The sequence below is a fragment of the Varibaculum cambriense genome, from assembly GCF_032557235.1.
Lineage (GTDB): Bacteria > Actinomycetota > Actinomycetes > Actinomycetales > Actinomycetaceae > Varibaculum > Varibaculum cambriense_C.
In genome coordinates, this window is record NZ_JAWGMB010000002.1 from 229,819 (window position 1) to 287,489 (window position 57,671).

General features: G+C 53.4%; 49 protein-coding genes and 1 tRNA gene (2 of these 50 only partly in view). 14 read left to right on the forward strand and 36 right to left on the reverse strand.

Annotation, left to right across the window (positions count from 1 at the left end):
- Positions 1–1,618: the 3' portion of a phosphoenolpyruvate--protein phosphotransferase gene (gene ptsP, locus E6072_RS02825; RefSeq protein ID WP_316693577.1), read on the forward strand. 53 nt of this gene lie to the left of the window's left edge; only the last 1,618 of its 1,671 coding nucleotides appear in the window; its start codon lies beyond the left edge, outside the window; it ends in the stop codon at positions 1,616–1,618.
- 167 nt (positions 1,619–1,785) lie between these two features.
- Here ptsP and E6072_RS02830 read toward each other — a convergent pair whose 3' ends face one another.
- The 7 genes from E6072_RS02830 to E6072_RS02860 form a co-directional block, all read right to left on the reverse strand.
- Positions 1,786–2,511, reverse strand: coding sequence for an FHA domain-containing protein (locus tag E6072_RS02830; protein WP_316693578.1), 726 nt, complete (start codon positions 2,509–2,511; stop codon positions 1,786–1,788).
- A 39-nt stretch (positions 2,512–2,550) separates the two neighbouring features.
- A complete protein-coding gene (locus tag E6072_RS02835; RefSeq protein ID WP_316693580.1) occupies positions 2,551–4,002 on the reverse strand; it encodes a serine/threonine-protein kinase in 1,452 nt (483 codons plus the stop codon).
- Entirely contained in the window at positions 3,983–6,733 is a 2,751-nt protein-coding gene (locus tag E6072_RS02840; RefSeq protein ID WP_316693582.1) for a transglutaminaseTgpA domain-containing protein, read from the reverse strand. Before E6072_RS02840 ends, E6072_RS02835 begins: the two co-directional genes overlap by 20 nt.
- A gap of 20 nt (positions 6,734–6,753) precedes the next feature.
- On the reverse strand, positions 6,754–8,004 hold the full coding sequence (locus E6072_RS02845) for a DUF58 domain-containing protein (RefSeq protein WP_316693583.1): 1,251 nt from the start codon (positions 8,002–8,004) through the stop codon (positions 6,754–6,756).
- 4 nt (positions 8,005–8,008) lie between these two features.
- Entirely contained in the window at positions 8,009–8,977 is a 969-nt protein-coding gene (locus E6072_RS02850; RefSeq protein WP_316693585.1) for a MoxR family ATPase, read from the reverse strand.
- The gene (locus E6072_RS02855) at positions 8,974–14,844 is read right to left on the reverse strand and encodes an Ig-like domain-containing protein (RefSeq protein WP_316693586.1); all 5,871 of its coding nucleotides are present in this window, start codon (positions 14,842–14,844) and stop codon (positions 8,974–8,976) included. Before E6072_RS02855 ends, E6072_RS02850 begins: the two co-directional genes overlap by 4 nt.
- Positions 14,845–15,038: 194 nt before the next feature.
- Complete coding sequence (locus E6072_RS02860; RefSeq protein WP_316693587.1) at positions 15,039–15,449, reverse strand: hypothetical protein; 411 nt, start codon at positions 15,447–15,449, stop codon at positions 15,039–15,041.
- 395 nt (positions 15,450–15,844) lie between these two features.
- Here E6072_RS02860 and E6072_RS02865 point away from each other — a divergent pair, with 395 nt between their 5' ends.
- Entirely contained in the window at positions 15,845–18,304 is a 2,460-nt protein-coding gene (locus E6072_RS02865) for a Cna B-type domain-containing protein (RefSeq protein ID WP_316693589.1), read from the forward strand.
- 137 nt (positions 18,305–18,441) lie between these two features.
- Positions 18,442–19,671 carry an MFS transporter gene (locus E6072_RS02870; protein ID WP_316693591.1) on the forward strand — a complete coding sequence of 410 codons (1,230 nt, stop codon included), beginning with the start codon at positions 18,442–18,444 and terminating at the stop codon, positions 19,669–19,671.
- Between the two features lie 365 nt (positions 19,672–20,036).
- Here E6072_RS02870 and E6072_RS02875 read toward each other — a convergent pair whose 3' ends face one another.
- Together E6072_RS02875 and E6072_RS02880 are read right to left on the reverse strand one after the other, a co-directional pair.
- Positions 20,037–23,591, reverse strand: coding sequence for a SpaA isopeptide-forming pilin-related protein (locus tag E6072_RS02875; protein ID WP_316693593.1), 3,555 nt, complete (start codon positions 23,589–23,591; stop codon positions 20,037–20,039).
- 422 nt (positions 23,592–24,013) lie between these two features.
- Positions 24,014–25,261 (reverse strand): ATP-binding protein, encoded by a 1,248-nt coding sequence (locus E6072_RS02880; protein WP_316693595.1) that lies wholly within the window; start codon positions 25,259–25,261, stop codon positions 24,014–24,016.
- Between the two features lie 306 nt (positions 25,262–25,567).
- Here E6072_RS02880 and relB point away from each other — a divergent pair, with 306 nt between their 5' ends.
- The 3 genes from relB to E6072_RS02895 all read left to right on the forward strand — a co-directional run bounded on the left by relB (position 25,568) and on the right by E6072_RS02895 (position 26,451).
- A complete protein-coding gene (gene relB / locus E6072_RS02885) occupies positions 25,568–25,792 on the forward strand; it encodes a type II toxin-antitoxin system RelB family antitoxin (RefSeq protein ID WP_316693596.1) in 225 nt (74 codons plus the stop codon).
- A 1-nt stretch (position 25,793) separates the two neighbouring features.
- Positions 25,794–26,057, forward strand: a complete 264-nt coding sequence (locus tag E6072_RS02890) for a type II toxin-antitoxin system RelE/ParE family toxin (RefSeq protein WP_316693597.1) — start codon at positions 25,794–25,796, stop codon at positions 26,055–26,057.
- A gap of 181 nt (positions 26,058–26,238) precedes the next feature.
- On the forward strand, positions 26,239–26,451 hold the full coding sequence (locus tag E6072_RS02895) for a hypothetical protein (protein WP_316693598.1): 213 nt from the start codon (positions 26,239–26,241) through the stop codon (positions 26,449–26,451).
- Between the two features lie 275 nt (positions 26,452–26,726).
- Here the strand turns inward: E6072_RS02895 and E6072_RS02900 are convergent.
- The 3 genes from E6072_RS02900 to E6072_RS02910 all read right to left on the reverse strand — a co-directional run bounded on the left by E6072_RS02900 (position 26,727) and on the right by E6072_RS02910 (position 29,707).
- Positions 26,727–26,802 (reverse strand) — tRNA-Thr (locus E6072_RS02900).
- A gap of 93 nt (positions 26,803–26,895) precedes the next feature.
- Positions 26,896–27,801, reverse strand: coding sequence for a thioredoxin domain-containing protein (locus E6072_RS02905; RefSeq protein ID WP_316693599.1), 906 nt, complete (start codon positions 27,799–27,801; stop codon positions 26,896–26,898).
- A 118-nt stretch (positions 27,802–27,919) separates the two neighbouring features.
- A complete protein-coding gene (locus E6072_RS02910) occupies positions 27,920–29,707 on the reverse strand; it encodes a serine/threonine-protein kinase (protein WP_316693600.1) in 1,788 nt (595 codons plus the stop codon).
- A gap of 90 nt (positions 29,708–29,797) precedes the next feature.
- On the opposite strand from E6072_RS02910, the gene E6072_RS02915 reads away from it, so the two are divergent.
- Positions 29,798–31,078, forward strand: coding sequence for a DUF4032 domain-containing protein (locus tag E6072_RS02915; protein WP_316693601.1), 1,281 nt, complete (start codon positions 29,798–29,800; stop codon positions 31,076–31,078).
- 107 nt (positions 31,079–31,185) lie between these two features.
- Here E6072_RS02915 and E6072_RS02920 read toward each other — a convergent pair whose 3' ends face one another.
- Genes E6072_RS02920 through E6072_RS02930 form a run of 3 tightly spaced genes read right to left on the reverse strand, consistent with a single transcriptional unit; the run spans position 31,186 to position 34,356 of the window.
- Positions 31,186–32,508 (reverse strand): HAMP domain-containing sensor histidine kinase, encoded by a 1,323-nt coding sequence (locus E6072_RS02920; protein ID WP_316693603.1) that lies wholly within the window; start codon positions 32,506–32,508, stop codon positions 31,186–31,188.
- A 6-nt stretch (positions 32,509–32,514) separates the two neighbouring features.
- Positions 32,515–33,195, reverse strand: a complete 681-nt coding sequence (locus E6072_RS02925; protein ID WP_307737410.1) for a response regulator — start codon at positions 33,193–33,195, stop codon at positions 32,515–32,517.
- Between the two features lie 60 nt (positions 33,196–33,255).
- Positions 33,256–34,356 carry an adenylate/guanylate cyclase domain-containing protein gene (locus E6072_RS02930; protein ID WP_316693608.1) on the reverse strand — a complete coding sequence of 367 codons (1,101 nt, stop codon included), beginning with the start codon at positions 34,354–34,356 and terminating at the stop codon, positions 33,256–33,258.
- Between the two features lie 212 nt (positions 34,357–34,568).
- Between E6072_RS02930 and E6072_RS02935 the strand changes: the two genes are divergently transcribed.
- Positions 34,569–35,291 carry a Maf family nucleotide pyrophosphatase gene (locus tag E6072_RS02935; RefSeq protein WP_316693609.1) on the forward strand — a complete coding sequence of 241 codons (723 nt, stop codon included), beginning with the start codon at positions 34,569–34,571 and terminating at the stop codon, positions 35,289–35,291.
- 17 nt (positions 35,292–35,308) lie between these two features.
- The gene (locus tag E6072_RS02940) at positions 35,309–36,292 is read left to right on the forward strand and encodes a DapH/DapD/GlmU-related protein (protein ID WP_316693611.1); all 984 of its coding nucleotides are present in this window, start codon (positions 35,309–35,311) and stop codon (positions 36,290–36,292) included.
- A 338-nt stretch (positions 36,293–36,630) separates the two neighbouring features.
- Here the strand turns inward: E6072_RS02940 and E6072_RS02945 are convergent, their stop codons facing one another.
- The 9 genes from E6072_RS02945 to E6072_RS02985 form a co-directional block, all read right to left on the reverse strand.
- On the reverse strand, positions 36,631–37,251 hold the full coding sequence (locus E6072_RS02945) for a response regulator transcription factor (protein ID WP_038109924.1): 621 nt from the start codon (positions 37,249–37,251) through the stop codon (positions 36,631–36,633).
- Between the two features lie 198 nt (positions 37,252–37,449).
- Positions 37,450–38,358, reverse strand: a complete 909-nt coding sequence (gene mutM, locus E6072_RS02950; RefSeq protein WP_316693613.1) for a bifunctional DNA-formamidopyrimidine glycosylase/DNA-(apurinic or apyrimidinic site) lyase — start codon at positions 38,356–38,358, stop codon at positions 37,450–37,452.
- Positions 38,359–38,413: 55 nt separating this feature from the next.
- Positions 38,414–39,133 carry a ribonuclease III gene (gene rnc / locus E6072_RS02955; RefSeq protein ID WP_316693614.1) on the reverse strand — a complete coding sequence of 240 codons (720 nt, stop codon included), beginning with the start codon at positions 39,131–39,133 and terminating at the stop codon, positions 38,414–38,416.
- A complete protein-coding gene (locus E6072_RS02960; RefSeq protein WP_316693615.1) occupies positions 39,130–39,720 on the reverse strand; it encodes a DUF177 domain-containing protein in 591 nt (196 codons plus the stop codon). The genes rnc and E6072_RS02960 overlap by 4 nt, the downstream gene beginning before the upstream one ends.
- Positions 39,721–39,775: 55 nt before the next feature.
- Entirely contained in the window at positions 39,776–40,465 is a 690-nt protein-coding gene (locus tag E6072_RS02965; protein ID WP_316693616.1) for a hypothetical protein, read from the reverse strand.
- 16 nt (positions 40,466–40,481) lie between these two features.
- The gene (gene coaD, locus E6072_RS02970; RefSeq protein WP_316693618.1) at positions 40,482–41,006 is read right to left on the reverse strand and encodes a pantetheine-phosphate adenylyltransferase; all 525 of its coding nucleotides are present in this window, start codon (positions 41,004–41,006) and stop codon (positions 40,482–40,484) included.
- Between the two features lie 63 nt (positions 41,007–41,069).
- On the reverse strand, positions 41,070–41,672 hold the full coding sequence (locus E6072_RS02975; RefSeq protein ID WP_316693620.1) for an RsmD family RNA methyltransferase: 603 nt from the start codon (positions 41,670–41,672) through the stop codon (positions 41,070–41,072).
- Between the two features lie 66 nt (positions 41,673–41,738).
- A complete protein-coding gene (locus E6072_RS02980; RefSeq protein ID WP_316693622.1) occupies positions 41,739–43,976 on the reverse strand; it encodes an ATP-dependent DNA helicase RecG in 2,238 nt (745 codons plus the stop codon).
- On the reverse strand, positions 43,973–45,907 hold the full coding sequence (locus E6072_RS02985; protein ID WP_316693624.1) for a hypothetical protein: 1,935 nt from the start codon (positions 45,905–45,907) through the stop codon (positions 43,973–43,975). The genes E6072_RS02980 and E6072_RS02985 overlap by 4 nt, the downstream gene beginning before the upstream one ends.
- 196 nt (positions 45,908–46,103) lie before the next feature.
- Here E6072_RS02985 and rpmB point away from each other — a divergent pair, with 196 nt between their 5' ends.
- From rpmB to E6072_RS03010, 5 genes are all read left to right on the forward strand, one after another.
- Positions 46,104–46,289, forward strand: a complete 186-nt coding sequence (rpmB, locus tag E6072_RS02990; RefSeq protein WP_038109147.1) for a 50S ribosomal protein L28 — start codon at positions 46,104–46,106, stop codon at positions 46,287–46,289.
- A 246-nt stretch (positions 46,290–46,535) separates the two neighbouring features.
- On the forward strand, positions 46,536–47,291 hold the full coding sequence (gene infC / locus E6072_RS02995) for a translation initiation factor IF-3 (protein ID WP_316693626.1): 756 nt from the start codon (positions 46,536–46,538) through the stop codon (positions 47,289–47,291).
- Positions 47,292–47,352: 61 nt separating this feature from the next.
- Complete coding sequence (rpmI, locus tag E6072_RS03000) at positions 47,353–47,553, forward strand: 50S ribosomal protein L35 (RefSeq protein WP_316693628.1); 201 nt, start codon at positions 47,353–47,355, stop codon at positions 47,551–47,553.
- 21 nt (positions 47,554–47,574) lie between these two features.
- Positions 47,575–47,955: a 50S ribosomal protein L20 gene (gene rplT / locus E6072_RS03005; RefSeq protein WP_316693630.1), complete on the forward strand. Its 381-nt coding sequence runs from the start codon at positions 47,575–47,577 to the stop codon at positions 47,953–47,955.
- A gap of 23 nt (positions 47,956–47,978) precedes the next feature.
- Positions 47,979–48,809, forward strand: coding sequence for an RNA methyltransferase (locus tag E6072_RS03010; RefSeq protein WP_316693631.1), 831 nt, complete (start codon positions 47,979–47,981; stop codon positions 48,807–48,809).
- Positions 48,810–48,840: 31 nt separating this feature from the next.
- Here E6072_RS03010 and E6072_RS03015 read toward each other — a convergent pair whose 3' ends face one another.
- The 12 genes from E6072_RS03015 to pgeF all read right to left on the reverse strand — a co-directional run.
- Positions 48,841–49,119 (reverse strand): type II toxin-antitoxin system YafQ family toxin, encoded by a 279-nt coding sequence (locus E6072_RS03015; protein ID WP_316693632.1) that lies wholly within the window; start codon positions 49,117–49,119, stop codon positions 48,841–48,843.
- On the reverse strand, positions 49,116–49,391 hold the full coding sequence (locus tag E6072_RS03020; RefSeq protein WP_316693633.1) for a type II toxin-antitoxin system RelB/DinJ family antitoxin: 276 nt from the start codon (positions 49,389–49,391) through the stop codon (positions 49,116–49,118). Before E6072_RS03020 ends, E6072_RS03015 begins: the two co-directional genes overlap by 4 nt.
- Positions 49,392–49,588: 197 nt before the next feature.
- Positions 49,589–49,984, reverse strand: a complete 396-nt coding sequence (locus tag E6072_RS03025) for a Fur family transcriptional regulator (protein ID WP_316693634.1) — start codon at positions 49,982–49,984, stop codon at positions 49,589–49,591.
- 36 nt (positions 49,985–50,020) lie between these two features.
- The gene (holA, locus tag E6072_RS03030) at positions 50,021–50,989 is read right to left on the reverse strand and encodes a DNA polymerase III subunit delta (protein ID WP_316693635.1); all 969 of its coding nucleotides are present in this window, start codon (positions 50,987–50,989) and stop codon (positions 50,021–50,023) included.
- A complete protein-coding gene (locus E6072_RS03035) occupies positions 50,971–52,584 on the reverse strand; it encodes a ComEC/Rec2 family competence protein (RefSeq protein WP_316693636.1) in 1,614 nt (537 codons plus the stop codon). The genes holA and E6072_RS03035 overlap by 19 nt, the downstream gene beginning before the upstream one ends.
- A gap of 7 nt (positions 52,585–52,591) precedes the next feature.
- Positions 52,592–53,368 carry a ComEA family DNA-binding protein gene (locus tag E6072_RS03040; protein ID WP_316693637.1) on the reverse strand — a complete coding sequence of 259 codons (777 nt, stop codon included), beginning with the start codon at positions 53,366–53,368 and terminating at the stop codon, positions 52,592–52,594.
- Positions 53,369–53,462: 94 nt separating this feature from the next.
- A complete protein-coding gene (locus E6072_RS03045; RefSeq protein WP_316693638.1) occupies positions 53,463–54,383 on the reverse strand; it encodes an RluA family pseudouridine synthase in 921 nt (306 codons plus the stop codon).
- Positions 54,376–54,918, reverse strand: a complete 543-nt coding sequence (gene lspA, locus E6072_RS03050) for a signal peptidase II (protein ID WP_316693640.1) — start codon at positions 54,916–54,918, stop codon at positions 54,376–54,378. The genes E6072_RS03045 and lspA overlap by 8 nt, the downstream gene beginning before the upstream one ends.
- 124 nt (positions 54,919–55,042) lie before the next feature.
- Complete coding sequence (locus tag E6072_RS03055) at positions 55,043–55,843, reverse strand: DivIVA domain-containing protein (protein ID WP_316076758.1); 801 nt, start codon at positions 55,841–55,843, stop codon at positions 55,043–55,045.
- A gap of 182 nt (positions 55,844–56,025) precedes the next feature.
- Positions 56,026–56,355, reverse strand: a complete 330-nt coding sequence (locus tag E6072_RS03060) for a YggT family protein (RefSeq protein ID WP_316076759.1) — start codon at positions 56,353–56,355, stop codon at positions 56,026–56,028.
- A gap of 3 nt (positions 56,356–56,358) precedes the next feature.
- On the reverse strand, positions 56,359–56,823 hold the full coding sequence (locus tag E6072_RS03065; RefSeq protein WP_316076760.1) for a cell division protein SepF: 465 nt from the start codon (positions 56,821–56,823) through the stop codon (positions 56,359–56,361).
- A gap of 109 nt (positions 56,824–56,932) precedes the next feature.
- On the reverse strand, positions 56,933–57,671 hold the 3' portion of the coding sequence (pgeF, locus tag E6072_RS03070) for a peptidoglycan editing factor PgeF (protein WP_316076761.1). The gene runs 8 nt beyond the window's last position; 739 of the gene's 747 nt are visible here — the last part of the coding sequence; its start codon lies beyond the right edge, outside the window; its stop codon occupies positions 56,933–56,935.

Below are 57,671 nucleotides of genomic sequence, written 5' to 3' on the forward strand. Positions count from 1 at the left end.
CGGGCCAGTCGCCTGGGTAAGCCATTTTGAGATCCCCAAATTACCTGCCACTAAACTCCCGCTAGCTGCCCGTAAAGCTGAGGTCGATCGCTACCTTAAAGCTGCTCAAACAGTCTCCGAACGCCTACTGACACGTGCAAAATCCACGGTAGGCACCGCCTCGGATATTTTAGCCGCTCAAGCCGAACTCTCCCGCGATCCCGGGTTCAAGAAGATGGTGGTTCAATCAATCAATAAAGGTACCCCCGCCGTAAGCGCCGTGATCACCACCACCGACATGTTTTGCGCCATGTTTGAAAAAGCCGGCAGATTGATGGCAGAACGTACCACTGACTTGAACGATCTGTGTATGCGGGTAGCAGCAGAACTACTGGGCGAACCCGAGCCGGGTATACCCCATCTTGGTGAGCCCTCGGTACTTTTCGCCGATGATCTTGCACCTGCTGACACCGCGGGGCTTAATCCGGAAAAAATCTTGGCTTTAGTTACCGAACAGGGAGGCCCCACCTCTCATACTTCGATTATCGCCCGCCAACTGGGGATCCCCTGTATCGTGGCGGTGCGCAGGCTCCACCAGATTCCCTCGGGGGAGAAAGTATTTGTAGACGCCTCCCTGGGATCGATTACTACCGGCGCCAACCCGGAAGAAGCCCACCCAAAAGTTGCAGCTGACCTACACTCACGCGCCGCTATCCGCAACTGGCAAGGCCCGGCATGCCTGGCCAGCGGCGAGGAAGTGGAACTGCTCGCCAATGTACAAGACGGTACCGGAGCACAGAAAGCTGCTGACGCCTACGCACAGGGAGTAGGACTTTTCCGCACCGAACTATGTTTCCTGGATTCAACGAAAGAACCTACTTGCGCGCAGCAGGCAGAGAAGTATTCGCGGGTGTTTGCGGCTTTCCCGGATCAGAAAGTAGTTACCCGCACCTTGGATGCCGGATCGGATAAGCCTATTTCTTGGGCAACTTTAGAGGAGGAACCTAACCCTGCTCTGGGAGTGCGGGGACTGCGCACTACCGGGATCGACGAAGACCTCTTTACTCGACAATTAGATGCAATCGCACAGGCATCACGTGGTCATCAAGGAAAAAACTGGGTAATGGTGCCAATGGTCTCTACCCTGTCGGAGGCAAAGTGGGTGGCCAAGCTGATTCGACAGCGGGGACTTACTGCCGGAATTATGGTGGAAGTTCCAGCAGTCGCGATCATGATTGACCAGTTCCTAGCGGAAGTTGATTTCGTTTCTATCGGTACCAATGACCTTAGCCAGTATGTGATGGCCGCCGATAGGATGAACGCTAACCTGGCAACCTACACTGATCCGTGGCAACCGGCAGTTTTGACGTTGATTTCCCGAGTAGCCGCCGCCGGAGTACGCCTGCAAAAACCGGTAGGGGTATGCGGGGAGGCGGCAGCTGACCCGGTTTTGGCGTGCGTACTCATAGGGATGGGGGTCACTTCCCTATCGATGGCGCCTTCGGCGATTCCCTCAGTGGGTTCCCAATTGGGTAAAGTTACGAAAGAGCAATGCAAACGCGCCGCCCAAGACATTTTAACGGCACAAGATAGCGGAGATGCCCGCAACAAAGCCCGCCGCGCCCTCGGGATCAACTAATAGCTAAATAGGTTGCTACCGGAACGCTACTGCCCGCGTTAACTCCTAATATCCCCGATAAGACTCCCAGAACCTGAAGGTAAAACAACTCGCGCCCAGGCTTTTTACCCGGGCACGAGTAGCAAATTTTTAGTTATTATAATTTTCGAACCGGCATCTAAACCGGTTTAATAGCCGGCAGGAGCGGTGCCGATAGAAAGGTATTGCCCCTCCCCCAGATCGACAATATCGCCTGCTTGCAGCTGCACTGGCTGCGCCGGTTCAATCGGGTAGATTTGTCCGCCGCGACGCAAACGGGTGCCATTTACTGACTCTAAGTCTTTCAAAGAGGGGATCCCATTTACATCAATATAAAGCAGGCAGTGGGTACGAGAAATCTGTTTAGCAGGACTGGGCACGGTCATAGTTTGAGCTTGCGGATAGGTGGAAGTAGCCGCATCAGGACGGCGCCCCACCACAATCGCGTCCTCTAAAATCATGGACTGCCCCTGCCCGGAAGTAACCGTATAGCGGGGAGCTGGCTGGTAAGCATCTTGCCCACCATATTGAGCTGGCATCTCATATTGCCCCTGGCCATAGTTTGCTTGCCCGTATGGTTGCTGATATTGCCCCTGTTCGTATCCCCCTTGCTGATAGCCAGGTTGCCCATATTCGCTGCTCTGATAGGTAGGAACCCCTTGGGGATAATATCCCGAGTATTGATCCGAACCGGGCTGCTCGCCATAGGGATTAGGGTAGACGGCATTAGCCTGCTGACCATAGGGATCGGGACTGCTTGGCGCCGGTACCCCGGATTCTGTCTGGGGCGCTCCATAAATCCCGCTGGGTGGTACATAACCTGCATTCGCTGCACCCGACTGGTTCGGGTAGTACTGGTAGGGATCGTTATCCATTGATTTTCCTCCATTACCAACCGGCAATTTTGCGCTCTGCTATTGGCACCAGTCTACCCCAGGCGAGGTTTTTCCATCTAAGCTAACCGCAAAAACTTTTACGCACCATTTACCCCCCTGGGGCTGGAGAGTTATTTTCGGTTCCGTAACCGTATGACTGCCCGCGTCCTTGCCATCTTGGATCACCTTAACCTGGTAGGACGCTGGAGAATCCCCGGCACCCGCTTTCCAGGTAAGGGCGATTTGGCCATCCGCGGTAGATTTTCCTTCCAGGGCGGCAACCGGGGAGATTTCGGCAATAATTCCGTCATCCGCCGAGGCAGTAATCAGAGGCTCGCTGGAACTGGGCGCAGTTTTAACCGCGCTGGTACCCGTTTTGAAATAGTAGGATACCCCGACAGCAGTCCCGGCTATCAGCACCAGCGCACCCATAATGGCTAGGAGAATCCGCCTCCATCCCAGCCGAGAGGTGGGTAATAGGGAACGCGAAAGCGCCGCGCTCGAGTGGCTCCCCACGATTAAGGGACTATCTGCCCTCCCGCCTTCTTTATCCGGCAGGGATCCTTGGGAACCGGAGGCATCCTTAAGGCGGGTAGCATCCGGATCGGTGACCACTTGCGCCAAAGTCGGATTATCGCTGGCGATATCCATACTGGTCAGCGGAAGAGAGAGTCGGCGCTGCACTTCTTGTAGCGTGACCCCAAATTGCGCGGCACTTTCGGGACGCTCCGCCGGATCATACTGCAGCGCCCATGCTAGAATCTCACGCAAAGGGGAGATCAATTGGGGCGCATCCAGGCGGGGCGTAGAATGCAAAACCCGCTGGGTCAGCGCAGATACCGAGTTATCGCCGCCCGGAATCTCGAAAGGACTACAACCGGTAACTAGCGAATGCATAGTTGCCGCCAGGGAATAAATATCACTGGTGGCTTCGGCCAAAGAGTTCTCGTCGTGCTGTTCGGGAGGCGCCCACGGCACCGATAACCCTAAAACGTCGCGGTGAGCCAGGGGTTTACCCAACGGCAAAGCTAAACCAAAATCTGATAGCACCGGGGTAGAAAACTCCGAAAACAGCACGTTTGCCGGTTTCACGTCCCGGTGCGCTAGCCCGGCTCGATGCACCGTTTCTAAGGCTCCTGCCAAGCGAATAGTGGTATCTAAGGATTCCGCCAGTGAAAGCGGCTGGCGGCGGACGCGCTGCGACAAATTCGCCACCGGACAGTATTGCAATACCAAATAGGGACGCCCATCCGGCAGTTTTCCGGTTTGAAATAAAGACAGGATCGCCGGGTGAGCACAGGTGGCAGCTAGTGCGTCGGCCTCGGTAGTGAAGACTTGGCGTCCTTCCCTACTGCCTAGTTCCCGCAGGACTTTGACTGCTACTTGGCGTTCGGGACGTTTTTGTTTATAGAGATAAACGTCGGCAAATCCGCCTCTACCTAACAACGATTGCACGCTAAATCCCGGGATTTTAGGGGGTGTTTGGGTCATCATCATCCCCTTTCCGTAACCGCGTTTCATCCATATTTTGGGGCGAGGGCGCCCGGCGGGTATAGTCTAGCGGCTCCGGGGGTAAAGCTGGAGGCTCCGGGGGCCTCGGGGGAGCCGGTGGCCAGGGAGTAGCAGCTGGATTTGCCCCGCGTTTCGGTTCCTTAGCTACCGCAGTTGCTTCGTTTACCGGCGGCCGAGGAGGCTGCGGTAATTCTGCCAGCTGCGTAGCTTGCGGCAAGCTTTGCGGATTCTTCAGCCGGGTGGCTTCCGCCGCTTCGGCTCGGTTAGCCAGTCGGGTACCATCGGAATCTACTCCCACCTGTGGCAGTCCTACTTGTCCTAGGCGGGTGGCTTCCGAAAATGCGCCTTCTTCCGCCGAGGCGGGGGCAGTTTCTTCGCTACTGCCGGGAGCCAAGGGGGTACGCAACTGCTGATATTCCTGCTCAGTAAGTCCCAAAGATAGGCTCGGTAGCGACAGCTCTTTGCGGGGAGTTAAGACGTTCCCCACCCCGGGGATTTTCTCTAGCTTTTTAGCAAAACTACTGCGAATAAACCGGTTATACAGCGAGGACGGCCGAATTGCCGCCACCAGCGCTTTAGCTTTTCCAGCTGCCGCTTTCCAGCTGTCGGTAAGGGTTTTAACTAGCTGCCAAGCCCAATCGGAATCGATTTCGCTATCGCTGCTGGGACTGTAATCTAGATAATCAGCGATCCCTGCTAGCTCTCGGGCTCCTGACTGCGGTTTCGCCTGGCTCATAGTCCCCAGATAGCTATCGATTATCCAGGCGGCCTCTTGCCGAGTAGCTCCCGCCGGGAGCCGGATTCCGCGATCCCGGAAACGGTCAACTATTTCTTCCCAAGCTCCCTTGAGACGGTCCTGGGGTTCTTTGGCACGCCGTCTCCTGCGGGAGCGATACCACTTAGCTAAGAGAGTTAGCAAGATCGGGGAAAGTAGTAGCAGCAGCCAACCACCATATTTGGCCACTTGCGCCAGCGCTGCCAAAATTTGCATTCCCGTGGAATGATTATCGGCATGCGCTTGTTTTTCCACATGGGGTAGCACCGGTGGAGTAGCCGGTGGAGGCGGGGGCTGCAGCACTTGGGGTTTTGGAACCGATTTGGGTTGCGGTTGATCGGTGCGGGGTACGCGATCGCGGGGAGGCGTGGGGTCGAAAGGGATCCAGCCGACCTCTTTAAATTTTACTTCCACCCAGGCGTGAACGTTATCCCCCTTAAGTTTCAGGTTCCCGCCCGCCTTTTTATCACCCGGATAGGCTCCGAGCACTACTCGCGCCGGAGCCCCAAAAGCACGCACCATCAAGGCCATCGCTACCGCATATTGTTCATCATCACCGATCAGTTCTTGTCCCTGGAAAAACTGGCTCATCCGGGCGGCGCGATGCCCGGGCCGAGAAAGCCCATCGGAACCATCGGAGAAGAAACCTTGCCCTGCTAGGTAGGACTCAACATTGCGCACCTTTTGCAAGGGATTGGTCGCCCGGGCAGTTAACTGGTTGTTAAGCTCAGTAATTTCTACCGGCACCGCTTCATCTTTACCTTGCGGAATGGGGTCAAACTCTAGGCCAGACATCTTCGCATCGCTAGGAATACGCTCCTTTGCGAAACTTACCTGATAGGAAAGACCTCCAGGGTTAGCGGTAAAAGCCGAGCGCAGAGAAGTCGAATAGTAAACCACCGGTTTGAGCTGGGTTGCGAATTTTAGAGATTGTGCATTACCTAGTATCGGCACCCAAGGTTGGTCATAGTTGACCAGTTTAACTTCGGCTTTACTGTCAGCGGACACCCCTTTATCTAGCAGCGAATCGACCTGCAGGAACTGTGCGTTTAATTGGGGATCAATTTTGAAAACAGTACCGTCATAGGCGTTCATAGTGGCAAAACGCATCCTACTACCCGCCGGATAGTTTTTTACTTCCGCAATAGTTTTGTCTTTCCAGTCACGCGAAAGGTGCCTAAAGGACGCTAACGGGGAAATAAAATCTTCTAGTTCCACCGGGGGGAGGACGTGACTGCGCAACACTTCCCGGTTTCCTCGCTCGGTAATCCCCGCCAAAGATGCTGAAGCCAAGCAAATAGTTAGGGTAACTGCCACCATCGCCAGCGGACGGATCAAGCGGTTTTTCTTTCCTGCTCCCGCTAGGTTCACTGCGCGCCTGCGTGCCTTGGAAGCGGCCTCGCTAACCAGTCCGCACCAAAGTAAGGCCAGGAAGAAATAGGCGGCTCCTGCCCAACGAGCTACTGGAACTAATTGAGACCCCCAGGCGATCGCTACCACTAGGCTAATAGTGGCAGGTATTAGCGCCACCCAAGGTCGACGCGAAGCTGCGGCTAACCCCGCTAAAAGCGCGGTAATGAGGCAGGTGAGGAAAGGTAGCACCGCGGCTCCTCCGGTTGCGCTTAGCGGCAAAGGAGCCGTAAGAGTATCTCGCCAGCAGGTCACCGCAGAAGTAACTAGAACCTGTAGACCCGACAGGGTGGGGTAAAACTTCCGCCCCAAAGGATCCGTAGCCGCCAGAGTGGGGCCAAAGAGTAAAAATACCCCTAGCATTAAAGTTAAAGTGGAGACTACCCCCAGATGCCAACGGCGACTAACCAGGGCTACTAGGCACCCTAATAGCGCTCCACTGCCGGCAGCTATTACCCCGGTGAAACCCAAAAACGGCAAAGAAAACAGGTAACACGGAACTATCAGGAGAAACAGGGAGCTCAAGCCTACAAGCTGGGATCTCTTCACGCTAGAGTCACCCCATTTAATGCCCGTGGGAGCTGCGAAAGCTCCCCGATATTTAAAAGTCTACGGGAGGCAGCTCCCCGGCGGGTTAAGGTAGCGCCGGCATCAGCTCGGATACCGGTAGTAGCCATATCGGATGCCGGTAGCAAACAGATTTGTTGCATCCTGCGCATAGTTACTCCCGGCCCGCTTATCAAGGAACAAACCGAGGATTGCGCTTCATGGGCTAGCGCCCAGCGCACCAAGTGGCGATAGTCTTGAGCGGCCTCAACGGGTTGCACTTCGGTTAAGAAATCTAGGACGGTGCGAGCAGTTGCCGCTTTCAATACAGTTTTTCCCGCATAAAGGGTCACCGGCTGCCCACCGGAAAGGGAGGAAACCGCCAGAGAAGCCGCCGCCTCTACCGCTAATTCAAAGTCTGCTTCCCCATAGTTTTCTCGCTTTAAATCCAGCACAATCAGATGGTGGGAGCGGCGGGTCTCTAGGTATTGTCGCATCATTAACTGGCCGGTGTGGGCAGACATTTTCCAGTGGATATGCCTTCGGTCGTCTCCGCTTTCATAGGGACGCAAGGCATGAAATGTCGCATCTGAACTGGTTATTACCTGCGAGGTTGCCCCTTCCATATCTCGGGAATAGCCACTTAATGTCCCCAGAGCGGAAGTGAAGTTGGGATAGACGTAAACATCTTGAGATTCCGGCCAAGATCGCACCCGGCGAATCAACCCTAAAATATCTTCTCGCACTGTGCGGGGCGGGCCAACCACAATCTTTTCTCGCCGCCTGGTTTGTAATTGAAACTCCCGGGTGAAAGTCTTGCCAGAACGCAAACTTGGTACCGCTATATCGGCTTGTTCTGCCCCCAATGGCAGTTCTATTTTCAAGCCACGCACCGCGCGGCGCCCCTGGTTGGTCGCTACCGCGCGCCCTAGTAGTTCTTGTCCTTTGCGGAGCCTATCTTGCTCAACTGTTACCCGCAGCGCCAGCTCGCCCCCACCCCAGGTCTGCGCTATCGCCGCCAACAGCGCTAATAGCGCAGCAAACATTATCGCCGCAGCTTCCGCCCAATCCCAAGCCAAGTAGGCAACCGAGCCAGCTAGTCCCCCCAACAGAACTAGCCACCCCAAACCAGTAAGCGGAATTTTGCGCACGACAGTAAGTGAGGCACGCGAGCGCGCCTGTTTCCAAGCTTTATTTCCGCTTTTCAGCGCGTCTTTTAACGCGGTAGTGGTGGTTTCGGAAACTTTCATTATTTTAAGCCTGCGAATCCACTGGCGGAGGTACCTCGTTCAGCGCCCTCTCAACTACGCTTTGCGCAGTGGCTCCTTCGAAGAGGGCATCGGAGTCCATAATAATCCGGTGCGCCCAAACCGGTACTGCCAGCGTCTTGATATCATCGGGCAACACATAGTGGCGCCCTTGGGAAGCAGCCCACACTTTGGCCATCCGCATCATCCCGATTGTCGCTCGGGTCGAAACCCCCAGGTTCACCGCATCATCCAAGCGGGTAGCTTCCGCGAGTTGCTGCACATACCGAGTAATCTGCCCATCTACATAATTTCGCAAACCTAGCTGTTCCCAGGTAGCGATTTCCTCGGATTCAACTACCGGTTTTAGATCTTTAGATAGATCCGGTTGGGCAGCACCGGACAGGATTTTAATAGCGGTTTCCTGGTCGGGATAGCCTAGGGAAATCTTAATCAGGAAGCGGTCTAGCTGCGCTTCGGGAAGCTTGTAGGTGCCTGCCTGCTCCACCGGGTTTTGGGTGGCGATTACCAGGAACGGCGATCCCACCGGGTGCACCACTCCATCTACGCTTACTTGCCGCTCTTCCATCACCTCTAGCAAGGCAGATTGGGTTTTGGGACTGGCGCGGTTGATTTCGTCTGCGAGGACGATATTGGCGAAAATCGGTCCGGCATGGAAATCCCATTGTTTAGTTTCCTGGTCATAGACGGTTACCCCGGTAATGTCGGTTGGCAGCATGTCCGGCGTGAACTGAATCCGGCTATGGGAGGCATCCACCGAGGCCGCTAACGCCCGCGCCAAGGCGGTTTTCCCAGTTCCGGGCGCATCCTCTAGCAGGACATGTCCGCCTGCTAGAAAAGCTGCTAACACTAGGCGCACCTGGTGCCCTTTACCGAGTATCGCCTGATCAACATTTTCGGCTATCTGCGCGAAACGGGTAGCAAACTCAGCGGCTTCGGCCTGTTTCAGGATCATATTGCGAGCTCCTTTTCAGTTTGCCGGGCAGGTAAATCTTGCCCGCTAAGACTAGTTCTTAGGTATTTATTGCCTCCGAGAGCGTTCAGCGGCACCTGGGAATCTGAATACCGCCAGTAATCGCCGGCTGCGGTTGGGAATACCGGTAGCTCTATTAGGGGTGTCAGGTGCGGCCAGAGCGGTTTTGAAACCGGCATCAACGGGGTCAGCTGATACCAGTTTTGCAGGTAGGACACCGACTCTATCGGCTCATTATCACCGGGGTTCTCGCTACCGGGATCGGGGGTAACCTGCAGGGTAGAAACCTCCACGCTGTTCCTACTCAGCCGGGTTCCTTCCGGAATTAGCTTCAGATCTGCCGTAATTTTCCAGGTCTGCCCCGGTTCTAACTGTTTAAGCGTAATCAACCATCCAGATCCCGCCACCATCTGGGTTTGGTATTGATAGTCAGCGAGAGTTGCTCCCCCCGGTCCTGCCCCGGAAACGGCCAGCTCCAAGGAGCTGCTATCCCAGGTATCCAAGCCGGAAACGTCTACTTTTATCGACGTTCCGGTTTCAGATCTGTTGTTTGTCAGCTCTGTCATGGCGGTAATCTGGGGATTCTCCTGTGCCCCGAGATTAGCTTTTACTGACTTAGATACTCCTTTGTTATATCTAAAATTGCAGGTGTATTCGACTTTCAAACCAGTTCGTGCCCGCGGGTTCGTGAACTGGAAAGTTCCATCGTCTGCTACTGGGTTTCCGTCTACCCTGGTGGCCTTGCAGCTTCCGTCATCTCCGGCAGGAGCCTCCGCCCCCTGCAAATATACTCTGGCCAGTTTAGATCCCGCACGCTCTAAAGTAGCGCTAACTGCACTTTCGTTGAAGGAACCGAAAGTTTCGAATCGGCCAGTTGCCGCCGACCCCGCCTTGGTATTGACCGCGATAACGGTGAAATTATATTCTCCGCCAGGATGGTCTTTAACCTCAAACTTAGTGCCTTTAACTTCCTGGGGACTGCCTCCCGCGACAGTAACCACATAGTGATCGATGGGAGAACCCCCGTTTGTACTGGGCGTTTCCCACGTAAGGGTCGCGGTTCCAGCGGTCTTGCCGACGGTACCTAGCAGATTTGTGGGGGCACCGGGAGTAACCTCTACCTCTATCGCCGGGGAAGCCCCCGAGGGCTTAGAATCTCCCACCCGGTTGGTGGCGACTACGGTAAAGCTATGAGATTTCCCCGGTTCCAAGCCCGGAAAATCTACCAGCGTTGCCCGGGAAGTAACCGTTTTCCCAGAAACCGAATCGGTAACCTTGTAGCTAGTAATAGGAGTGCCGTTAGCGGCAGGGGCGATCCAGCTAATGGTGGCGGTAGTGGACTCGCTGATGGTGGCACTTACTGCGGTAGGAGCATCGGGCACGGACAGAACCCGGATCCGGGCGGTACCGGTTACTTGGCGATCTGGATCGCTACTGGCATCTTGCAAAGTAAAGGAAACCACCAAGTCACCTTTAAAACTTGCTGCCGGGGTTACTTCCAGGTGGGTTCCGGAGGCTGAAGCCTGTCCGGCTCCTTGCACAATGCTAGGTGACCCTACGGTTTTCAAGGGTTTTCCCGGATACGGGTTCGTAGCGTAGCGACTTAAGTCAATGCTGACGCTCTTGCCAGATTCGCCCTCTAAATCAATCGCGGTTACCTGGATCAAGGGACGAGTGGAGCTGACCACTCGCACCGGGATTTTCCCGACGGTAGATCCAGAGCCGTCCTCTACCGTGACTTCGATATAGCCGGCATCTCCCTTTGCTTTACCAGCTTCAGCCGAAACGGAAAGCTGGCTGCCCCTCAACGAGGCCTGAATACCTGTAGGAAGAGCTCCCAGGTGGTAGCGCATTTTCGTGGGATCGTCCCCATCTTCATCGCTAACCATATCCGCCAAGTTGACATTAACCGCGTCTTCACCAGCAGCTACTTCTATGCGTGTAGGGGTAAAAACTGGCGGGCGATTACTGGAAGGTTTCACCTCGATGGGCAGAGTTAAAGAGGCACTCAGGGCGGAGGAATCGTTTGTTTTGCCGTCGCTGACCTGCATTACCAGGGAGGTTTTTCCGAAAAAATCAGGGTTAATACTTACTTGGAAGGAATCATCTCCGGACATTTTTACTCCGCCTGCAAACCCAGCACCCAAGGTAATGGCTTTGGCGGAATGAATATGTGGGGTGCGCGCCTTGCGAGTAATCACATAGGAAGCCAAATCAACAGTTAAAGTCTCGCCGGATTTAGCTTTTATAGGGATAGTATCGGGGTCGATATAGGGTTTTTGTTCGGAAACTCCGGGGACATTAACTATGGCGTTAGCGCTTAACCCGTCCTGGTCAGTGACAGTATAGAGCACTAATTGGCGCTGCGAGGGAGCGGGAATCACTAGCTTTTTGCCCTTGACGGTTACTCCTTTGTGCTCACAACTAACCGTCAACGCCGCCCCATCTCCGTCAGGGTCAATATCATTGGCGAGGACGTCCACTTCGATGGGCTCGCCCACTTTTCTTCCCGCTTCTTTCGCGGTGACGAGGTCATCGGCGGCCTCGGGGGCTTGCAAGGGGGCAAAGGGGTCTACTTGCACGGTGGCAATGGAGGTATCCTGTCCGCCACGTCCATCATCGATGGAATACTCTATCCCGTAAGAATCGGCTTTCTTGGGGGTATTGAGCACAACCGCGTTTTCGCGGGCAGCCACTTGCAGACCATCCCCCGGACTTTGTAACGATTCGGCAATCAGGCTAACCCCGTCACCATCAGGGTCGGTATCGTTAGCAGTCACTGCCACCGCTAGGGCGCGGTTCGGCCGCACTCGCACCTGATCCGGGTTAGCCTGTGGATTTTGGTTAAGCCTGGCAGCGGGAGCTACCCCTACCTGCACCCGGGCGGTTCCTTGTTTACCAAAGCGATCTTCGACGATATAGGTGAAAGTATCGGTCCCAATTTTCCCTGATATTGGCTGGTAGTTGAGCCAACTAGAACCAATATCAACTATCCCCATCTTGGGGGCATCGGCAATCCCCACTAGGGATACGGAATCTCCATCGGGATCGATATTGGTCAGATCTACGGGAATCCGGGTGGCTTGCCCCGAAATTGCGCGCCCGGTGACTACTCGCGGTTCGGGAGCAGAATTATCGGAAGCATTTGCCGGTTTTATCTCTACACTGACCCGCGCACTAGCTTGGTTTTGGTTAGTGTCCCTCACTGTATAGGTGGCGTCATATTTTCCTGTTTTTTTCGCCAGGAAACGTACCTGGTTTCCGGTGACGAAGAATTTTCCAGCTTCCGGTGGAGTGGAGGTGGTTAGTTTCGAGTCTATTTTCAGGGTCAAACCCACCGGGGAACGGTCATTTTCCAGTACATCTACGGTAGCCACATCCCCTACTCGCCCTTTGGCTTCATCTGGTTTCGCGGTCGGGGGCGTAGTTGCCGACTGAGTGGTTACCGGAATAACCGTAACCACCCCTTCGGCGCTTTCCTGCCCATTCGACACTTGGTATTTTAAAGTTTCGGCTTTGGTGAGTCCGCGCGGAGCCGTAATGTTTAGCAGCGAATGATCCATTACGGTTGCTCGCAGGGGCGAGGATGCCCCCACGGTGACCGCCTGGGTTACCAGCACTTCTCCCGCGGGATCAGAATCGTTTGCGAGCACATCGGTCAACACCTGCCCGCCTACCGGCAGCACCGCCATATCGTCTTCTACCACCGGTTTTCCGCGTTTTCCAGAATCAGTAACATCAACTCTGATAACTCCGGTGGCGGTGGCTGGCCCGTCAGAGACCGTATAGGTCAAGTAATAGATCCCTTCTTGATCTGAACGGAAGGAGAGAGTCCCTCCCGCCAAATCCGGGGTGACCTGCGGCCCGGCACGTTCAATATTTACCCCCGCCAGGGTCAAAGGATCACCATTGGCATCGGTATCATTTGCCAAGGGACGAATAGTGATGGTGGTTCCGGCTCTTGCGAACGCAATATCTCCGTTAGCTTCCGGAGGCACGTTTCCAGCGGCACGCACATCCACAATCACGCGCCCTGATATTTCTTGTCGCCCATCGGAGACCAGTACTTTTACTTCTTTTTTCCCAACTCCACTGGCCTGGTTACGGATCACCAAGGTGCCTTCTTGACGGTATTCCACCTGGTTGTCACCGTTAGAGGAAGCGCCTGACAAAAACACCGGGTCTCCATCGGGATCCGAAAATGCGGGGAGCGCGTTGTACTCAACTTGCTTTCCGGATTCAACCACTACCGTGGGTACCCGTTTTTGTATTGGCGCGGAGTTTTGTGGCTCCGGGGTGACCTTCACGGTCACATTGGCGGTAGCGACACCTCCGCGACCGTCCTTCGCCTGGTAGGTAAATTTAATGGTTCCCAAGGCGGCGGCGGGCAGTTCTATGCGCAATGCTGCACCTGCGCGTACGGGTTTTACTTCACCTTGGCTGACTGGGCCTAGCACTTCAGCGGTTAGTAAATCTCCATCGGTATCGGAATCATTCTCCAGCACCGGTAGCGTAGTTATTTTTCCTGGCCGAGCCCCGAACACGTCATCACGAGCCACCGGCGGAGTGTTTTCTTTTTGCCGATCTTTTTGCGCTATCTGTTCGGTTATCTGAGGAGAATCCTCTCGTTCTTCCTCTTTTTTCAACATGGTGGAGATCTCGTCCCAGTTATCTACCAGTTCCATGTTTTTGTCAGCTAACCATATTGCCCCATCAGTGGTGTCATTAAGCACCACGAGGTCGCGGTTCTTGCGAAACACCGGGGTCTTGGCGGTTTTTAGCCGCTCGAGTTCTTGGGTGGGGCGAAAAACTTTTCCCGCGCATTCACGCACAAATTTGCCGCTCCCCGCCCAGGCTCCATACACGCATTGGGCTTTTACTGCTGGCCTGGCCGGTTTACCCGCGCCCCCTCCGGAAGGAATCTCTCGGGTGGATCCGCTATTCAGATCCACTTTTATCAATTTGTCTTGGTCTGCCAGCAGCGCGTAGGGTTTTGCCGGCCCAGATTCTTGCAGCGCCAACTGAGAACCGGCCACTTTTATTCTTTTCCCACTGGGCAGGAAAAGCACCCCTTGGGAACTATCGAGGGCGACCGCTTGTTTGCCAATTCCCGCCACTTGCAACTGGGCATTAACCGGGATTTGCGATAATTCTACCCGTTCATCTTTCCAAAGTTTTCCCTCTTTAGTGACGGTTACCAGTTCTTTCGTGGTTGGTGAGGCTAGGAAGAATGCTCCGGTATCCCCTCCTGCTAGCTGGGCTCCCCGCAGGGAACGCACCGTAGCGTTAGCTCGATTGCGCTCTTGGGATAATAGGTCTTCTCCGCTCCATAGCAGGCCGGCTTCCGGGTCTAGGATCGCCAAGTTTGTCCCCGATTGGGCTATCTGTTGACCTTTCTCCAGGGAAGAGGAAGTCTCTAGGCGCACCTTTTTAGGGTCAATTTTGGCGACTTCGCTGGCGGCCTGGTTCTGGAAATTCACATTCTCCCCCGCCTGAGTGACGTCAAAATCTCCCGCTTTGGATCGCACCGCCCCATCCAGAGTGCGCGCCGGAAAATTAAGGTGTCCCACTAGATGCTGCGATTGATTGGTTACCCAAATTCCGCCATCATTTAGATCCACCTGCGCCCGCGTAATACCGGGGTGCTGCCAGGCGAGGTAGACGATCACTAAGCTCAGGGTAGCTAGTATGGCGATTGCAGCTTTTTGCAAGCGTCCCCGTAGTTTGAGATTGTTTTGTTTCCGGCGCTGGAGTGCGGAATACCCAGTAACTCCGGCATATTGTTGCCACCCGCTACTATTTACAAAACTGCCAGTTTTTCCCTGGTTAGGGCGCGAGGAGCTACCCATGCTCCCTTTTCTTCCCCGCACTCCAGCCACAACCGCGTCCTCTTCACTAGATCGAAGGTTCCCCCGAGCCACCTTGGCATGGCACGCAGATGGGGAACTCACCTGCAGATTAGCAACAATTAATCACTCTACTAAACCTGCCCCCACTTTCAACTGTTTTAAAAAGTTATCCACAGGCATGGTTTGTCAGACCTCTAGGGGATAGTACCGGTGCAGCTTAGGTCTCTCGTACACCTTATCCGCAGATAGATTTTCTGCCGTCCGCTGGTTTGGAAAGTAACCAGGTATTGAGCTCCACTTTCGTTATTCACCGCTCTTTTCGGCAAAGTTACCTGTTGTCCCTCTGTCTGTTTGATTAGGGATTTCGCGGTTTCAACGCTGCCCACCAATTTGGCTGTCTCTGCCTGGTCTTTTCGGCTGAGGGCAGCTGCAATCGCCTGGCTTTGCTGCTCTACTTGCGTACTTGTGGCTTTATCACGCTCGTGACTGTCAAGCCAAGCATTAAGAGTTTTCGCTCCCCCTATAAGACATAGCGCAATTGCAACTATTTCGAGGACAATGATCCCCTGCCAAATGTGGCGCTTACTGGTAGTTTTTCTTAACATTTTTACCTGTCGGCATTCCTGTTTACTGCGCTTTTTTCATAACAATAGAGGAGTTAGCGATCATATGGATACCAAACTATTGAGAGCAACAGTCTCATATTCACCTTGGCGATAAACCTGCCGGTGGCTATTGTTTCACAGCATTTTTCTCCCAGCAAGCATCTCTACCTTTTCAAGGTAGCTCCTGGTCAGCACTTACGATCGCGGCCTTGCATAGCTGAGCAGCACGCCCTCGTAACTTAAAACCTAAACAGCTTAGTCAGGTCGCGTGAATCTATTCGGCAACGAAAAACCTCCCCTTCGTCCTCTAATCTCCCCAGCAAACCCGATCGATTTACGTGCCGGAGGAAACCGCAACGGTTGCGCACCCCTTCCCATTAACATAAAATGAAAGTGTGCTAATAAAGAAAAAAGTTTCCTCCGTTTTTCAGTTTCTAGCCACTCTCGCAACCCTCGCGGTGATTGTGGCGCTAGGGTCAACCAATCCGGCAGCTGCCGAAGGCGTAACCACCTGGGATGACCTGGTAGCTAAAGCCAATTCCCTCACTTCCGGGCAGCATGAGCTGACGGTCAACGGGAATCTCACCTTGGATGATCAGGCAAAACCGCTGGTGGTTTCCAAGGGCGCAGAGCTGACACTGAAGGGGGCGGGCACAGTTACCGGCTCTAACTTACCGGCAGTGGAAGTTAAATCCGGCGGGAAACTGAACCTGGCCGGCCCGTCCTTCACCAAAACGCAGTTCACGGTAAACGGAGACCTAAACTTTAGCGACGGCTCTATTCACGATTCCGATCCTGCCGGCCCGGTCATCTTTGTTAATGGTGGCACTTTCACCATGAGTGGCAAGGCTGACTTTTCCAATAACCTCACGCCAGAGAAAAAGGTAGCTTCCGCTGCCACTCCCGAAGGTGTCGATATCCAAAAACTAGCCCCCATCACCGTCTATAACGGGACGGCCACCATCAATAGTGGCACCATTAAAGGTAATCAAGGCCTCCAGAAAGGTGGAGCTCTGGGAATTTGGGGCAGTGCTGAAAAATCGGCCACCCTTAACGTTAAAGGCGGCGAAATCGCTGAAAACAGCGTTCAGCATTCCAGATTCAACGGATATGGCGGTGCCCTCTTTGGTGAAAACTCAAACGTGAATATCTCGGGCGGAAATATCCACCATAACTTCACCGAGCGCGGAGGCGCACTATATGCCGCAAACAGTACGCTTTCGGTCAGCGGTGTAAACCTACACGACAATCAGGCTAGCCGCGAATACCAAGGTCAAGGCGGTGCCCTCTACTTAAGTGGGTCCAAAACTCTGATTTCGGGCGGTACTTTCAAAAACAACACCGCTTTAGGAAATGGCTATTCTTTCCAAGAGGATGGCCCGGGCGGAGCTATCTACGCAAATGGAGGCAACATAACCATCAATGGTGGATCGTTCACCGGAAATACTGCGGGTTCTTCCGGAGGCGCTATCGCCTTTGGTGGTAAAGCGGAAGCGACTATTAACGCCGCTTATTTCTCGGAAAACAAATCCGAAGGCTTTTACGGCGGAGGCGCCATATACAACGATATTTCCACCAAACTGACCATTAACAATGCGCTGATTCGAAATAATTCCTTCAAGAAATTGATACTGATCGGAGCTGGAAATCACCAACCCAGCGTCCAAGGTGGCGGGATCTGGAACTGTCCCAGTGGCCAAACTCACCTAAATATCACTAAGGGTGCAGCTATTTTCGGAAACAGAACAGCCGATGTGGAGAAGAATAAGGAGTACAAAGGAGCCGGGGATGATTTCGCCAGTGTCACTGAACATTATGCTGGCAAAATCGGAGCTGGTCAGCCGGTTTCCATTAGTCCCCGGATGCTAGGAGGCGGACAGCGCCTCTGGTATCAGGATGGATCTATTTATGGAAAACATCTCGACTGGGATCCTCCGCAGGAGCCTCGCTATAAAGAGGGCGGCGAAAACAAACTGATGCCTTATGACCAGGAAATCAATGAAAATAAGGCATACAAGTCGGTGCCCAGTGAAGACTCAAAGAAGCTCGCCGAAAAACTCGCCCGAGTAATTATCGAAAATAATACTGCTACTGGTGCAGGCATTGTTGGCGGAGGGATTGCGAACAATGGCATGCTCACTTTCGGCAGCCCCGACAGATGGAAGCTCCAGGTTAAGAAGGCTTGGCAAGGCGATGACCCGGAGCAGCGTCCTACGAAGATTAACCTTGATATTCTGGTCGGCAGTCTCCAAGTTGATCAGGTAGAACTGAGTGAAGAAAACAACTGGACGGCCGCGGTCGAGAGCTTCCCCGATCCCGACACCCTGATTGACGCGAAGACCGGTAAGAAACTGCCGATTACCTTCAGAGAACATGACGAAAACGGCAAACAGCTAGACGGCTACCAGCTAGCGGTAACCGACGAGTCCAAAGACGAAGCCAACAAGACCTATACAATTTCGGTGGTCAACAAGATGACCACCGAAGTGGAGGTAGTTAAGAAATGGGCGAACCCGGATGGCACTTGCCCAGATGCCTCTCAAATCGAAGTCCAGCTGCTGACCAACGGGAAAGCGACCGACAAGAAGCTGACGCTAAACGCAGCGAACGCTTGGAAAGGCAAGTTCGAGGATCTGCCGAAGTATGTTGACGGTAAACTCGCGAAATACACTGTTTCCGAGGCAGCGATACAGGGATACAGCAGCGAAGTAACTGGTGACGCCAGCAAGGGATTTACGGTTACCAATACCTGTACGGTTCCTCCGCCCACCACTACTCCGCCTCCGCCACCGGGAGATACTCCTCCTCCCCCGAAGAAGACCCCCCCCACTGCCTCCCACCGGCTCTGGGATTAGCGCGGCGCTAGCGCTGGGGATCTTGGCGCTGGCTAGCGGAGTGGTGCTGGTACGTCGCCGGCTGCAAAACGGCTAAAACTGTTCAGATTCCGGCAGTTATTTATGGGTCAAAAGCCCTAAAGGCGTAGACTGCCGCTATGCCTGCGGAAAGAAGCGACAACGGCGGCTACCGCCGGGAAGATCCCCAATATCGACGCATTGAACTTGCGCTATTTATTGCGGCGTTCGTCAGTTTCGCGCAAATGTACGAAACCCAGGTGTTACTGCCGGAAATCTCGGGTCATTTTCACCTAGATCCCTCCGCGGCATCCCTGACGGTATCTCTTACTACAGCAGGCCTAGCGTTAGCCCTGTTCCTGGTCGGCCCCTCCTCGGAGCGGCTGGGGCGCCGCCCGATCATCCTCACCTCGATTTTGGTAACCTCTCTGGTGGGCATGGCGCTAGGGTTTGCTCCCACCTGGCACCTGCTGCTTGCCGGGCGATTCCTGCAAGGTATAGCGGCGGCAGGTCTACCTGCCGTGGCCACCGCTTACCTGGCCGAGGAAGTACGCGCCCGGGATTTACCAAGGGCGGCAGGGGTCTATATCGCCGGCACTGGCCTGGGCGGTCTTTTGGGGCGGATCCTCAGCGGTATCATCTCCCATTTCCTGCCCTGGCATTGGGTATTAACCGTGATCGGTATCGGCGGTTTCCTACTGTCGCTGCTGGTCTGGTGGCTACTACCCCCACAAGAAAACTTCCACAAGTCTCCCCCAGGGTTAAAAACCTTGATAGCCCACACCAAAGCGGTGTTGAGTGAGCCGGGATTAGCGCTGTTATTCCTGATTGGCGCCTTGACTCTGGGCGCCTACCAGGCGGTTTTCAATATGGTTCCCTACCGTTTCAGCGTCGCCCCCTATCTTTTCCCCGCTTGGATAGTTTCCGGGTTCTTCCTGGTCAACGCCTTCGGTTCCCTGGCTGCCTCGGTGAGCGGCAACCTAGTTGCCCGTTACGGCAGGCGGCGAGTAATGCCCATGGCGGCGCTGCTGACTTTAATCGGCCTGGTACTCACCATTTTTGAAACCCTATGGATCGTGATTCCCGCGCTCATAGTTTTCGCTATCGGGTTCTTCGCAGTCCATGCCACCGCCTCCGGCTGGGTAACTGCCCGCGCCGTGGCGGGAGTGGGCGCTGCCGGACAAGCGGCCTCTGCGTATTCCATTTCTTACTACCTGGGAGGCTCCTGTTTCGGCACCCTAGGAGGTATCGCCTGGTATCACTGGGGTTGGTCAGGTTTAGTCGCCCTCACCGCCACCTTGATTGCCCTGGTAGTGGTGTTCGCCCTGCTCCTGCGGAAAATCCCGCCCCTAGAAAAATCGGGGTACTAAGATTCTTATCGCTCTCTCTATGCGCGGGAGATACCAGACGCAACCTGTGCGGTCTCGGGGCGGCAAAAGCGCTCGGGGACCCCGTTTGCTCGCGAGAGCGAGGAAAGGGAGTTACAGTTGCGGGTTAAATAGGTAGGTTTCCGATTCGGAAAGTAGTGACTACCTGCGTGTCTCTCGCATCTTTTACCGCTCCGAGACAGACCTGCGCGGGGGATATATTTTATCCGAGTGGGCGCGGTGGGCATAAGAAATCGGGGAGAGATCATCTATTCTCTCCCCGATTTCTTGGGCGGGAGGAAAAATATATTCCCCGCGTAGACCAGAGACTACGGCGCGCTTTTACCGCCCCGGGTCTATAGGAAGCATTACCGCTGTTCGCGGCGACGTAGGATTAGGTATCCGCCGGCCAGGCAGACCAGCATAGCGCCCAGCGCCACGCTAACTTGTGCACCGGTCTTTTCTAGCTTCTGCTGCCGGTTACCTGACTTACCCGATTGGTCGGACTGATCATGCTTGTCGGGATTGTCTGGAATATCGGTACCCGGTTTTGGCTCGTTAGCCACATACAGGTAAGCGCCGTCATATTGCTGAGTTTCATCTGTTGGATTTTCCCAAATAGTAAAGCTCAGCGGTTCTTCTAGCAGCTGGTAGCCTTCAGGAGATTTCACTTCTTTCAGCTGGTACTCATACTGATCTTTCTGATTGCTAACCAGTAGCGACCATCCGAGTTTACCCTGGTCACCCTTGATGGTGACTTCCCCATTCTTATCGGTAGTGAACCTGAGGGGCTCCGCTTTTTCCTGGTCATCGCTAAGTTTGCCAACTACCGGTTGTGGTTCACCGTCGATAATCTGGTAGAGCTCAAACTCGGCACCTTCCAGCTGAGTAGTCAGATCACGCGAATCATGCTTGTGAATAGTAATTCCGGGGTTGGGCGCGCTGCCACCGCCAGCCATACGTACGGCTACGGAACCTTCGACCTTTGACTGCTCTTGTCCAACCTCGACCTCATTACCGTAGTTGACCAGGTCTGTGCCGATTACTTTCGCTTTATAGGTGACTACTACTTTCTGTTTGTTCGGCACCTGCATAGTGAGTACCCCGTCCTTATAGACCGGATGATAGTCGAAGTCGGCCGGGGTCATCTCTAAGGTTTCAGGCTGCAGACGCAGATTTGTCATCTGGTCTTTGAAGTTCGCAGTCGGCGCCCCACCAGCAATATCTAGTGCCCCGGGGTTAATAGTAACTTTGAAAGTCGCCTCGTAATTATTGCTGCTGGTAGGCTTATCAGTCAGCTCTTTGGTGAGCGGGCCATACACGTATTCGGCATCCAATGCTTTCGTGGTCACCGGCCCCCAGGTGGCAGTATTGCTCACCTTTAAACCTTCGGGATTCTTATTGATGGCGTCTAGCGCATCCCTACTAACCGGAATTAGCGAGTAATCCAAGTAGTAGACTGATTTCACTTTGCCATCCGAATCCTTCGGTAATTTAGCGGTGTTCATCTCGAAGATTATCTCGCCAGCTTGCTGGTTAATCCTCAGATCCTCTACCCCGGACAAATTAGGCTTCGGGTCGACAGCCAGCTTTAACTGCTGAGCATCAAACTGGTCAGTGATCTTGAAAGAGTCCCCTTTGTACTGATCTAACCCTTCGAGGCGCAGCCGATAGTTGAACACCGGATAGTCAACCCCGCCAATTTCCTTATAGGTAATGTCATTGAAGGTTTTGTGAATACCTTCCGGGTCGGGGGTAGCAGCTGCCGAGGAGGTACGGTCTTTACCATTGGCAGTGGCTTTCACCCGGTTGACGTGCCGGTACAGACTATCGTCACCATCGCGGTAAGCCTTTACCCATTCTGGATCATTATTGGTGGTGAAAGTAAGTTTTAGCGTGCGCTCGATGGGCTTCTGTTGATCGTCTAGTTCATTATTTTCCAGAAGTCCAGTTTCTGTATGCTCTTTATTCTTGAAAAACTCAATGGTAAATCCCTTATCGGGGTTCTCAGGGTCTCGTTCGAACGTATAGTCTTCGTCTCCGATCAAGCCTTCAACCGTGATCTTGGTGTCTTTCAGCTTGTCCTGGAAAGAGGTATCGCCACTCTTGGCTGCCGGCAGAGTATCCGTCAATACTAGGGAGTCATAGCCTTGCGGCACCACATTGATGGCTACCTCCCAAGTAACCTCATCTGGATTAGCGGAAAGAGCTTTCTTTTGAACGTTAAAGACGTGTGGAGGGGTGAGCCCAATGGTGGGGGCAACTACTTCCTCTGGACCATTCGGGTTTTGAGGGGTAGTGCTGGAAGCACCGTTCTTCACCGAAGTCGGCACGATCTGCTTAGTGACATCAACTTCAGTGGTGTAGGTGATTTCGTAACTAGAGTTTTCGGGGTCAGTTTCAGTACCGGGCAACTCATACGACCATTCGTGATCGTTAGCTTTTAGGACTGGGTCTGTCCAGGGAATCTCGCGGGTTTTCTCAATAGAGTTTCCCTCTGCGTCCTCTTTCCCCTTGTTCACCACGATCTTGATACCGTCTCCGGAATACTTCATCATTTCGCGGAACTCTTCAGGAATGGAGTCTTTGACGGTATTGCCCGCTACGTTCAGCTTCGAGTATTTATTTACATTAAGGGTCCAGGACTGCTGGTAGATTCCCGACTTAGGTGCCGTTTCTTCGGCGGAGCCAGCATTCTTGGTGATAGTACCGATCTTTAACTTATGCTCCAGGTTATTAGTGGTCTCTTTGGGGGCAGGAATCTGGTCAGAAAGCACATTGGCTTTGTTCTCGGTTTGAGCTGCGGTTCCTGCCTCGTCGGGGTTAATCTTTGAGTAATCAACGCTGGCTGAGTACTCAATCGTAACCTTCTCCCCATGAGTCATTTTGGGGATAGTCAGCGTAAACCCATTATTCTCAATCTTTAATTCCCTAGGTTTGGGCGCTTTCTTATTCGTGGACTTAATCTTGAAAGCCTTCGGATCGGCATCTAGGTGCAGTGCGGTGTCGTCACCTTGGATCTGGTCAGAAACCACTACATTTTCGTTAGTATCGATAGAGGTAACTGTCAGGGTGTAGAACACTTTACCGGCAGAAAAATCATGTCGTGCACTCTTGGTGATAGACAAATCGGGATCATTTGAAATCAGTACGTCCATGTGGATGCCATCGTTTAGATCAATCTTGGTGGCATCTTTTGCAAACTTAACATCCAGGGTGACATAGAACTTTGCCTGCTGGGACTCAGTCAACTTCGGATGATTCGCTAGTTTTACATGGATCTTATTATCTTTCGTTACCTTAAAGGTATTGCCGGTGACGGTTTCACCTTGAGCAAGGATGGAGAAGTCAATCGGTTTTTCGATGGGGACAGCCTGCAGGGTGGTAGGCAATTCATAGACGAGTTCAGTACCGCTGGGTATTTGCCATTCATCACCGGGTTTCTCGGCGAATCCTAGTTGCAACTGGTAAGGAGTATCCGGGTGGACGATATATTTCCCTTCGGCATTTTTTGTCAGCTCTGCGCCACCGTAGGACAGTTTTGCGTCCTCAGTTAGGAACTTGGTGAGGTCAAAACCCGCCTCTGGAGCCCGCACGGGCACGGAACCACCCGGTTCTTGCGCGGGGTCAGCTTGCGGCGCAGGATCCACAGGATCGGTGTTTTCATCCGGTAAGGACGCAGGAACATCGGCTGGATCTGGCGCCGCAGAGTCCGTAGGATCGCTAGTCGTCTGCACGGGGGCAGGAGCTGCCTGGTCACCTGGTTGGGCGTAACTAACTCCGATATGCGGGCCAAACGCAAAAACCAGAGTAATGGCCAGTAAAGGCAGTAATAATTTTAAGACACGATGTTTACGATTTTGCCCCATTGCGCGAGTGGAACCCGATTTCATGATTATCTCTCCCTGAGTTAATGCGGCCATTTCCCCTGCTCACAGTGATTAAGCCTCATTAATTATCTTCTCACATACCACCCTACTATATACCTTCTACCTTTGGAAATACAGAAATAATTTTTATTTTCTATTCGACTTCAAGAGCGGAAAATAGACGAATTGCACGACATTTTGGGCTGACTGGGTGGCGCCCTGGGCTCCTCAGTTCCACATTGGCCAAGCGTTGCGAAATATTATCTTCACAGATGCTGTCGCATTTTCGACCGGAGTAGTGCCGATGCTGATTTGGGGAGTGGTAGGAGTGGTTGCCTTAGTCGTCGCGCTACTTCTTCCCCGAAGAACAGCTGCGAAAGCGGAAAAATAACTAGTCGAGGGCGATAACCTCGGCGGGGAAAACTAACTGCTTTCCTCGCCGGGGTCGTGCACCAAGGTTCCTCCCCCTCTTACAGCTAAACGCTCCAAAGTGTAGAGATAGGCATTGCCCAAAGCCCCGGCCCCATCGGCAGAGATTCTTTTCCGGCATACAGTAGGATTCCACAGCGGAACTTGTTACCGGCTAACTTTTGTAAGTGACGCAATCCGGAAAAATCTTTGCCCTGCAAACTGACTGCCGCCTTAACCTCCACCCCTACTACCTCGCGACTGCGTGACTCCATAACCAAATCGACCTCTTTCCCGGTAGAGTCCCGGAAGTGGAACAAGTTAAAGGGTATCGCTGACCACTCTCGTTGTTTCAAAAGTTCAGTTGCTACGAAAGATTCCAGTAGCCCACCGGTAAAGGAACTGGAGATTCGCATCTCTAAGGACTCAGCATCCACCCCTATCAGGCTGGCCGCCATGGCGGGATCCTGCAGGAATACTTTTGGCTTCGAAATCACTCGCCTGGATAGATTAGTACCCCAGGATGGTAATACATCAATCAAGAACACGTCTTTTAAAGCATTGAGATACCCGGGAACGCTCCGTTCTGGAATGTTCAGTTCCCTACCGGCGTGCGCGGCAACAAATTCTGAGGATCCCAGCGCGGCGATTCTTCCCAACAAAAGGCGCAGCCGGTCTGGATGCTGAATCCCGTACAGCTCGGTAGCATCCTTAGTTAACACCCGTTCCACATACGCCTGAACCCAACGGTCACGCCGGCGAGGGGTAGCCTCGGCAATTTCGGGGAAGGACGATTCGGTAATCAGGCTTAGATAGTCACCGCGTTCGAAGGTGGACGCTGGTAGCTCAGGGTGAGGATTCCAGGCGTTTGCCGCGAAATCTTCTTTAAACTCCGCGCGTTCCCCTCGGCTAAAACCACGTAAACGTAGAGTTTCCGCACGTCCCGCTAACGATTCCTCCGCGCCTTTCAGATTCATCAAGTTCGAAGAACCAGTGATGATGAAGCGTCCGGGGCGACGATTTTCATCGACTGCGGCCTTGATTGCACGAAAAAGTGCCGGCACTCGCTGAATTTCGTCGATTGCCACGATTCCTTCCGGGAACTGGCGCACAAAACCATCAGGGTCCGCCTGTGCCGCCTGTAAGGTTGCGGCGTTATCCAAGTTAAGTAGGCGATGACTCCGATTTTTCAGCAGTTGAGTTACTAGGGTGCTCTTGCCTACTTGGCGCGCACCCGAGACTGTCAGCACTGGAGTGTCACTTAAAATTTCCTCAGCCAACACTCTTACATTGCGCGGAATCATATCGGTAACCATAAACTTATTTTAGCACGTCATTGAGATTTATAGCATATTTAGTTGCGGTTTTACAACTCTCTTATTGCGGTTCTACAGCAATTTCATTGCGGTTTTACAGCAGGCGAAACCACCCCTTCGCCCTCCTCGGATAAAAACACCCTCCCTAGGCGACTAACCCACCTATTTATCCGCCTCTAAACCTCAAGCGGGAGGGCGATTACCCCGGCGGGGACAATTATTCTGCGTCGAGGCTAGCAAACAGACAACCTCACTGCACCCATCACTTACGTGTTACAATGTCTTATAAATAGAGAGGAGGAAGCGATGGGTAGTACAACTATTACCATCAGACTTGACGGGGAAGAAAAGGCTCTCATCTCTGATTATGCTAATGCTTTTGGAATCTCTATTTCCGAATTTATTCGTAAGGTCGCGCTAGAACATTTAGAGGACGAGCTAGACTTACATGCCTGGGAAGAAGCGAAAGCAGAGTTCGAAGCTGACCCCGAAACGATTTCTTCCGCCGAGATTGCAAAGAAATACCTTTAGCGTGTGGAGGCTGGAGTTTTCTAAGCACGCCGATAAGCAGTTATCAAAAATGGATCCCGGCGTCAGGAGAGTTATTGTCGCTTGGTTACTCAAAAACATTGATGGGTGCCAGGATCCACGCGCACACGGGAAAGGTCTCAGCGCCAACTTATCTGGAAAGTGGCGTTACCGAGTGGGCAACTATCGTATACTTTGCGATATTAAAGATCAGGAACTGGTCGTGATCGCAATCGAAATCGGGCATAGAAGCCACATTTACCGCTAGAGACCTGGTTGCATATATAGGAGTAGACCGTTAACCAATAGATTTCTCTGCGACACCTCGGGTAAGACCTGCACGAGGAATCTTCCCTGCAGCAGTGTCCGAAAAGTCCAACTTGCACAACAGAAATAGTCCAACTTGCACAACATCCGATAAAACAGGGCTGGAAGCCGACGCCGTTCTGGTGCTAGATGACGGGCGCTGGGCTTTAGTGGAAGTAAAACTGGGGGAACAATCAATTAACCAAGCAGCCGAACACCTCAAGAAGCTCGCGCAACGAATAAATACCAATCACGAGGGCGAACCGGCGTTTTTACTCGTGCTCACCGGAACCCAAACGGCATATCGGCGTGACGACGGCGTTCTAGTCTTACCTATAGCTGCGCTTAAACCTTAATAAACGCTCCCAAGCAAGCAAGAAACCCAGTCACCCGTCTACAACCACAGGAAACAGCGAACCGCACGATTATTTCGAATCTTCATCGCAAACAAAACTAAATACCAACAGACGGATCAGGGGTTTTCCGCGTACGCTATTTCGGCTACTTCCTTACTACTTGTGGACGGCATTGAGGACTTCTAACTGAAATACCAAGTTCCTTTAAGAAATACTCCCGGATTACTGCCCCCGGATATACCGGATTTTTCATGCTCATCCGCTGTACCCCAACGTGGAGCCGACTATCGGGCTCGAACCGATGACCTGCTGTTTACAAGACAGCTGCTCTACCAACTGAGCTAAGTCGGCCTTAGGAAGCGCTTAAATAAGCACTACCCTAGCGCCTTCAAAAAGACGCCGCCTTTAGTTTGCCATGTCTTTTATCAATGAACAAAACCGCTGCTATTTACCCAGTAGCGCGTCCTCGTCCAAAGTTCCATCATTCTTGTACGGCTTTTCGATCACCTTTCCGTTGGAGGCAAACATCGGGGTGCCCACCCCTTGAGTCTGCTTTCCGGCGGCATCTGCCCATTGCTTTTGCCACTTCTCCAGTAGCGCAGATTGTGTCTCGGCCTTAAAGGAGCTAATAATTTCCTCTTTAACCCCGGCCTTCTTGGCAACTTCTTTGATTTTTTCCAGTGATTTGTTCGGATCCGCCATCAGTGTGGAGTTTCCTTGATCTTTCCAGCCGGCTTCCTCCCCTTTGGCAAACATCACCTTATATCCGGTATCAATCAACGCTTGATGGAAGGCGAGCGCTTTGTCTGGTTGCTGCATAGCTACCAGCATGGAAGCGTCGCCAGCAATCACTGTCCAGGGCAAGGCGTGAGTTACCACCGTATGTAACACCAGATTGGCTTTACCTTCAGTAGCCAAAGCCATAATCTGATCCCCCAACTGATGCTCCAACCCCAGGCAAGACGGACATCCATAGGAATACCACATCTCAATAGTAGGTACTCCAGATTCGGCTTTATAGACACCCGATTTACCGACCAAGATGCCCTGCGCCGCATTTACTGCTTCCTTACCCGACAGGGCAGCGATTTTTTCTGGGTGCTGACCGGAAAGCACCTCCCCATTAGCTTTTTTATTTCCGCTCTGGGCAACCAGGTATCCGGCGAGGGCGACTGCCGCCACCACCAGCACCGCAACTATCGCGATTATCGCACGTTTACGACTTTGCTTGCGACGCGCGGCTTCCCGCTGCGCCTCTACCTGTTTCCAAACTTTCTGTTGCCGATTTTTTTCATTCTTCGATGAACCTTTGGCCTTAGCGGCCTGCATTTTACCTTTTTTCTGTGCCATTACTATTCCGCTGCTACTTTCCTGCGACTTTCCAGATTTTCTGTTACAAGCATAAACGAGGACGGGCTTAGCTCCCACCCTATCCGGGCTTTGATCACCGCAACCCGGGCTAATCAGGCTACCAAAGGAAATTTACCACCATATATTCGGCGCCTATGCTGACTGCCAGTGCCACTACCCCCCAAAACAGACGGGCACCAGCTCCCCCGATCAGGCGCACCATAGAGCCAAACCCCACTCTGAAGGAACGAGAAAAAAACGCCACTATCGTGGCAAACAGCGAATACGCCAGGTAGAGCAGCACCCGATAAACCGCCTGTTGTTCGCGCCAGCCCTCGGGCAAAATCCGCTGTGCAGGTTCCAATAAGAGCACATCCCCGTACTCTCCTATTAGGGTCACGCCCACCCCCACCAGTATGGTCACCACTATTACTCCATGTAGCGGCGCCCATAATGGTTGGGCTTTGAGCGCCGCACTGGGCGGAGTAACCATTCCCGAAGCCAGTTGCGCATCTCGCATCCGCGCCCTAAACGCCCCAAACAGACCGCAAAAGGCCACTAAGGCAGTCGGAACTACCGTACTCAGGGATACTGTCAGCGGTGCATGCAAATTATTTTTTAGCGCAAATACTTCGGTAGCCAGCGATAAGGACAGCATTAAGGCCAAACAAGACAACCAGGCGTTAGGTAACTTATTGGGGATATAGCGTGGCTCCCACTGCGCAGGCACCCCGCCCCCGAGAGCCCCTTCGGCGACTGCACCGTAGCCAGGCGCCGACGGCTGCACCCTCGGATCTACGCCGCCCCCCGGATAGTTACTTGCATAGTTACCCGCGGACGCCACCTGATAACCGGTCGGACTGGCATTTTCGGGGGGAGCCGGAGGATAAAGCCGAGTAGCTTGACCTGAAGCTGAGGGTGCGGAACTGGGCTCTGCTTCCCCTCGGTGTTGAGAAGCAGGCGGAAAACTGGGAGGAGGCGGCCCCGGATCGGCTGCACCAACATTCGCTGTGTCCAAAGCTGTGGTCCCTGCCCGCGCAAAACCAGGATCATCCGTCAGGTAAGAATCTTCCGGCAAGTAATCAGCGGGATCTTTCCCCTCATTAACCGCCCCGAAAGCCGCGATTAGCTGGTCGGGAGTTGCTCGCCGCTCCGGATCAACCTGAAAACCAGCCGCAAAAACCCGTTGCAAGGACTCGGGCAGACCCGACAAGTCGGGATTACCGGTACTAATGCGCCCTAACACCACTTCCACCGGACCAGACCCGAAGGGCGGATGCCCACTTGCGCAGTAGAGCAGCACACACAACCAAGCCCACCAGTCATCGCGAGGGCGCGCATCCTCACCGTGGATAAGCTGCGGCGAAATATAGCCGGGAGTACCGGTGACCAGTCCGGTTGCGGTCAAACGTTCGGCGCCAGGAGTTTGAGAAATCCCAAAATCAATCAAAACCGGCCCCTGCTTCGCAATCATGATATTAGCTGGTTTAATATCACGATGAACCACCCCGGCGTGGTGTAACTCCTCCAATATTTTTGCTAACCATTGCGCCAAATCAATCAAGTCAGGCAAATCCCAAGTACCATTGGCGCTCACGTCCTCGGCAATCGTGACCCCCCGAATCAGTTCCATAGCCACATAGGGGGTTTGTCCGGCGGTGTTTACCTCAAAAACTTTCGCTACCCCAGAGGAGCTGACTCGGTTAATCGCATCTGCCTCGCGTTGCAGACGCTTGCGAGCATTGGGATCGTTAGCAATCTGCGGGTGCAAGAACTTCAGCGCGACCTCGCTCCCATCGCGAGATTCAGCTTGATAAACCGACGCCATCCCCCCTGCGCCCAGAGCCTTAAGTACCTTGTATCCGCCGATTTCCTGTTCGAGCACTGTCTCCCTAACTTTTTTCAAACTCTCTTTATCTGAGTTTAGCTAACTGCGTTCGCACTTACCCAACCACCTATGCCAGAATTGTCCAAGCAATAACGAGGAGGAGGAAAAATGCCAAGCAAACAGAAAATTCGGGTAACTACCTCTGGTACCTCCTCGTTCTATTCTTTAGTCCCTACTCTCCCCTGGTCGCTGCCCTTGGAAGATTGGCCAAACAAGCTACTAGCGGCGCTTCCGCGGGGAATTTCTCGTCACGTAGTGCGTTTTATTAAGGCGGGGGGCGCAATATATGCGGTAAAAGAGATTTCCGAAGAGCACGCCCTGCATGAATACCAAATGCTGCGTCAACTGCAAAGCAAAGATCTACCTACCGTGTCCGTGGCCGCGGTGGTAGCGGGAAGAATCGATGAAAACGGCGAAGAATTGCCAGCCGCCCTCGTTACCCACCACCTGCAGTATTCCCTGCCCTACCGGGTGTTACTGTCCAGACATTTATCCAAAGACAACCTCAATCGAGTGCTTGATTCCTTGGTTGCCTTGCTGGTTCACCTACACCTAAACGGTTTTTATTGGGGAGATGTTTCCCTATCTAACACCCTTTTCCGCCGTGACGCCGGCACCTATGCTGCCTACCTGGTAGATGCGGAAACCGGACGTTTTTATGACAATATCTCTGACCGCTCCCGCGAATATGATGTTTCTTTAGGCGCCATGAACATTATCGGGGAACTGATGGATTTACAGGCCGGAGGGTTGGTGGATGAAGACTTTGACGTCACGATTGTTGGTGACTACCTGGAGAAACGCTATCACGATCTCTGGAATGATTTAACCGGATCCGAACGTATCCCGGCCGATGAGATATGGCGAGTAGGAGCGCGTGCCGAGCGGCTCGGGCAACTGGGTTTCGATATTGGTCAGGTAGAAATCGAAAGTGACGAGGACGGAGATTTCTTAAGTTTTGCTCCGCGGGTAGTCGAGGCCGGTCATTTCCAGCGGCGAGTAAAAGATCTAACCGGTCTGGAAGTTCAAGAAGAACAAGCCAAACGGATCTACACCGATATTGTTACCTATCAACGCCGCAAGAAAATGGAGAATACGCCTTTGCGTCTGGTGGCAACCACTTGGCTAGAACGGGTTTACCTGCCCACTATTAGTGCGATTCCCGATGATTTACAGTCAAAACTAGAGCCAGCCCAGATTTTCCACGAAGTATTGGAGCATCGTTGGTTTATGTCGGAAAAAGCAGGCCATCATATCCACACCCGGAAAGCGGTTAAAGATTATATCCGCACCCAGTTGGCGGTTCGCCCTGACGAACAGGTAGTGCTACCTATGCCGTTGACCGCGACAGCAGATGCTATAGATTATCTGGATCTAAAGGAGCGGTAACCACCTTTTTACCCGCACGCACCAGGCAACTGTTTCACCATTACCTAATCGGGGTGGCTGTGCCCCCTAACCTATCTCCACCGGTAACAGCAATCTACGCTAGTACCTTACTTTCGTCCGTGGCGGCGTCCCACCACCACTAATCCCCCCTGCGGCAAGAGGCGATCCGGAGACATAGATTCGGAAACCGCCGAAAGCGAAATCGTGAATACTACCGGTTGACGACTGGTGAGCTCGATACGCCCTCCATCGGCTTCTATCAGATCTTTCGCGAGTGCCAGTCCGATACCGCTGGAGCCATGCCCACTAACCCCGCGCCGGAAAATATGGGGAGCTATTTCTTCGCTCACGCCCTCGCCCTCGTCAGTAACCTCCACAAATATGGAGCGGCTAGAGACTCCTTTACGGGTAGAAACCGTGACCGTACCTGCCCCATACTTCAAAGAGTTCTCCACTAAAGTGGCGATTGCCTGCGACAATGAGGAGGGAGTGGCTAGCGGCAAGCGATCGGTTACCTGGTTGTCGAAAACAATATCCCGGCCTACCGCTGCAAATTGGGAAGCCCACTCATTCTTTTGCTGACGGAAAATATCATCTATCTTCACCGCCTGGGTATTTCCATGATTGGCTTGCGCGGCGCGTTTCTTTAAGTCCTCTACCACTTGGGTAATTCGTTCTACCTGCTCTAGGCAGGCTTCGGCTTCGCTGCGTACTTCCTGATCATCGGTGAGGTATTCGATTTCTTCAATCCGCATGGACAGGGCAGTGAGCGGGGTGCGCAATTGGTGAGTAACATCGGATGCGAATTGGCGTTCCTTGGCGATCCGGCCAATAATCCGTTCCCCAGACCGCGATAGTTCCTCGCTGACCAGGTCTATTTCTTCAATCCCGGTAGGTTGGATGCGGGCTTGGACTGCTCCCGATCCGATTTGCTCAGCCTGGGCTGAAAGATAGATAAGGGGTGCCGCCAAGCGTCGGGAACCTCGGAAAGCAAAGGCAGTACCCGCACCTAGTGCTACTGCTCCGCATATCAACACCGCACAGACCGCCCCCACCGCCGACCAAATCACCGGCAGAGCCGAGGAACGCAAAGACACATAAAGACCACCGGCACTGCGGGCATGAGAATACAGCTGCCAGTTAGCGTCTACCGAGCCCGAGTGATAGATCCGTCTTTCCCGTTGATCAATACTGATCTCCGACTCGGGTGCATAAACCCGCTGCCAGTTGGACACTGCTTGCCGGGTATGCTCCAGATCGCGGGTACCAATCTGATCCAAGTAACGAGAAAGATTAACCGTGAGTTGATCTTGACCAGTCTGGCTAGACTGCCACACATAGGAGGGCGCCAAAATCGCCAGCGGCAACCCCAGTAGGGTCAGGGAAACCAGGACAGACTGGAAAACCATTAACAGCGCACGCCGGCGCATGGCAGGCTACTTTCGTTCAGTCTCGAACCGGAAGCCCATTCCCCGCACTGTTGAAATGTAATAGGGGTAGGTGGCGTCATCTCCCAGTTTGCGGCGCAGCCAGGAAATATGCATATCTAAGGTCTTGGTAGATCCAGCCGGATCCGAACCCCAAACTTCCTGCATAATTACCTGACGCGGTACCACGTTTCCGGCTTCCTTAATCAAGATCCGCAATAGGTCGAACTCTTTAGCGGTTAGCTGCAGTTCCCGCCCATCTTGGAACGCGCGGTGAGCCGAAACATCGATCTTAATATCCTGTGCCTCTAGAGTATCGTCCTGGAAGTCGCTTCCTGCCCGACGTAACAGGGCACGTACTCTAGCAAGTAACTCCGCCAAACGGAACGGCTTGGTTACGTAATCGTCAGCACCGGCATCTAAGCCCACCACCATGTCGACCTCGTCAGTGCGGGCGGTAAGCACCAAGATCGGCACCGATGACCCCTGGGAGCGAATCTCCCGAGCCACATCTAAACCATCAATATCAGGCAGACCTAGATCCAAAACCACCAGATCGGCTCCTAAAATATCGCCGAGAGCTCCCCTACCGGTGCCATGGGAACGTACTTCATAACCTTCGCGACCGAGAGCCCGAGCCAAGGGTTCGGAGATTGCCGGGTCATCTTCAACAAGTAAAACTGTAGTCATATTTCCATGCTAATCTAAAAAAAACTTTGTCGCCACTACAACGAACTGAAAATAGCTTTACTATTTTTTTACTGCCGAAGAAGCTATCTCTAGGGCATTACTACGAATCAAGGGCGGTTCACCCTGTTTGCCCTCTGCGCGCGTAAGCAGCCACCCTTCCACCTCACCTAGCCCCTGCAGTTCTTGAGTGGTAGCTGGCCTAACCGCGAAATACCCTTTTTTATCACGAGCTTTCAGCTGCTTGGCGGAATCAGCATCCATCAAGATTTGCCCCCGCGGTGCGACATCTACCAAACGAGAAGCCAAGTTAACCGGGGGACCGAAAATATCACCAGAACGCGAAACTACCCGTCCATGAACTAGGGAGGCGCGCACCGGCAGGATTTCCGGCCGAGAATTCAAAAACTCTACGATGGCACATACGATATCCGCAGCTACTAACAGTTCGTCTGCAACATATAAGACTGCATCCCCCAGGGTTTTCACCACTCGTCCTCCGCGAGTAGTGACGACATCCCGACAGGCCATTTCAAAACTCTGCACTAGATCGGCCAAAGCGGCTCCGCTCATCGTGGAAGAGCGGCGCGTAAATGCCACCATGTCCACAAACCCCATACAACGATCCAAAGGATAGGAATCGATGGCGTCTGCTTTTCCTTCCCGCGTTTCCACTTCCCGGTTAGTATTCAGCAGTAGGTACGCCATTTGTCGGCGCCAGGCATATCCCAGTTGCGATTGCAATAGATCGACATATTCGTCAATTTTGTCTAAAACCAGCAAACGGGCGGAGGTGTCATCTAGGCTCATGCGTTCTTGAAAATCCGCCACAATCGCCTCTAGCTGCCATAACACCAGGCGATCGGCCATATAAGATTGTGCGCGCAGCAAGGAGGTCACCGTACTGCGTCCCAAGGTGCCCTCACCAAATTCTTGCCGCCATTCCATGATTGCCTGCGCGTCTTGCTCGGTAAACATATAGGTATCGGGATCAGCTTTCGGAAATCCACAAGAAGTCCAAAAGTGGTCGATTTCTGCAACACTGACCCCTAGCTGCTGCGCCATTTCCCGCATAGTCATAGTGGGCGCGCCCCCGATTAGTTTCCACACCGGACGCATCACGGTGTTGCGCGCTATCTGGGCTGCAGACAAGGATTCACTCACCCTTCAACCTTAAGGTGAACGACCTCACTTTTTCCAGCAGAGCCGGCAATCTTTGCATATTAAGCAGAAATTTTTCACGGTATTAACTCTGAGAGTTTCACTCTTGCCATCTTCTTCTCAAATTCCGGCTTTTCGTCTGAGCGCTACTCGCTGCACAACTTGTTACCTCCACTTCCTACGCTTTCTCGGCTCCGTCTCCTAAAATAGGCGCTATGACCGATCGACTTGTTTTAGCCTCCGCTTCCCCGGCTCGCCTTAAAGTTTTAACCCAGGCGGGTATTGCCCCGCTTGCCTGGCCGGCAAATATTGACGAGGACGCGGTGCGAGCCGAACTAGACACCGCAGATCCGGCGCAGGTAGTTAACGCTCTTGCCCAAGCGAAAGCCCGTCATATAGGTCAGCTATTAACTAACCCCAATAGCTTGCACCCCGAGGACTCCGCTCCAGGCGCTAAGGTTCTCGAAGAGTTGGAAAGCATTCCAAAAGGTGAGCGTTTAGTGGTTGTAGGTTGCGATTCCATGTTGCTACTTAACGGAAAGTTACGAGGAAAGCCGCACAGCTTTGAACGGGCTCTATTGCAGATTCATGAACTTTCAGGAGCTAGTCCCACTTTATTCACCGGCCACTGCGCCCTTGCCTTAAAACGTTCTACTACCGGTTTTATCTGGGAAAACGAAGTGTCGAGCCATTCGCAAGCTACCTTATATTTCAGTGAGATCAGCGCAGAGGAAGCCCGCGCCTACGCTAAAACCACAGAACCATTAGAAGTTGCCGGAGGCTTTACCATCGATGGCTTTGGCGGGGCATTTATTGAATCAATTAAGGGCGATCCTCACGGAATTATTGGTATTTCTTTACCGTTAGTACGTAAACTATTAAATGAACTTGGCTTTTTTTGGCCAAATTTATGGAAGGTCTTACCAAAAGAATCCTGAGCGGATAAGGTGGAGTTATGAGTGAAAGAAAAGCACGCGGGGTAGGCCTCGCAACCGTAAGCGAAACTGGTCAAACCCTAGATGTTTGGTACCCTCGTCCCTACCTAGGTGACCAACCAGATAAATCAGATGCGCAGCTAATCGAAAAACTAAGCCAGATTGAAGGGCGCGATGATGGGCGCGGGGTTAACCGTACCGCTACCGTGGTATCGATCGATCTCGACGAATCTGCCCGCTCTACCGCCGATGCTTACTTGCGTTTACATTTACTTTCACACCGCCTAGTAAAACCAAACACTATCAACCTCGATGGAATTTTTGCTCGTCTACCTACTGTGGCCTGGACAACCGAAGGCCCGTGCGCGGTCGAAGATTTCGAAAACACCCGTATGCGGATGCGTTTAAGCTTTGGCCACCCGATTCACCTACTTAGCGTAGATAAATTCCCTCCGATGGTTAACTACATTATTCCCTCCGGGGTACGCATCGCCGATGGTGCAAAAGTTCGTCTCGGTGCCTATTTAGCTCCGGGCACCACCGTGATGCATGCGGCTTTCGTTAACTTTAATGCCGGTACCCTGGGGGCTTGTTTGATCGAGGGGCGAGTAGCCCAAGGAGTGGTTATTGACGACGGCTCCGATATCGGAGGGGGAGCCTCTACCGCAACCACGGTATCCAGTCAGAGCGGGAAACAGATTTCATTAGGAAAACGCTGCCTACTGGGCGCTAATTCGGGGCTAGGGATTGCGCTGGGCGATGACTGCGTGGTGGAAGCGGGATTGAATTTGACTGCCGGTACCAAAGTGTCGGTTCTCCCCCACGCCGGGGTAGCCCCCACTACGGAAGGCTACTTCGCGGAGCCGGTAGTGGTTGCCGCCTCGGAACTCTCGGGAGTTTCCGACGTCATCTTCCGGCGAAACTCCCAATCTGGTCGCGTGGAGGCACTGCCCCGTGCCGGCAAGGAAATCAAACTCCCCGCCACCTCCCGCATCAACCCGTAACCTTTCTACCCTGCGCACGCAGGCTAGCTGATCCGTGCTCTACCTACAGAAACGCCCTTCTTCCTGGCAAGGCTTAAGCAATGCGAATCTAGAATGTCATCCTGGTACGTGTTGGGCTGTAAAAGCGCTCGGGGGACCCCGGTGAGCCTTGCTTCGCTCGGCTCAAGCCCCCTCTCGCATCTTTTACAGCCCAACACTTATGCGCGGGGGATTAGTTTTATCCGAGCAGGCTAGGTGGGCGCAAAACTTGGAAAACGTCGCTACGTTTTCCAAGTTTTTGGGCAGGAGGAAAAACTAATCCCCCGCGCTGGGTACGCTACTGATTCTGCTTACGAGAATTACGACTGATGCCGCCAGGCGGCGGAGCGTTGACTGGCTACCCAGGCAGCGACCTGCGTGCGGCGCTGCAACCCCATTTTGGCCAGCAGCGAAGTGATATGGTTCTTCACTGTCTTTTCCGCAACCCCCAGCTTTTCGCCGATTTCCCGGTTAGAAAGCCCATCCCCGATTAGGTTTAACACTTTGCGTTCTGCCGGGGTCAGATTGGCAGTGGGGTCTTCGTTCCCGGCGCGGCGGCGGGTCACGGTGCGATCATCCAGCAGTACCCGCCCTCCGACTACTGCCCGGATAACATCGGTAATTTCAGCCCCCCGCACAGTTTTTAGCACATAGGCTTTTGCCCCGGCCTGCAGGGATTCTGCTAATGCATCGTCATCATCAAAACTGGTAAGCACAATTGCCAAGGAATCTGGTGATACTTCCCGCAACTGTTTCATAACGTCAATGCCGGTACCATCGGGCATTTGCAAATCAACCAGCACTACATCGGGACAAACCAGTTCAGCGCGACGTACCGCATCTTCTACGGTTCCCGCTTCAGCCACTACCTCCATGCCGGCAGTTCGATCTACGATTTCGGCAATCCCCCGACGCACAATTTCGTGGTCATCAATGATCATTACCCGTGTGGGTTCTTCTACTGTCTGCGATTGCTGGATCTTCACTCTTTGAGTCTACCTAATCCTCTCAGTTAAGAATCAACCATTCCACAAAGTTGCACCTAGGGGAGGGGCACAGCGACAAACAATCATACGATTCTTGGTTCCGGTTGCAATTATTTGCACTAGATGCAGCTAGCGAGCTTAGGTTGAACCCAGTTAGTCCTGTAGCGGCTGGCACTTCGGACAGTAGGTGGCGTTACGTCCTGATTGTTGTAGTTTCTCCAGGGTGGTGCCACAAGTTTTACAGGGCTCACCGCCGCGTCCGTATACTTTTAATTCCTGCTCGAAATACCCGGGGTTTCCGCTGGTGTCCACATACAGTTCATCAAAGGAGGTTCCGCCGTGCTTGATTGCGGTTTTCATGATTTCCCCGGCGCATTTAAACAGTTCCTGGATCTGCTTTTCTGATAGGGAGTCTGCTCGTTGCCCCGGGTTTACTCCGGAAGCGAACAGGGTTTCGTCGGCATAAATATTGCCGATCCCGGATACTAACTTTTGATCCAAAAGAGAGTGTTTAATGGAACTCTTTCGTTTACGAACAGTGGTGGAAATTTTTTCCAAATCAACCTGGGGATCAAGGGCGTCGCGGGCAACGTTCAGTTCCACATTGCGGGGAACTAGGTGGATTTTTGCGCCCAGGCCTCCCGGTTTCTTATCTCTCGTCTCTACTAGGGGTTCTACTACCATCCGTCCGAAAGTGCGTTGATCGACAAAGTTGACGGTTCTGTCGTCTTCCATAGTTAATCGCACTCGCAGATGTCCTTGATTTTTATGGGATAGTTCTATTTGCGGTTGATTAATCAGCAACTGCCCGGACATTCCCAAATGAATCACTAGCGAATACAAGGTTTGTTTACCGTTTTGGTTTTCTCCCAGCAACCACAAAAACTTACCGCGCCGTACCGCAGCGGTAATGGTCCATCCCTCTAGAGCAGTACAAAATCGGTTAATGTCCTGCCCCCGCAATGAGCCGGGGAAGAATACTTCGACCTGCTTTATTTTGGCACCTAGCAGCTGCGATTCTAAGCCGCGCCGCACTACCTCAACTTCTGGTAATTCTGGCATGTTTCAGTTCCCCTCAAAACCTAATGTAATCATCTAAATCTGACTGGCAAACGTTTTAAAACCCTAGGGGGGTGGTCACCCCGTGTTCTTCGCGCAGGGTCATAACCGCCTGGCGGGCGGCCTCGTGTTCCGCCACTTTTTTCGAGCGTCCCTTGCCGGATCCCAGCACCCGTTCCCCGATTAGGGCTCTGGCGGTGAAACGTCGATCATGATCAGGACCGGTACCTTCCACCGCGAACTCAACAGTTCGTACCCCTAGCTGACCAGTAAGTTCTTGTAAGGTAGTCTTCCAGTCCATTACTGCTCCCCGCTCTAGGGCGTGATCCAGCAAATCTTGCAATAGGTTTTCAACTACTTTGCGAGTGGCTTCTAGTCCGTGGCACAGATAGGTTGCTCCTATCATTGCTTCTACCGTGTCGGAAAGAATCGAGTCTTTTTCTCGCCCTTTGGTTTTTTCTTCTCCGCGCCCCAGTAGTATGAATTCTCCCAGATTTATATCGCGGGCAACCCTAGCTAAGGCGGGCTGCGAAACCGTGGCCGATCGCATTTTTGCCAGATGCCCCTCTGGGTGAGAGGGATAGGTTTTGTACAGGCGTTCCGTCACTATCAGCTGTAAAACCGCATCCCCTAAAAATTCTAGCCGCTCATTATTGGGGAGATTATCTTGTTCGTGTGCGAAAGAACGATGAGTTAGCGCCAATATCACCATTTCGGGGTCTAAGTCGATTCCCCATCTGGTTAGCAGCTCCGCTAGATCTTGCGAACCGCGACTCATTCGTCCTTTTTCTCCTTTTCCTCAAATAGGTTAGCTAGCATTGACCAGCGCGGATCTATCTTTTCGTGGTGATGATCCGCCCCCGCATCCGCCAGCATGATTCCACATTCGGGGCAAAGCCCGGGACAATCGGGAGCACATAGCACCGAATAGGGAATCTGTGGAACGAGGGCGTCTATCAAAAGTGGTTCGAGATCCAAACGTGAATCTGGCTGCACCTGATAGGCCTCGTCCACGTCAGCATACCCGATTGAGTCCTCACTCACCTCATTTAGCAGGTGCGCGAGTTCCTCGGGATAGTAGTAAACGCGACTCAAGGAAAAATCAAGGGATTTTTCCACTGCTTGCAGACAACGCACGCACGCCCCTTCAGCGTAGGCAGTTCCCCTAACGCTCAGGGATACTCCCTCGGAAATTGCCACCGCTAGCAGCTGTAAATCTAGGGACTGTCCCGCCGGAACCGCCATATCTTCGGTTCCGATAGCCGTAGGTAAAGTTACCTGCAGCTGCCAAGTTTTACTATCCCCCTCGCCAGTTCCTAATCCGGTTAGCTCCAGTGGGATCGCCGCCTTCTTAACTTGCTTCATGCCCCTTACCCTAAGGGGTATTCGGCTTTGGCGCTAGCAAGCTGACCCTCAGCTACTAGAACTGTGGGCGCTCCAGGCGCGAAAACTGGGCGCGGCCGCTGCGAGTTTGTTCCGCGATTGCCCCCAGTAGTTCTTCCAATTGGGAAAGTGCCTGGTTAACGTACTGGTCAGACTGATCCATAAAGTCTTTGGCTTCCGCGCGCGCAGTATCGGTCATCTGCTGCGCTGCCTGTTTCGCCTCACGATAAACATTGTCCTGCGAAACCAACTGATCCGCGCGGGCTCGCGCCTCCTGCAAAATCTGCGCCGCCTGCTCATTGGCTTGGGCAATGGTTTCTTCCGCCTGGGCACTGGCGTGAGCAATTGCTGACTCTGCCTGCCGGTCAGCATCCTCCACAGTTTCCTGCGCCTTGGCATTAGCTTGCGCGATAGTTTCTTCAGCGTTCTGGTTCGCTTCGGTAGTTACTCGCTCCGCTTCCGCGCGCGCATCCGAGATGGTCTGCTCGGCCTCTTCATCGGCGGCATCCAGCACTTTATTAGCATCGGCCACAATTCGATCCGCATTAACCAGGTCAGCCGGTAGCGCTGCCCGCGCATTGTCGAGCAGCTCTACTCCTTCGGCCTGGTTAATCATGACTGACGCAGAAAAGGGAACGCTGCGTCCGGCCTTGATCATCTCGGTCAGACGATCAAGGACTGCGATAACGTCTGAAGGTGCATACTGCGGTTCTTCCTGGGGTTCCATATTCTTCCTTCCTGTTTTAGGCTGGCCGGTTGTCGGATTCACGGGTAGGGTTTCCATTTCCCGAGGTCGCATCGAATTCACGTTGCAGCGCCTGGGCTACTTCGGGGGGAACAAATCCGGAAACGTCTCCTCCATAGGCAGCTATTTCTTTCACTACCGAAGAGGAGATCAAAGCATTTTCGGGGGATGTGGGAATCAAAATAGTGTCAATGCCTGATAGTTGTCGGTTAGCGAAAGCCTGGGTCATTTCACTGTCAGTGTCTTTAGAGTTGCGAATCCCTTTAACCAGCGCTAGTGCCTGATAGCGGGTAGCCAGATCGCAAGCTAGCCCCTCCCAGATAACGACCTGCACATTCGCTAGATCCTCGGTGGCTTGAACAATAAATTCTTCGCGTTTGCTGGCCGAGAATAGATAGGTTTTTTTGGAATTTTTCGCTACTGCCACGATCACGCGATCAAAAATATGGGCTGCGCGGCTAATTACGTCCAGATGCCCATAGGTAAGGGGATCATAGGATCCGACGCAGACAACAGTACTCATAGCTACCAAAATACCGGTAAGCACTCCCGTTGCGCGGCGTCCCACGCGGACAAAGAGGTAAAACTAGGCTTGTGCGCCCTCATTTTCCGGGTATTCGAGGGCGGGACGCAGTAGGTAAACCGCGCTTTCTCCGTAGAGTTTGCGCGATTCTTCCTCCCACTGATCCGATTTCCAAGCGGGAGCCTCATCGCGCGCCGAACGTTCCACCACTATCCAGGCATCCGGGTCGCATAGCGGATGCAGCTGGTCTAGTACCTGCAGGATTTCGCTATTTTTCATAGCGTAGGGCGGATCGATAAAAACCAATTCCCACTGGGGATTGGGGTTAGCTCCTAGCAGGCGCGACGACAAGAAAGAAAGAGCCGGCTGTACATATAGTTTCGCAGCGACAAAAACTGGAGAGGAAGCCCGGTTTTTTCGAATCGTTTTGGCGGCGCTGTGGGCTTGGTCTACCAAATCTAAACTGAGCGCCCCGCGCGAGAGCGACTCGAAACCGTAAGCTCCTGATCCGGCAAAAAGATCCAAAACACAGGCGTCTTCCGTGGCTCCGCGAGCTTGTAGAGCGGAGAAGATTGCTTCCCGAACCCGATCTTGAGTAGGGCGCGTACCGGAGGAGGGTACGGCTAGCTGAGTACCTCGGGCAGTTCCAGCTATTATTCTCATCATGATGACAGTTTAACCCTAGCAACGATCAGCTAGCAGCTGCTTCTGGTTTATCTATCAAGGCGCCCGCTATCCCCGTTCTAAAAACTCTTGTTCTTCTTCGCTAATCCGCCGGGAGATCGCCTGTTGTAACCCGGGATGTTTTTGTAGTTGCGGATCGGATTCAACCAGGTGTTTTGCATCCTTTCGTGCTTGGGAAATTACCGCTTCGTCCGCCAACAGATCCAGAATTTTCAAAGAGGAGACGCGTCCTGATTGACTATCTCCCAAAATATTTCCGCTTTCGCGGAGGCGTAAATCAATCGCCGCCAGTTCGAAACCGTCGGTAGTTTTGGTGAAAGCATCGAGGCGGCTACGGGCAAGGGTATCTGGCTGCACCCCCGACCAGACCAGGCATACTCCCCCGAATTTGCCCCGCCCTATCCGTCCTCGTAACTGATGCAACTGGGCGAGACCGAAACGGTCAGCATCTAGAATCACCATCATGGTTGCTTGGGGCACATCGACTCCCACTTCAATTACCGTGGTAGACACCAATAGAGGCGTTTTCCCACTTATGAAATCAGCCATAGCGCGATCTTTTTCTTCCGCATCCATTTGACCGTGGAGCATCCCGATTTCAATTCCGTGCAGTGCCGGCAGTGCCCGCAATTGGCTTACGGTGTCGTAAACGTTCGCGAGGGGTTCTTTTTCGGCTGCTGCAGTAGTCTGCGCGCCGTCCTCGTCCTCTAGGAGAGTCGTACCCTCTTCGCTTTGCGTGCCGGGATTAATCGCCGGACACACCACAAATACCCGATGACCAGCTTTGATTTCTTCGGAGGCGCGCTGCCAGGTACGTGCTGTCCAGCTCCGATTAGCGGTATCTACTCGGAATGTATCGACTTTTGCTCGCCCCGGAGGCATTCCCTGCAAGGTCAGGTAATCCAGATCCCCAAAAGAGGTCATAGCTACCGAGCGCGGTATCGGGGTTGCGGTCATCACCAGCAAATGGGGAGTACCTGATTCTGCCTGGCGCAACCGGTCTCGCTGACGCACCCCGAATTTGTGTTGCTCATCGATAACCACCACCCCAGGGGAGGTAAGTATTACGCGGTTAGATAGCAGCGCATGGGTTCCCACAATCAGTGCTGGTTGCCCGGTTTTAAGCGCATCTAAAGTGCGGCGTTTTTCCGCGGCAGGCATCGAAGAAGTCAACCGATAAATCGGGACTCCCTCTCCCCCGCGCAGAGTAAATCCTCCCGGCTGAGCGTACTCCCCTAGCAGGTTAGTGAGGGTAGAAAAATGCTGTTGTACCAGAACTTCAGTGGGCGCCATGAAGATCCCTTGCCGGCCACCATCGACGGCTCGCAGCATTGCCAGGAGCGACACCACGGTTTTCCCAGATCCAACATCCCCTTGCAATAACAAATTCATCGGGCGCGCAGAGGCTATCCGTTGATCAATATCGGTTAAGGCCTGCTGTTGGGAGTCGGTTAAGGTAAAAGGCAACGCGGAGGCAACCTGCTCGGTAAAGCCCCCGGGTACCGCCGGCAGAATCGGGGCATCTTCGGCCAGAACTTGCCGCCGCTGGGCTAACGCCGCCTGCAATACAAAGGCTTCTTCGTAGCGGAAACGCTGGCGAGCCGCCTCATATTGCTCGCGAGTTTGCGGACGATGAATCTGCTCCAGGGCTGTGTTTAGTTCCAATAGCCCCTGTTCTGCGCGAATATCGGCAGGCAGGGGGTCATCGAAAGGTTGGGACTTTAACAACTCCAAAACTACCGCAATCGCTTTTTGGGTAGTCCAAGTCGGCAGCCCGGCCTTCGCGGGATAAATCGGTTCCGGACGCTGCGCCTGCATTTTAGCGGCCTGATTACTGGCGGCATCGAGGTTTTCGTCTTCCACCTCCTGGTAGGAAGGATGGGACAGTTGCAAGCGTCCGCGGTAAAGACTGGGGCGACCAGAAAAGAGTTTTGTTTGCCCCACCTGCATTTGGGAGGACATCCAGTTGATTAGATGCTGGCTTTTTGCCCAAAACACCGCATCCATTAGGCCTTCTCCATCACTAAGCTGCAGGGAAAGCATCCATTTTCCTCCGCGGGTACGCCGCCGCGAAGAGTCAGCTATTTGGGCGATTACCGATTGTTCTTCCCCTAAAATGAGCCCGGAAAATGCCGTGAGTTCGCCTAACTCGTGATAGCGACGAGGAAAGAAATACAGCAGTTCCAGGGGAGTTTCAATCCCAAATTTCTTTTCTAGTTTTCCACCTGCCCGTCCCAAGATTTTCTTTAAAGATTCGCCGGCCAGGGAGTTTGATTTATCGCTCACGAAGACAGCACTCCCACTACAGTGGCTCCGCTTTGCCCGCCGCTAATAAGTTCGATACGGATTCCCGGAGCCCCTTGGAACAGCGCGTTTTGTACCCGGGAGATCAGTTCCGAGTCTTCTCCTCGCCCGCTCAAGATCCTGGCCTGCATATCATCGCGGTTCACCGAGGAAGAAAGCATATCGAAAGGCATTTCCGGAGTAACGCTGAAGGTGCGTTGCCTAGCTAAGGAGTCAAAAGTACGCGAACGCTGCAACTGGATTAAATCAGCAGGCACAATTGCTGAAGAAACCACTTGGGTGAGGGCGCGGGCAGCTTCTAGCACCTGTAGGTCATCTTGCGTGGGAGCCACCATCAGATCGATACCTTGATCTTTGGCCGGCCGGACTAGGTTGGTTAGCTCTGCCGCGCTCACCTGGTCACAAGGTAAGACTTGCACTACTTCTTGTTCCATTTCCGCGATTACCGGCAGTACTTGCGGGGAGATTCCGGGACGCGAATAAACTACCGTTGCCCCCAAGTTAGCTATGTCTGCGACCAGACCGGGAGCCGAAGTGTAAGCTAACACCGCTGGTCTAACGGGGTGAATCGTATGGGAAGATCCCAGGCTCACCAGATTGGAAGATGAGGCTTCGGTTTCGACTGGTAGTGGCGGGCGAATCAAAACCATTCCCGATTTTTCGGGTAGAAGTTCAATTACTCTGCGCGGATGTCGGCTGCGCACCAGCAATATGCGCGGTCCAATCCCCAGCATGTCCGCCCTGCCGGTCATCGCCCCGTAAACCCCGTTTTCTTCTAACTGCCTGCGCAATTTTTCGAAGCGTAAGTTATCGGTTTCTCCGCGCCAGGTAAGCATCAAAGAGTTCATTTGTGTGGGCGTGTGCACTACAGCATGGGATTTAGGGACCATGTCCCGTACCATCTGCAAACTGGTGTTTACCGCTCCGATCTCTTGCTGGTTTTCTCGAGCATAAGTTTCCAGCATGGCCGCTATTAACAGCATTAATACCGCTGCCCGCGCGTCGGGACGCCCTCGGTTATCTTCTGCGCCTTCAACTAGGGCGACTTGGCTCGCCAGCCATGCCCGCGAAAGAATATCTTCGATCGACATTTGTTCTGGCTGGGTTTCTAACTCTGCGTTTACCTCTTCTATCAGCCCCGATAGAGTGGGGGGATCGAGGCGTTCAACTGCGGGCAGCAGGCAGCGGTCAGCACAATCCCTGCTGGAGCGCAGTATTTTTAACAGCTGCACCGGGTTGAGGGTGGGGCTGCTAGTCGTCCCGGCAGCAACGCTGGCTAACTCAGCCAGTACGATCCCAATCATTCCTCTGGCTCCCGCCAAGGAAGCATCGGCGACAGCCTCTAACACCCAGCGAGCATCCTTATCGGCACCGGCAGGTAATCCGGCAACTGTTAGCGCCACCTTATCCCAGGTGTATAGGGCATTAGCTCCGGTGTCGGAATCTAGTTCACTGTGTATATCCATGGCGTCTAGGGCTGACTGACCCGCCTGTAGAACTTCCCCGCTAATCTTTACCCAGGTGCGGATATTAGCCCCGGTCACTAGCAGGTCAATACGTTCGGCAGATTCCAGGGTTTGCGCCACATTTTCCCGGTGCCGTTTAGCTTTGGGTTTGGCCGACTTGGGCGCTACCGATGGCACTTCAAAATCAAGTAAACCAGTGGTTCCCTGCGGCTCTACGCTCTGCGGCGGTTGCGCCCCGCTAGCTTTTTTCTTCTGAACACGAGGACGCGCGGGGTTTTTACTCTTCTTGGCGCTTTGGTTGCCGCTATCAGCGACCTTTCCCCACTGATAATCATCTGCTTGCGAAGCAGCTGCAGTTTTCGCTGCTTTAACCGAGCGCTTATCCCGGGCGGCGCGAGCGAAATCTGCAAAAGAAAACAGATCCGCGAGGGGTTGTTCTTCTCCCACCGCCGCCTCCTTCAATGCGCATAGATGCACAGGGTTATCGCCTACTTGCTCTAATAGTGTAGCGAGTTTTCAGTGAAGCCCGGCACAATAACCACCTGGTAGTTGGCTGTTGCCCCCCGAATCAGTTAATCTAGTCGGGTTGCCGATATCTGGATATCTTATCCCAGACCTAGAAGAATACTTGAAGGAGACTATCGTGGCTGCCACCTGTGACATCTGCGGAAAAGGCCCCGGTTTCGGGAAGAGCGTTTCGCACTCCCACCGGCGCACGAACCGCCGTTTTAACCCGAACATTCAAAGCGTGCGCGCCGTTGTTGGTAGCACCCGCAAGCGCATGAATGTTTGCACCAAATGCCTCAAATCTGGGCGGGTTGCTCGCTAGCTGAGAGGTAAAATTGGCGCCGTCTGCGAAAAGCAGACGGCGTTTTTTATTTCTAGCTCCTCTTACGGGACTCCCAGCCGCTCCCCCTACCAAAAGCCGGATGTGAGGAAGTTCAAAGGCTATCGGGGTGCTCTCAGCTTTCATCAAGACCCCCTGGTCTGCTAGATTTGTAATAAGCGACCAGGAAACTGGTACGAAAGTGGAGGTTTTCCCACCTGGATGCTCTCGGGTATCGGGTAAGAACAGATGCTTAACGCGTCTGCGCGTTTTTCGCTGCCTCCGCCAAACAAGCGGGGGCTTTTCTTCTTTTGTAAAGCTTCCAGAAATCTCAAGCAAGGAGTAGCTATCAGCAACGAAACACGCATTAATGACCGCATCCGGGTGAAAGAAGTACGACTAGTTGGCCCCAGTGGCGAACAAGTGGGGGTAGTCCGGATCGAGGACGCATTGCGCCTAGCCACCGAAGCTGGCTTGGATCTAGTGGAGGTCGCGCCCACGGCGAAACCTCCGGTTTGTAAGTTGATGGATTACGGCAAGTTCAAATACGAGGCCGCTCAAAAGGCTCGTAACGCTCGCCGCAACCAGGCAAACTCCCAGTTGAAAGAGATTCGTTTCCGTCTAAAGATCGATGACCACGACTACGAAACCAAGAAAGGTCACGTAGTGCGGTTCCTTGAGGGCGGGGACAAAGTGAAAGTCATGATTATGTTTCGCGGGCGCGAACAGTCTCGTCCAGAGCTCGGTGTAAAACTATTAGAGCGCCTAGCCGAGGACGTAACCGATATGGCCACGGTAGAATCAATGCCCCGCCAAGACGGGCGCAATATGACTATGGTTTTGGCTCCCACGAAACGTAAACACCACACCAAGTCGGATCAGCGTCGTCGCCGTGATCAACAAAACGGCGAGACTATGAACCGGCAACAACTTAAGGATGCCCGTAAAGCGCGGAAAGCTAAAGAGGCTGAGGAAGCTGCAGCCGCCGCGAAAGCGAAAAAGTAGGGTCGTCCTAACGCCTAAGAAACAGGCAGAACCACCGGCGTGCCGGTAGAGAGGAAATACAATGCCGAAGATGAAGACGCACTCCGGTGCGAAGAAACGCTTCCGCCGAACCGGAAGCGGCAAACTGATGCGGGAAAAGGCAGGCAAACGCCACCTGCTAGAACACAAGTCTTCCAAACAGACCCGTCGCCTCAGCCGTGATCAGGTGGTAGCACCCGCCGACACTAACCGCATCAACAAGCTGTTGGCTGGCAACAAGTAGGCAAGGAGAGGAATAAGAGATATGGCACGCGTAAAACGAGCAGTTAATGCCAAGAAGAAACGTCGCACCGTACTGGATCGCGCCTCTGGCTACCGGGGTCAGCGTTCCCGCCTATACCGTAAGGCCAAAGAACAGCTGCTGCACTCGGGCGTTTATTCCTACAACGACCGCCGCAAACGTAAGAACGACTTCCGCAAACTGTGGATTCAGCGTATTAACGCTGCTTGCCGCGCTCAGGGAATGACCTACAACCGCTTCATCCAGGGGCTACGTCTAGCGGAAATCGAAGTTGATCGCCGGATGCTTTCCGAACTTGCGGTTTACGATATTGATACCTTTAATCAGCTGGTAGAAAAAGCGAAAGCTGCTCTACCTGAGGACGTAAACGCTCCAGCTGCTTAAGGCCCTTAAAAGAAGTTAGCTTTTTGCTTAATCTACGCCTAGACACGATTGATAATCCTCGCTCCCAGCGGGTGCGGACTCTGGTCAATCTGTCTAGGCGTAGTTTTCGTTTAAAGCAAGGATTGCTCCTGGTAGAAGGACCGCAATCTTGCGCGGAACTGCTGTGTTTTTTCCCGGAAGCGATTCGGGATGTCTATCTGTGCACCGATGCTCCCTGCCCTGCTATCCCGGTAGCGAGGACGGCTTTAGGGATTACCCGCTGGGTACACCCGGTTGCCCCATCGGTAATGAAGTTATTCGCGCCCTCGGCGCAAGGTATCGCGGCTACTGCTGATTTATCAGTGCTTCCGAGCGAAGAACTCCCGTCCTCGGAGGTTTTGAAAGAGGGCGCCTGGGCAGTATGTGCGCGGGTACAAGACCCCGGGAACCTGGGGACGATAATTCGGATTGCTGACGCCTGCGGCCTAGCCGGGGTCTTAGCCCTTTCGGGCTGCGCTGATGTTTCTAGCCCGAAAGTTATTCGCGCCAGCGCCGGGAGCCTTTTCCACTTGCCCGTCTATTCCAGCGCTGCTTTTGTCGATTTAGCGAGGCTCAGCGAGGAAAATGGTGGCTGCCTTGTGGGATTATCGGGGAAAGCGACTGTCGATTTACCTAGCTTTACTGCCTCTAATATCGCTACCGCCTCTCCCCTATTTATCTGCCTGGGCAACGAAGCCCAAGGTTTATCTAACGAGGAAATCGCCCTCTGTAATCAAACTATCGCCATCCCTATGTGGGGAAAGGCAGAATCCTTAAACGTGGCAACAGCCGCGGCGATCGCCCTGCACGCCATCGCCAGCGCCCGCATCCGCTAAACCGGTGAGAATTCCTCAGCTATAGCTATAGCTATTCCAAAAGGTCAGAATGACTACCAGTCCTAGTCAGCGTTAGCACTAACTGCTGGGAACTGATTTTATAGATCAGTAGCCAATCAGGGCGAATATGACATTCGCGATGCCCCAACCAGTTTCCCGTTAGCGCATGATCCTTTAGTGTTTTTGGAAGTACTTTTCCAGCTGCTAACAACCGGATAACGTCATCTAGCTCCTCTATGGGCAGCCCGCGCCGAATAGCTTGCTTGTAGTCTTTCTTAAACCGGCTAGTCCATTGGATCTGGTAGCTCATGATTTAAGTTCTTTTAAGGCATCTTCAACATCTACAAAACGCTGAGCATCAGGATCGGAAAGCATTCTTTCCGATTCCGCCAACGCCAACTGGGTTTGATAGTTGGGAGATTTTTGACGGATTTCAAACGGAAATCCCCCCGCTTGGATAGCTTGACGCAAAAAAATATTGATCGCGGTAGTCATATTAACCCCTAGATTGCGAAAAATATCTTCGCTTTGCTGCTTAACATCTTTATCCATGCGCACACTGAAACTGGTAGTACCGGACATAGCAATTCCTCCCGCCTACAATAAAATACATCTAAAATAAGTCTATTATCTAGGCATTAGATATGCAATACCTGTTTGATTCCTACTAACTAAGGAGCAGGGTGGGGGAAAATATTTCCCGAGATGGCGCGATCCCTATAGTCAGGTATTATGGCTTTGCTGAGGACGCTTGAAAGTAATAATTAAAACCTAGGAGATTATTCTGCGGACTGGTTCGCACAGTTGGCGCACAGACCAAACACATCTGCCATATGTTCAATATCGCTGAACTGATAGCGCCGAGAAATCTCAGCAATCCACTGTTCTAACTGGTCATCTTGAATATCTACCGTATAGCCACAGTTTCTACATACCAAGTGGTGATGGTGACGGCGCTTAGCGCAACGCCGATAGAGGATTTCTCCATCCTCCGAACGCAAGCTGTCGAGCTCCCCGGCCTCAGTTAGAGCCTGCAGGTTGCGGTAAACGGTAGCTAGTCCCACCGCTTGTCCGGCTGAAACCAGGGCAGTATGCACTTGTTGGGCAGAACGAAAATCCGTTTCATCAGCCATGATTGTCATAATCGCGTCCCGCTGTCGGGTTTTGCGCTGCATTACCATTGTCTGTTTTACCTACTTTCCTGCATCTGCTCAGCTTTGTCGCAAAAGACAGATTTTCCTAACTGCCGCCTCGAGCGCATACTGCGGATCCCGACTAGCGCCCTTCGCCTCCTCGTCAGCTTGCGCAATAATCTTAATAGCAGCTGCCAGGTGAGCGTCGCTCCATCCCCGCACTTCCCGCCGCGCTTTTTCCAACTGCCAAGGCGCCATCCCTAGCTGAGAAGGGCTTACTCCCCGCGCGCTAACCTTTGCCAGGTTGCGGAACTTTAGGGCGAGCGCTCCTGCGATAGCGACCGGCTGAACTCCGGAAGAAAATGCTTGCCGCAGCAACACCAGGGCGCGCGACATATTGCCCACCGCGGCGGCATCAGCTACGTTAAACCCACTAGCCCCCACTCGAGACCCGTAGAACTGTTGCACTGCCTGCAAGGTTACGGCCTGCGGATAGTCGGAAACCAATTGGCGAGCAGCGCCAATTAATTCCGAGAGATCCTCACCGAGCGCATCTACCAGCAGCTGCGCTCCGGCTGGTTCTATGCGTCCGCCGGCAGTGCGTACTTCCTCAACCGCTAAGGATAGTTTCTCGCGCGCATTCTTAATCTTTGCGACTTTTACTTCCTGCGCCCCCGCTTTCTTTATTCTGTCTACCTGGCGTTTTCCTTTATTGGAGCCATCGTGCATGGCTATCACCCAGCAATCTGCTTGCGGCGCAGCTAGGTAGGCTGCAAGGTCTTGTCCCAAATCATCAGCGGCGGATTCGAAATCGGGAATCACCACCAGGCGGGCTTCTCCAAACAATGAGGGCGAAGTCAAGGAATCTAGGGAACCTGCCTGATAACTGTTAGCAGTCACCTCGGTCACTGCCAGGGTGGGATCCTGGTTTCGTCCCAGTTGCTTTAAACGAGTCAGGGCGCGATCTGCCAGCAGTTTCTCGGGGCCGCGTATAAGTACCCCGGAACTTAAGGTGCAATCGCGCCAACTCATTTGCTTTGAGGCCATGATTTAACATTGCCATTTATCTTCCTTTTTGGAAAGTAGCAGCGGTAAATAAAAACTATTCCTGTCACCAAAATCCCCAGTGCCAATAAGCCGGGTATCCCTTGCGGCCACGGCAAGATTGCGAATCGATTGGCGGAGATTACCCGGGCAACTGTCAGCACCCAGGTACACCCTATTCCTAGTATTTTTGCCAGAAAAGTTGCGGGTAGCGGCAGGAATGTCAGGCAAGCTCCGCCCCATATCAGCAGGGTCACTACCGGCGCGATAGCTACATTTGCGAGGACGGTCAAGGTATTGATTCCGGGACGAATTAACAGTTGCCCCGGCAAGCAAGCTAATTGCGCCACCAAGCTCACTGCGCTAACGGACAGGAAAGCGGATAAGAACTTCCGGAAAAGCGCGAAGTACTTTCGCGATAATAATCGAGGGGGTCGCCCGCTCCCCTGTCTTTTCACTGCCGTTATTCCCCGGTGCAGTTTTTCTTCTAAAGGCCGCGCCACCAGCACAATCGCTACAGTAGCGCTGACTGAGAGCAAAAATCCGGTATCGGAGCCGAATCCAGGTTCAAAAATTAGCAGACCGATAATCGCGATTTCGAGGGCGGTAAAAGAATAGGGCTCTTTGCCTCTAGCTAGAGCCAGTAGACAGACCATCCCCATTACCGCCGCCCGCAGCAATGAGGGAGAAGGCCCTAAGAGCAGACAGTACCCCACTAACAAGCCGGCACCCGCCAGTAGCCGCCAGCGGCGTTTTAACCCCGCACTAAGTAGTGCTACCAGGGAAAGTAGCACCGAGATATGCATCCCGGACACACAGGTAATATGCACTATCCCCGCGGTTTTTAATGCTTCGGTATCTGCCGAGGCATCAGCTCTGATTCCTAGAATCATGGCCGGCAGCAGCATAGCTGCTGCCGGGGAATCTGCAGCTACCAGTTTTTCTTCCAGCTGGGTCGCGAACTTTTGTTTCAGGGCCGCCGCCCCGGCAGGCCCGGCTCTCACCTTAGGGGTAGCGATGATTCTTCCGGGGATCTCTAAGAGAGAATTAGCGCTGATTACCGTGGTTAAATCTTGCTGAGATTCCTGGCCACGGGACGGCTTTTCTAGCTGTAACACAGTTTCCAGAACCGTTCCGCGGGGATATTTTGGCAGGTGCTGACCAAAGGCCACCACTTTCACCCCAGTATTTACGGCTGGCGTATCTGGCAGGCGGGCTGATAATAGACGTAACTGGGTTATCTGTTGCTCGCTTGCCGGGTCATATTTTCGCGGCGGTGTCTCTACCAGTGCTATCGCCTGGACACGGTCGATCTGCCCCTGCCAGGCGCGCGCTAACGGGTCAGCGGCTATCACCCGCGCCGACTGGCTGATTGCCACCGCCACCCCGCCCAGCGCCCCTAAAGCCAGAGCGCCCGCCAAGATAACTGAGGGCAGAACTTTCCAGTAGCTGACCAGCAATACTAAGGCAGCGCCCCCGAGGGTTAAAGCAGCGATAAATGGCACCCATTGTAAGGGAAGAGCGGGTAAAACCAGGGCTCCCAACCAGGCAATAATGGCCGCTGGCGCTAAACGTAAATCTAGGATGCTTCCCTGCATAGCTTGCCTAGAGTCTGATCATTGCCGACAAGGCCGCGTATTTTTTCTCCCCAATTCCAGACACATTCTTCAAGTCTTCCAGGTTTTGAAAGCGTCCCTGGGATTGGCGATAATCTACAATCCTTTGCGCGAGTGCCTGTCCCACCCCCGGAAGCTGCTCTAGCTGTTGCTTCGAGGCCTCATTAATAGAGATTTTCCCACCACCAGAGCCTGCTGCAGCGCCCTGCCCAGCTGGTTGCCCGGTATTTTGTGCCGCGCCTGCCGCGGCTAACTCACCCTCTACTTCCGGTACGCTGTTTTTTTCGATTCCCACCCTCAGCTGTTCGCCGTCACTTAGTCGGCGCGCCAGGTTCAGTCCCGACAGGTCGGTACCTGGAAGCGCTCCCCCGGCGGCTTTTATCGCGTCTTGTACCCGCGCGGAAGCCTCCAGACGTACCACTCCCGGTTTTTTAACTTTGCCCACTACATCCACCAATACCTCACCGGTTGCCGCAGGTGAAGGGCCCGGCGCATCTTTAGTGGTCGCACTAAAACTAGAGGTTGCCGGTAACCTCCCGCTACTAGGAGTTTTCCCCTGTGCCCACCCTGCCATCACCGCCACTATCACCACTGCTATTAGCGCAGCTAGCACGATTCGTGGGGAAGGAGCCCAGCGCAGACGGGTACCGCCCTCGCCAGAGCGCAGCCGGGTTTCCGCCTGTTGCAAAAGCTGTTGTGCCCGCGAAGCCTGAGAGGACGCCTGGCGAAACTGCGAGCGGGTATAGCCGGGTTTTTCTGGAGCCATAGAAGGAAAATAAGCCGCTGGCGCGTCCTCGGCAATCTTTAATAAATTGCAACAGGAAAAACCAACCCCGCCTAGTGCGGGGGATAAAGTTAAATCAGAATCCGCGGCGCAAGCGGGTTAATGCGTCCTCTAAATCAGCGGCCAAAGGAGCCTCAAAGCTCACCGGTTCACCACTTACTGGATGGGTAAATTCTAAGCTCACCGCATGTAGCCACTGCCGGGTCAGCCCCAGTTCTTTCGCTAGAAGTGGGTTTGCCCCATAGATCGGATCGCCCACGATAGCGTGCCCGATTGCCTGCATATGCACTCGGATTTGATGTGTCCGCCCTGTCTCTAGCTGTACTTCAACCAGGGTTGCCCTCGGCAAGGACTCCAAGGTGCGGTAATGGGTTATGGCTGGTCTGCCTCCCGCTACTACCGCCATTTTGAAATCGCGGGAAGGATGGCGTCCAATCGGAGCATCAATAGTGCCCTCGGCCGGATCTAGATAACCTTGTACCAAAGCCTGATAGGTCTTCTTCACCCGGCGCTCACGAAATTCATCCTGCAAGCGGTCATAGGCCAACTGCGACTTGGCCACTACCATCGCTCCGGAAGTCCCCACGTCTAAGCGGTGAACGATTCCTTTCCGCTCCACTGGACCAGAGGTAACGATTTCTTGTCCCGCCGCCAACAAGGCACCCATAACTGTCGGTCCTTCCCAACTGGGAGCCGGATGCGCTGCCATCCCCACCGGTTTATTGACCACCACAATATCGACGTCCTGATACACAATCGGCAGCGGTGCCGGGGTTTCTAGACTCTTAGGGCTCTCATCGGGCAGCAACACTTCCACCTGGTCACCGCCAAATACCTCCGCCGATTTTCGCGAAACTACTCCGTTTACCTTTACCTCATTTTGTTTAATCAGTTTGGCAACCAGCGAGCGAGAAATCCCCAGTTCGGCCGCTAATACTTGGTCAAGCCTTTTTCCTTGCGCGCTTTCAGAAACCTGCAGGCGAACCCGTTCACGCATCCTTGCCCCGCACCCGCGTCGGTTGGTAGGAGTGATTACCGCTAACCGAGGGGACGCCCAGCACCACCAGCACTACTACGGCAATTACCCCGACCACGATCGCAATATCAGCAACATTACCGACGAACATCGAACGGTAGTTCAAAAAATCGATCACGTGCCCCCGGAAGATTCCCGGAGGCCGAATGAGACGATCAACCAGGTTTCCCAGCGCCCCTCCGGCCAGCAGCCCGAGAGAAAGTTGCCAGGCGCGATTAGTCATTGTCCGTCCCGTCCAAATAATAATGGCTAGCACCACCGCAGCTATCACCGAGAACACCCAAGTGAAGCTCTCAGCCAGCGAAAAGGCCGCCCCCGGGTTGCGCACCAATTGCAGACTAATAAAACTGCCAATAAAAGGTTTCTCAGGCGCCCCCACTTCCAGAACGCTAAGTGCCCAGGCTTTAGTGGCTTGGTCAACGATTAACACCGGTAGCGCTACGAAAATAAATATCACCAGGAGCGGTGCCGATTTTTGATTTTTTCGCTGATTCATATTCTTTCCAGGTCGGTTTAGTCTATGCCTAAATTTAATAAAAAAGTAGCGGCGCCACCACTTACGTGATGACGCCGCTCTAATCCTCCCTGGCTCTTAGGAGGAACTACGTTTGAGTTACTTCCTATGCCTCTTGAGCGTCTAGTTGACCGATCAAAGCCTGTAGGTGCTCGCGCACCTTCTGGCGGTAATCGTTTTCGAAGGCTTTAAGGTCATCGACTCGAGACTCTAGGTCTGCCCGTTCGGACTCTAGCTGTTCTAGCACGCGACGACGCTCATCATTGGCTTCCCGTACGATCTGGTCACCCTTGAGGCGGGAATCTTCCAGAATCTGATCGGCTTCTTGCTGTCCATTGCGCACGTATTCGTCATGCACACGTTGTGCCAGCGCCAGCATGGAGGTGGCGTCCTCTGGTTGTTCGGAACTAGGCTGCGCGCCGGCCTGCGCGTTTTGTTCTGCCTGTGCCAGTTGTTCGCGCAACTGCTCGATCTCGGCCACGGCCTGTTGAGTCTCTGCTTGAGACTGCGCCAGTGCCGCTTGGGCTTCTTGCTGAGTTTGCGCCAAGTGTGCCTGCAAAGCCTGGATTTGCTCCCCGGCTTGTGGATCGCCCTCAGCAGCCGCAGCCTGGTACTGTTGCACCTGCGCCTGCATCTCCGCGATTTGCGCATTAGCCGTCTCGAGCTGCGCCTTTAGAGCGGCAGTTTCTTCACCGCTTTCACTGGGCGCTACCTGGCCACCATCAGCTGCCTGCTGGCGTGCCTCGTCTAGTTCAGATTTTAAGGAAGCATTTTGATCCTGCAGAGTCGCGATAGTTTCTACGACCTCATCGAGAAACTCGTCAACTTCTTCCTGATCGTACCCTTCCCGGAACTTGGTCGCCTGGAATTGCTTCCAGTGGACATCTTCAGCAGTCAGCAGAGCCATACCTGTCACCTCAGTTATCTATCGTGTTTTTCCCGAGGTAGGTGCTCTACCTGCCAGCGGGAACTTCTGCGCTATAGGTTGCAGTTGGAAACAAGCATACCGAAGATCTGCTCAACTTCCACATCATCAACAATAGTAACATCTATCATTTTGAGCAACACTTTAGCCAATTTTCTGCACTTTTACCCGTGCAAAAGAATTAGCAGCGCGTTAATCAGGTGGATCCAAATATTTATAAACACTGTGACCAGCAAGAACAGTACGATAAAACTTAAATCTAGGGCAATAGTCCCAAGTCGGAGCGGTTTAATGAATCTCCCTAAAAAACGTAGGGGCGGATCGGTTAATGCAAAAACCAGGTTACAAAGAAATAGGGTAACCGAGTTTTTTGGCCGCCAACTCGGGTTCAATGCCATCACCCAAGACAGCACCGCCCTAACTATCAACGCCAGAATATACAGCTGGAGCAGCCATCTGCCTATCTGGCCGACCCAATAGACTAAAGTGAGCATCTATCAGCTTTGATTGAAAAAGTCTCTTTTAGATCCCAGCGAAGATTCGCCCTCGTCAACCTGTACAGACTTCGGAGAAAGCAAAAATACCCGGTTAGTAACCTTTTCAATTCCCCCATCCAGGGCAAAGCTGAGGCCAGCAGCAAAATCAATCATCCGCCGCGCTTCCAGGTCATTCATTGCCCCCAGGTTCATAATCACCGGAGTGCCCTCTTTAAAGGCTTCCCCAATACTTTGTGCCTCGTTATAGGTGGTAGGCCGGATCGTCACAATCCGCTTAAGCTCTGAAGCAGTTTCCGGCTGGGAACTGACCGCATGCGGGAAACGCAAAGCCGGTTCTACAATCCGAGGACGGGGGGTGGGAACTTCAGAATCCGGAACTGCGTTTTCCAGTTCATCGCTGATTTCTTCGTTCTCTTGTGGTTCGGACAGGCCTAAATAGTCCATCGTCTTCCTCAAAGCGCCCATCAGGTTCTCCTTCTTTTAATACTGGTCTACAAAAACGTTAAACGGGACCGGGTTCTTTTTGAAGTATTACTACGGCGTGTTTCCAAAACTATGCACCTAAATGCGCAGTTCAGCCGGCTGGAAGTTCCCGCTTGCCCACCACTATTCCCGCGAACCTGCCCGTATGAGCATCACGGCGGTAGGAATAGAGGTTGCGATCTTCAAAAGTGCAGCGTTTAGAGGCAAAAGTAATCCGGGCTCCCGCCGACTTGAGTTGCGAAACTACCCCCGCCTGTAGATCCAAACCAGGACTTCCCATCCGGGTTCGTGACCACGCGGCCGGCACATGTCCGGTCACGTGGGTTCGCATCGCCTCGGGAACCTCATAGCAGGCTCCACAGATAGCCGGGCCAATAGCAGCGTGGATCTTGCCCGTTTGCGCTCCGAGTTTGCGCAATGCCAGCACCGCTTCGCGAACAATACCGGTAACCATCCCGGCTCTACCGGCATGTACGGCCGCCACTAGCAGGCCATCATCGGAAGCCAATAATAGGGGCACGCAATCAGCCACCATCACCCCCGCTGCCGGGGTGGTTAGTCCCAGTTCCGCGAACTCGCGAGTATCGATGACAATCCCATCGGCCTCTACCGGAGCATTGGTATGACCGGGACGAACCTGCACCACCCGGTTGGAATGGGTCTGGTGCATCCAAACCACTTTGCGACCGATCGCCTCATCAACGATTCTGCGGTTCTCCGCTACGATATCGGGGTTATCTCCAACCTGATCTCCCAGGTTGAGGGTAGCGTACTCACCGGAGGATTTCCCCCCGATCCGGTTGGTAAAAACTGCCTGCGCGCCGCCGATG

Excerpts from the sequence above, each read along its gene's own strand:
- E6072_RS02830 (WP_316693578.1), bottom strand. The coding sequence starts at position 2,511 with ATGGATAACGATCCCTACCAGTACTACCCGAACCAGTCGGGTGCAGCG.
- E6072_RS02835 (WP_316693580.1), bottom strand. The coding sequence starts at position 4,002 with ATGACCCAAACACCCCCTAAAATCCCGGGATTTAGCGTGCAATCGTTG.
- E6072_RS02845 (WP_316693583.1), bottom strand. The coding sequence starts at position 8,004 with ATGAAAGTTTCCGAAACCACCACTACCGCGTTAAAAGACGCGCTGAAA.
- E6072_RS02850 (WP_316693585.1), bottom strand. The coding sequence starts at position 8,977 with ATGATCCTGAAACAGGCCGAAGCCGCTGAGTTTGCTACCCGTTTCGCG.
- E6072_RS02855 (WP_316693586.1), bottom strand. The coding sequence starts at position 14,844 with ATGGGTAGCTCCTCGCGCCCTAACCAGGGAAAAACTGGCAGTTTTGTA.
- E6072_RS02860 (WP_316693587.1), bottom strand. The coding sequence starts at position 15,449 with ATGTTAAGAAAAACTACCAGTAAGCGCCACATTTGGCAGGGGATCATT.
- E6072_RS02870 (WP_316693591.1), top strand. The coding sequence starts at position 18,442 with ATGCCTGCGGAAAGAAGCGACAACGGCGGCTACCGCCGGGAAGATCCC.
- E6072_RS02875 (WP_316693593.1), bottom strand. The coding sequence starts at position 23,591 with ATGGCCGCATTAACTCAGGGAGAGATAATCATGAAATCGGGTTCCACT.
- E6072_RS02880 (WP_316693595.1), bottom strand. The coding sequence starts at position 25,261 with ATGGTTACCGATATGATTCCGCGCAATGTAAGAGTGTTGGCTGAGGAA.
- relB (WP_316693596.1), top strand. The coding sequence starts at position 25,568 with ATGGGTAGTACAACTATTACCATCAGACTTGACGGGGAAGAAAAGGCT.
- E6072_RS02905 (WP_316693599.1), bottom strand. The coding sequence starts at position 27,801 with ATGGCACAGAAAAAAGGTAAAATGCAGGCCGCTAAGGCCAAAGGTTCA.
- E6072_RS02915 (WP_316693601.1), top strand. The coding sequence starts at position 29,798 with ATGCCAAGCAAACAGAAAATTCGGGTAACTACCTCTGGTACCTCCTCG.
- E6072_RS02920 (WP_316693603.1), bottom strand. The coding sequence starts at position 32,508 with ATGCGCCGGCGTGCGCTGTTAATGGTTTTCCAGTCTGTCCTGGTTTCC.
- E6072_RS02925 (WP_307737410.1), bottom strand. The coding sequence starts at position 33,195 with ATGACTACAGTTTTACTTGTTGAAGATGACCCGGCAATCTCCGAACCC.
- E6072_RS02935 (WP_316693609.1), top strand. The coding sequence starts at position 34,569 with ATGACCGATCGACTTGTTTTAGCCTCCGCTTCCCCGGCTCGCCTTAAA.
- E6072_RS02940 (WP_316693611.1), top strand. The coding sequence starts at position 35,309 with ATGAGTGAAAGAAAAGCACGCGGGGTAGGCCTCGCAACCGTAAGCGAA.
- E6072_RS02945 (WP_038109924.1), bottom strand. The coding sequence starts at position 37,251 with ATGATCATTGATGACCACGAAATTGTGCGTCGGGGGATTGCCGAAATC.
- mutM (WP_316693613.1), bottom strand. The coding sequence starts at position 38,358 with ATGCCAGAATTACCAGAAGTTGAGGTAGTGCGGCGCGGCTTAGAATCG.
- rnc (WP_316693614.1), bottom strand. The coding sequence starts at position 39,133 with ATGAGTCGCGGTTCGCAAGATCTAGCGGAGCTGCTAACCAGATGGGGA.
- E6072_RS02960 (WP_316693615.1), bottom strand. The coding sequence starts at position 39,720 with ATGAAGCAAGTTAAGAAGGCGGCGATCCCACTGGAGCTAACCGGATTA.
- E6072_RS02965 (WP_316693616.1), bottom strand. The coding sequence starts at position 40,465 with ATGGAACCCCAGGAAGAACCGCAGTATGCACCTTCAGACGTTATCGCA.
- coaD (WP_316693618.1), bottom strand. The coding sequence starts at position 41,006 with ATGAGTACTGTTGTCTGCGTCGGATCCTATGATCCCCTTACCTATGGG.
- E6072_RS02975 (WP_316693620.1), bottom strand. The coding sequence starts at position 41,672 with ATGATGAGAATAATAGCTGGAACTGCCCGAGGTACTCAGCTAGCCGTA.
- infC (WP_316693626.1), top strand. The coding sequence starts at position 46,536 with ATGCTTAACGCGTCTGCGCGTTTTTCGCTGCCTCCGCCAAACAAGCGG.
- rpmI (WP_316693628.1), top strand. The coding sequence starts at position 47,353 with ATGCCGAAGATGAAGACGCACTCCGGTGCGAAGAAACGCTTCCGCCGA.
- rplT (WP_316693630.1), top strand. The coding sequence starts at position 47,575 with ATGGCACGCGTAAAACGAGCAGTTAATGCCAAGAAGAAACGTCGCACC.
- E6072_RS03015 (WP_316693632.1), bottom strand. The coding sequence starts at position 49,119 with ATGAGCTACCAGATCCAATGGACTAGCCGGTTTAAGAAAGACTACAAG.
- E6072_RS03020 (WP_316693633.1), bottom strand. The coding sequence starts at position 49,391 with ATGTCCGGTACTACCAGTTTCAGTGTGCGCATGGATAAAGATGTTAAG.
- E6072_RS03025 (WP_316693634.1), bottom strand. The coding sequence starts at position 49,984 with ATGCAGCGCAAAACCCGACAGCGGGACGCGATTATGACAATCATGGCT.
- holA (WP_316693635.1), bottom strand. The coding sequence starts at position 50,989 with ATGGCCTCAAAGCAAATGAGTTGGCGCGATTGCACCTTAAGTTCCGGG.
- E6072_RS03035 (WP_316693636.1), bottom strand. The coding sequence starts at position 52,584 with ATGCAGGGAAGCATCCTAGATTTACGTTTAGCGCCAGCGGCCATTATT.
- E6072_RS03040 (WP_316693637.1), bottom strand. The coding sequence starts at position 53,368 with ATGGCTCCAGAAAAACCCGGCTATACCCGCTCGCAGTTTCGCCAGGCG.
- E6072_RS03045 (WP_316693638.1), bottom strand. The coding sequence starts at position 54,383 with ATGCGTGAACGGGTTCGCCTGCAGGTTTCTGAAAGCGCGCAAGGAAAA.
- lspA (WP_316693640.1), bottom strand. The coding sequence starts at position 54,918 with ATGAATCAGCGAAAAAATCAAAAATCGGCACCGCTCCTGGTGATATTT.
- E6072_RS03055 (WP_316076758.1), bottom strand. The coding sequence starts at position 55,843 with ATGGCTCTGCTGACTGCTGAAGATGTCCACTGGAAGCAATTCCAGGCG.
- E6072_RS03060 (WP_316076759.1), bottom strand. The coding sequence starts at position 56,355 with ATGCTCACTTTAGTCTATTGGGTCGGCCAGATAGGCAGATGGCTGCTC.
- E6072_RS03065 (WP_316076760.1), bottom strand. The coding sequence starts at position 56,823 with ATGGGCGCTTTGAGGAAGACGATGGACTATTTAGGCCTGTCCGAACCA.